Genomic DNA, 42,991 nt, shown 5'->3' on the forward strand with positions numbered 1-42,991 from the left:
GGTCGCGCTGGACTTCTCCGTCCTCAACGTGGCCTTGCCCGAGCTGGGTTCGGACCTCGGCATGAGCCGCTCCGCCCTCCAGTGGGCCGTCACCGCGTTCGCGCTGCCCTCCGGCGGCTTCCTGCTCCTCTTCGGCCGCATCGGCGACCTGTACGGCCGCCGCCGGCTGTTCCTGGCCGGCCTGGCCCTGTTCGGCGCGGCCTCGCTGCTGGCGACCCTGGCCTGGGACCCGGCGTCCTTCCTGGCCGGGCGGGCCCTCCAGGGTCTCGGCGCGGCGGCGATCGTCCCGGCCGGCATGTCCCTGCTGACGACGACCTTCCCGGAGGGCCCGGCCCGCGACCGCGCCCTCGGCATCTCCGGCACGCTGCTCTCGCTGGGCTTCACCGTCGGCATGGTCGCGGGCGGTGTGCTGACCGACGCGTTCGGCTGGCGCTCCACCATGGCCCTGCTCTCGGTGTTCGCGCTGATCGTGCTGCCGCTGGCCCCGGGCCTGCTGCCGGAGTCGCGCACCCCGGACCGCCCGCGCCTGGACGTGCCCGGCGCGGTCACCGTCACCACCGGCCTGCTGTCGCTGATCTACGCCCTGTCCACGGCCGCCGACCACGGCTTCGGCCGCGCGGACGTCATCACGGCACTCGCCGCCGGCCTCCTGCTGCTGACCGCGTTCACGGTCGTGGAGTCCCGCTCGGCGGCCCCCCTCGTCTCCCTGCCCATGCTGCGCCGCCGCACGGTGGCCTGGGGCAACGTGGGCGGTCTGGTCACCTTCTCGATGATGTCGACGGTCGTCTTCGTCCTGACCCTGTACTTCCAGGAGGTCCTGCGCCTGTCGGCCTTCGAGACCGGCCTCGTCTTCGGCGTCCAGGGCGTCATGTCGGCCGTCGCCGGCGGGCTCGCCGCGAAGGTGATCGGCCGCTTCGGCGCCCGCCGCACGCTGGTCGGCTCGCTGGCGGGTCAGGGCGCGCTGATCGCGACCCTGCTGCTGCTGAACGCCCACACCTGGTCGGTGTGGCTCGCCACGGCCGCCGTGTCCCTGGCGAGCATGTGCCACCTGGGCGCGATCGTGTCGTACGGCCTGACCGTCACCTCCGGTGTCCCGGACGAGGAACAGGGCCTGGCCACCGGTCTGGTGACCTCCACCCAGCAGGTCGGCATCACGGTCGGCATCCCGGTGCTGGGCGTCCTGGCCACCACCTCCGGCGACCTGCTGGCGGGCGTGCACACGGTCCTGGCCCTCGACGCGGCGGTCGTCCTGGCCGCCGCCGCCCTGGTCGGCCTGGGCCTGCGCCGCGGCCGGCCGAGGATCTGACCGGTCCCGCTCCGCGCGGCCGTGCCCATCGCACGGCCGCGCGCGCACCGGGTTCTCACGGCCGGTCCAGGCGCAGCCGCTGCGACCTGGGCAGACCGGCGACGACCAGGTCGTACGAGTCCTCGACCAGTTCCTCGACGAGGCGGTCGGGGAGCCCGGCGTCGGCCGTCACGGTGTTCCAGTGGCGTTTGTTCATGTGCCAGCCCGGCACGATCAGCCCCTCGTGCTCGCCGCGCAGCCGGACGGCGTCCTCGGGGTCGCACTTGAGGTTGACCGTCAGGGGCCGCGCGTCCAGGTTCGTCAGGGCGAACATCCTGCCCAGCACCTTGAAGACCGAGACCTCCGGGCCGAACGGGAAGTCCTCCACGGCCGCGTCGAAGGACAGGCAGAGGGCGCGCAGCTCCTGCGGGGTCACCCGGACCGGCCCTCCCCGGCGACGGCCACGGGGAGCGGCTCCACCAGGACCGTCACGATCTTGTTCCGGCGTCCGGCCGCGGCCTCCGCGGTCAGCTGCAGCCGGCGTCCGTCGGGCAGGTCGACCTCGGCGGACGCGCCGGCGATGGGCACCCGGCCGAGGGCCTTGGCAAGCAGCCCGCCGACGGTCTCCACGTCCTCGTCGTCGTACTCCTCCAGGCCGTACAGCTCGCCGAGGTCGGTGATGTCCAGGCGGGCGGTGACCCGGAAGCGGTCGTCGCCGAGGTCCTCGACCGGCGGGAGTTCCCGGTCGTACTCGTCGGTGATCTCGCCGACGATCTCCTCCAGGATGTCCTCGATGGTGACGATCCCGGCGGTGCCGCCGTACTCGTCGATGACGACGGCGACGTGGTTGCGTTCCTTCTGCATCTCGCGCAGCAGGTCACCGGCGTTCTTGGTGTCGGGCACGAAGACGGCCGGGCGCATGGCCGTGGACACCAGGTCGCCCTCCGCGTCCCGGCTGATGTGCGTCTTGCGGACCAGGTCCTTCAGATACACGATCCCGACGATGTCGTCCTCGCTCTCCCCGGTGACCGGGATCCGGGAGAACCCGGAGCGCAGGGCGAGGGTGAGGGCCTGCCGGATGGTCTTGTACCGCTCGATCACCACGAGGTCGGTGCGCGGCACCATCACCTCGCGGACCAGGGTGTCGCCCAGCTCGAAGACGGAGTGCACCATGCGGCGCTCCTCGTCCTCGATCAGCGACTCCTTCTCGGCGAGGTCGACCAGCGCGCGCAGCTCCGCCTCGGAGGCGAAGGGGCCGCGCCGGAAGCCCCGGCCGGGCGTGAGCGCGTTGCCGATGAGGATCAGCAGCGAGGGGATCGGGCCCATCACGCGGGCGAGCGGCAGCAGCACGTAGGCCGCCGCGGTCGCCGTGTTCAGCGGATGCTGCCGTCCGATGGTGCGCGGGGAGACGCCGACGGCGACGTACGACACGAGCACCATCACGCCGATGGCGACGAGCAGCGCCTGCCAGGTGGCCGTGAACTCCTGGAGGCAGGCGTAGGTCACCAGGGCCGCCGCCGCCATTTCGCAGGCGACGCGGACCAGCAGGGCCAGGTTGAGGTAGCGGGTGGGGTCGGCGGCGAGCTGGGCGAGCTTGGCGCTGCCCCGGCGGCCGGACTTGACGGCCTCCTCGGCGCGGAAGCTGGAGACCCGCGCCAGGCCCGCCTCGGCACAGGCGGCGAGCCAGGCGACGACGACCAGCGCGATCGCGCCGACCACGATCTGCACGGACATGGGCGGCTACGAGACGGTCGGCGCCGGGGAGGGCCCGGTCAGGCCGTGCTCGGCCCGCCACCCGTCCACGATGGCGGCCTGGAGCCCGAACATCTCGGCCTTCTCGTCGGGCTCCTCGTGGTCGTAGCCGAGCAGGTGCAGCACACCGTGGACGGTGAGCAGCTGGAGCTCCTCGTCCATGGTGTGCCGCGTCGGCGCTTCCGCTCCCTGCCGGGCGGCGACCTCCGGGCACAGCACGATGTCGCCGAGCAGCCCCTGCGGCGGCTCCTCGTCGTCCTTGGACGGCGGACGCAGCTCGTCCATCGGGAAGGACATGACATCGGTCGGGCCCGGCAGGTCCATCCACTGGATGTGGAGCTGCTCCATGGCGTCGGCGTCCACGACGATCACCGAGAGTTCGGAGAGCGGGTGGATGCGCATCCGCGCGAGCGCGTAGCGGGCGACGTCGAGGATCGCCTGCTCGTCGACCTCGGTACCGGATTCGTTGTTGACGTCGATCGACATGGTCGTGCTGGTCTACTTCCCCTGGGGAGCCTTGGCGCCGGTCCTGCCACGGCCGCCCTTGTGGGTGCCGTTCTCCGTGCCGTGCTTGCTGTCGTACTGCTCGTACGCGTCGACGATACGGCCCACCAGCTTGTGCCGGACGACATCCTGGGACGACAGCCGGGAGAAGTGGACGTCGTCGACCCCTTCGAGGATCTCCTGCACCTGCCGCAGACCCGACTTCTGCCCGTTGGGCAGGTCGACCTGCGTCACGTCACCCGTGATCACGATCTTCGAGTCGAAGCCGAGGCGGGTGAGGAACATCTTCATCTGCTCGGGGCTCGTGTTCTGGGCCTCGTCCAGGATGATGAAGGCGTCGTTGAGCGTGCGGCCGCGCATGTAGGCGAGCGGCGCGACCTCGATCGTCCCGGCGGCCATGAGCCGCGGGATGGAGTCCGGGTCGAGCATGTCGTGCAGCGCGTCGTACAGCGGGCGCAGATAGGGGTCGATCTTCTCGTAGAGCGTGCCCGGCAGGAATCCGAGCCGCTCCCCGGCCTCGACCGCCGGCCGGGTCAGGATGATCCGGTTGACCTGCTTGGACTGGAGGGCCTGGACGGCCTTCGCCATGGCCAGGTAGGTCTTGCCGGTGCCGGCGGGGCCGATGCCGAAGACGATCGTGTGCTTGTCGATGGCGTCGACGTAGCGCTTCTGGTTGAGGGTCTTGGGGCGGATCGTGCGACCGCGCGAGGACAGGATGTTCTGCGTCAGTACCTGCGCCGGGGTCTCCGGCCCGTCGCTCGTCCCGTTCTCGCTCGCCTTGAGCATGGCGATCGAGCGTTCCACTGCGTCCTCCGTCATCGGCTGCCCGGTGCGGAGCACCAGCATCATCTCGTCGAACACGCGCGCGATCAGGGCGACGTCGACCGGGTCGCCCGCTGCGCTGATCTCATTGCCCCGGACGTGGATGTCGGCCGCCGGGAAGGCCCTTTCGATCACCCGCAGGAGGGCGTCGCCCGAGCCCAGCACGGTCACCATGGGGTGCTGGGCAGGGACGGTGAACTGCGCTCTCGCCTGCTCCTGCGCGGGGGTGTCAGCTGTGGGTGTCTCTGTCATGGGCCGGCGCTGAAGGCCTGCGCTTCCTCCTCGTCACGGCCGCGCTGTGGGCGGCCTCGCGCTATCAAGAGTACGACGCAGCACCGACAACACCGAAGGTCTTTTCGCACAACGCCTCACCCGGATCCGGGGTTCGCGGACCCCGGCGGGTCAGCCCGAGCGCCGGAACCCGATGGTCGGCACCGCCCGGCGCAGCGGCCAGAGCGGGGCCGGCTCGCGCGGGACCAGCCCCTCGAGGAACGCGTACCGCCGCAGCGCCTTCGGCTCCTGCCCCGGGAGGGACTGCACCCGGCGCCACCACGCCCCGATCTCCGACCAGCCCGGCGCCGACAGCGACCCGCCGAACTCCTGCACCGACAGCGCCGCGGTGAGCCCCGCGAAGGCCAGCCGGTCGGCCAGCGGCCAGCCCGCCAGCGACCCGGTCACGAACCCGGCGACGAACACGTCCCCGGCCCCCGTCGGGTCGAGCGCCTCCACCGCGATCGCCGGCACCTCCGCCGTCTCGCCCGTACGCCGGTCCACCGCGTACGCCCCCTGCGCCCCCAGCGTCACCACGGCCACCGGCACCCGCTCGGTCAGGGCACGCGCGGCGGCCCGCGGGCAGTCCGCCCCCGTGTAGCGCATGGCCTCCTCCGCGTTGGGCAGGAACGCCTCGCAGTGCTCCAGGTCGGCCAGCCCGGCCAGGTCCCACGCGCCCGTCTCGTCCCAGCCGACGTCGGCGAAGATCCGGGTGCCCTCCCGCGCGGCCTGCGCGAGCCACGGGTCCCGGGTGCCGGGCGTGAGGGAGGCGACGGCCGCCCGCGTGCGGGGCGGGCAGTGGGGCGCCGGCTCCCCGGGCGGCGGCTCGTGCCCGTGGGAGACCATGGTCCGCTCCCCCTCGTACGCCATGGAGACGGTCACCGGGGAGTGCCAGCCGGGCACGGTCCGCGAGGCCGAGAGGTCGATGCCCTCGCCCTGGGCGAGCGCGTCCCAGCAGTACTCGCCGTAGTGGTCGTCACCGAAGGCCGCGGCGAGGGACGTGCGCAGGCCGAGCCGGGCCAGGGCGGTGGCCATGTTGGCGACCCCGCCGGGGCTGGACCCCATGCCCCGGGCCCAGGACTCGGTGCCGCGCACGGGCGCCGAGTCCAGGCCGGTGAAGACGATGTCGAGGAAGACCGTGCCGGTGAGGTACACGTCCCAGGACGGGTCCCCCGGGGCGCGCAGCGCGGCGAGCGGATCGACCTGGGTCCGGCCGCCCGCTGCCTGCGTGAGGTGTTCCGGTTCCTCTCCGGTTGCCGTGTGCGACGGGGTCACGGTGCGCTCCCTGACGGTGGTGCGGTTCTGGCCAGTGTGCACCAGGCCACGCCCCCGGATCCCGTACGCCCGCGGTCACCAGCGGGGCATCGCCGGGGTCCGCCAGTCCGGCTCGGCCACCCGCATCGCCGCCGCGTCGTCCCGGTCCCGGTACCTGCCGTCGTCCCCGGTCCACCGCCGGTGCAGCCGGGCCAGCTCGTCGCGGTCCAGCTCCACGCCGAGACCGGGGGCGTCGCTCACCGCCATCCGGCCGCCCTGGAGGACGAGCCGCTCGGTGAGGACGTCCTCGGACTGCCAGGGGTAGTGGGAGTCGCACGCGTGGTGCAGGCCGGGGACCGTGGACGCCACCTGGGTCATCGCGGCGAGGCTGATGCCCAGGTGGGTGTTGGAGTGCATGGACACCCCGACCCCGAAGGCCGCGCAGATCGCGGCGAGGTGCTGGGTGTTGCGCAGCCCGCCCCAGTAGTGGTGGTCGGAGAGGACGACCTGCACGGCGTTCCGCTCGAACGCCTCCCTGATCTCGCCGAAGGTCGTTACGCACATGTTGGTCGCGAGGGGGACGTCCGTACCCGCGGCCACGGCGGCCATCCCCGGGGTGCCCAGCGTCGGGTCCTCCAGGTACTCCAGGACGTCCCCGAGTTCCTCCGCCACCTTCAGCGAGGTCGCCACCGACCAGGCGCCGTTGGGGTCCAGGCGCAGCGGATGCCCGGGGAAGGCCTCGGCGAGGGCGCGTACGGCGGCGGTCTCCTCCTCGGGCGGGAGGACGCCGCCCTTGAGCTTGAAGGAGCCGAAGCCGTGCAGTTCCCGGAGCCGGCGTGCCTGTGCCACCACCCCGGCCGGGTCCAGGGCGGGACCCCACTCGTCGGGTTCGGCCGGGACGCCCGCCGGGTGGGCGGCCCACTTGTAGAAGAGGTAGGCGCTGTACTCGACGGCGTCCCGGACCCGGCCGCCGAGCAGCGCGTGCACGGGCAGTCCGAGCGCCCTGCCCTGGGCGTCCAGGCAGGCGACCTCGAAGGCGGAGAGCACGGACAGCCGCAGTTTGTCGGCGCTCTGCACACCGCGCAGCCCGCCGGCGTCCGCCTGGCCCTCGACCCGGGAGGGGTCCACGGCGAGGTCGATCCCGAAGAGGCCGTTCACGTCCATGACCGAACGTCCGGTGAGCCGCCCGGCCAGCGGCCGTGCCAGTTCGAGGTACTTGGTGTCGCCGTAGGTCTCGCCGAGCCCGGTGATCCCGTCGGCGGTCACGACCTCCACGATCAGCCGGGGGGTGTACGGCTGGTGCACGCCCTGGGTGTTGAGCAGCGGCGCGTCGGCGACCAGGATCGGTGTCAGCCGCACCTCGGTGATGGTCAGGTCACGGGTCACAGGGAGGCTCCCACGAGGTCGAGTCCGGCGGCGAGGAGGGCCTTCAGGGCGGCGAGGTCGGCGGGCGCGGGGTCGGTGAGCGGGGCGCGTACGGGACCGACACGCCGTCCGCGCAGCCGGGCCGCCGCCTTCACCAGGGACACGGCGTATCCGGGTGCGCGGTCGCGGAGTTCGACGAAGGGGACGTAGAAGGCGCGCAGCAGCGCGTCGACGGTGGCGTGGTCCTCCTCGCGCAGCGCGGTGCGGAAGGCGCCGGCGATCTCGGGGGCGAAGGCGTGGACGGCGGAGGAGTAGGCGGGGACGCCGACGGCCGCGTAGGCGCGGGCCTGGATCTCGGCGGTGGCGGCGCCGTTGAAGAAGAGGAAGCCGTCGGGGGCGGCGAGGGTGAGGCGCTGGAGGCGGTCCAGGTCGCTGTGGCCGTCCTTGAGGCCGATGACGTTCGGGACGCGCGCGATGCGACGCAACGCGTCCACCCCGTAGGCGACCTGGCCGCGCTGGTAGGCGATCAGGGGCAGCCGGGTGCGGGCGGCGAGCTGTTCCAGCTGGGCGACGAGGCCGTCCTGCGGGGCGTCCACCAGGTAGTGCGGCAGCACGAGCAGGGCGTCCGCGCCGGCCTCCTCGGCGATCCGCGCGAACCGGGCGGCCTGCGCCCAGCCGTATCCGGTGCCGGCCACGACGGGCACCCTGTCCCCCGCCGGGGCGCCCTCGCCCCGGGCCGCCTCCTCGACGGCGACGGTGACGACCGTGCGGTACTCGTCCTCGTCCAGGGAGAAGAACTCGCCGGTGCCGCAGGCCGGGAAGAGGGCGCCGGGTCCGGCGGCGAGCTGGTCGGCGACATGGGCGCGGAAGCCGTCGGGATCGAGGGTGCCGTCATGGTGGAAGGCGGTGAGCGGGAAGGACAGCACACCTCGCGCCATCCCTTCCCGCAGCCGCCGCGCCACGTCCTGCGGAGCCGGGTCGCCACCCACTTGACCATCTCCCCTTATGAATGAAGGTCACATATAAGAACGGAGGCTAGACGGTCCTCCCCCGGTCCGCCATCCCCCTGCCTCATCGTGACCCGGATCACTCCCGACGGGGAGCATCGGTGGCGGGCCCCTACGACACCGCGTCGCCGAACTCGTAGGCGTCCACCTCGGCGAGGCAGCGGGCCCTGCGGTCCTCGTCGTCCTCCAGGAAGGAGGCGAGGAAGGAGTTGCGGGCCAGCTCGCGCAGCCGGTCCGGGGACAGGCCCAGGACCGTGCCGACCGCCGCGAAGTTGTCGCCGGCGTATCCGCCGAAGTACGCGGGGTCGTCGGAGTTGACCGTGCACAGCAGGCCGGCGTCGAGCATGGCCGGCAGCGGGTGGTCCGCCAGGGTGTCCACGGCGCGCAGCCGGACGTTGGACAGCGGGCACAGGGTGAGCGGGACGCGGTCCCGGACCAGCCGCTCGACCAGCGCAGGGTCCTCCATGCAGCGCAGGCCGTGGTCGACGCGCTCCACGCCGAGCACGTCCAGGGCCTCGGTGATGTACTCCGGCGGGCCCTCCTCGCCGGCGTGCGCGACGCGGCGCAGCCCGAGCGCGGCGGCGGCCTCGTACACCTCGCGGAACTTCACCGGCGGATGCCCGACCTCGGCGGAGTCCAGGCCGACCCCGGTGATCCGGTCCAGGTACGGCCGCGCGGCCTCCAGGGTGGCCAGGGCCGACTCGGCGGACTCGTCACGCAGGAAGCACATGATCAGCCGGGTGGAGACACCGTGCCGCTCCTCGCTGCGGCCGAGCGCCCGCCACAGCCCCTCCACGACCGTGCCCATGGCCACGCCCCGGGCCAGGTGCGCCTGCGGGTCGAAGAAGATCTCGGCGTGCCGCACGCCCTGCGCGGCGGCGCGCGCGAGGTAGGCGTCGGCCAGGTCGGCGAAGTCCTGCTCGGTGCGCAGGACGGCCATCAGCTCGTAGTAAAGGTTCAGAAAGGACTGGAGGTCCTCGAAACGGTAGGCCTCACGGAGCGCGTCCGTGTCGGCGTACGGCAGCTCGACGCCGTTGCGCGCGGCCAGCGCGAACGCCAGCTCGGGCTCCAGGGTGCCTTCGACGTGGAGGTGCAGTTCTGCTTTCGGGAGGGGCATCAAAGCATCGTACGGGTGCTTTACCGCCGTTTCGGAACCGGTACGCGGAGCAGGTCGTGGGCCACGGTCAGCTCGCCCTCGAAGCCCGCCGCCCGCGCCTGCCGCTCGAACTCCTCCGGTTCGGTGTAGCGCTGGCTGAAGTGGGTCAGCACCAGGTGCCGTACGCCGGCCTCGCGCGCCACCCGGGCAGCCTGACCCGCGGTCAGATGCCCGTGCTCGACGGCCAGTCCCTCGTCCTCGTCGAGGAACGTGGACTCGATGACGAGCAGGTCGCAGCCCTCCGCGAGCGCGTGGACGCCGTCACAGAGACGGGTGTCCATCACGAACGCGAACCGCTGCCCGCGCCGCACCTCGCTGACGTCCTCCAGCGACACGTCCCCGACCCTGCCCGCGCGCTGGAGCACGCCGACGTCCGGGCCCCGGACCCCGAACGCGGCGAGCCGGTCGGGCAGCATGCGGCGGCCGTCGGGTTCGACGAGGCGGTAGCCGTAGGACTCGACGGGGTGGGACAGCCTGCCGGCCTCCAGGGTGTACGACGGGGTCACGGCGAGGACGCCGTCGGCGGCGACCGGGGCCTCGGTGAGGCTGGCCGTCTCCCGGTAGGCGGTCGCGTGCCGCAGACGGTCGAAGAACACCTGGCCGGAGCGCGGGTAGTGCGCGGTGACCTCGTGCGGCACCCGGTCGAGGTTGATCCGCTGGATGACTCCCGCCAGGCCCAGGGAGTGGTCGCCGTGGAAGTGCGTGACGCAGATCCGGTTCAGGTCGTGGGCGGCGACCCCGGCGCGCAGCATCTGCCGCTGGGTGCCCTCGCCGGGGTCGAACAGGATGCCCTCGCCGTCCCACCGCAGCAGGTAGCCGTTGTGGTTGCGGTGCCGGGTCGGGACCTGGCTGGCGGTGCCGAGGACCACCAGTTCACGGACGGACACGGTGCCGGACCCGCCCTATCCGGGGGGCCACTGGAGGCCACGGCCGCCGAGGACGTGGGCGTGCGCGTGCCAGACGGTCTGGCCGGCGCCGCCACCGGTGTTGAAGACGGTGCGGTAGCTGTCCAGCGCCTCCCCTTCGGCCACGGCCCGGGTCTCGGCGAGGACGTCGGCCGCGATCTGCGGGGCGCCGGCGGCCAGGGCGGCGGCGTTCTCGTAGTGGGCCTTGGGGATCACCAGGACGTGGGTGGGCGCCTGGGGGTTTATGTCCCGGAACGCCAGGGTCGTCTCGGTCTCGCGGACGATCGTCGCCGGGATCTCACCCGCCACGATCTTGCAGAACAGGCAGTCGTCCTGCGGTTCTCCAGCCATTGCGCTGCGCTCGCTTTCGCCGGTGATCTCTACGGTGGCATCGTAGTCGTTCGCCCGCGGGCCGGGTGGTGGTCGCCCCCGCGGTTCCCCGCGCCCCCTCAGGCCGGCATGGGCGGAGGCGTCTTGGCGGGTTCCGACTCCAAAGCCTCCAGTGCCAGCCTCACCGCCTCGTCGAGTTGGGCGTCCCTGCCCTCCGCCCAGTCCTGCGGACGCTGGACCACCTCCACGTCCGGGTCCACGCCGTGGTTCTCCACGTCCCACCCGGAACCCTCCAGCCAGATCGCGTACTTCGGCTGGGTGACCAGGGTGCCGTCGACCAGGTGGTAGCGGCTGTCGATGCCGATGACACCGCCCCAGGTGCGGGTGCCGACGACCGGGCCGATACCGAGGGCCTTGATCGCCGCGTTGACGATGTCGCCGTCGGAGCCGGAGAACTCGTTGGCGACGGCGACGACCGGACCGCGGGGCGCGTCCAGGGGGTAGCTGGTGGGGCGCATGCCGCGCGCGAGGTCCCAGCCGATGACCCGGCGGGCCAGTTTCTCCACGACGAGCTGGGAGGTGTGGCCGCCGCGGTTCTCGCGGACGTCGACCACGAGGCCCTCGCGGGTGACCTCGACGCGCAGGTCGCGGTGGATCTGCGCCCAGCCCGGGGCCTGCATGTCGGGCACGTGGAGGTAGCCGAGACGGCCGCCGGAGACCGCGTGGACGTGGGCCCGGCGGTCGGCGACCCAGGCGTGGTAGCGCAGGGGTTCCTCGTCGGCGACGGGGACCACGACCGGGTGCCGGGGTTCGCCGCCGGCGGCCGGGGAGACGGTCAGCTCGACGGGGTGGCCGGCCGTGCCCGCCAGGAGGGGGCCGGGACCCCGCACCGGGTCGACGGGGTGCCCGGCCACGGCGATGATCGCGTCCCCGGGGCGGACGGCGACACCCGGTGCGGCGAGCGGAGAACGGGCGTCCGGGTCGGAGGTCTCCGCGGGCAGGATGCGGTCGATGCGCCAACTGCCGTCCTCGTGGCGGGAGATGTCGGCGCCGAGCAGACCGTGCCGGGCGCCGGCGCCGGAGCCGCCGCCCGGGGTGACGTAGGCGTGCGACGTGCCGAGTTCGCCCTGCACCTCCCACAGCAGGTCGACCAGGTCGCTGTGGGTGGCGAGGCGGGCGAGCAGCGGGCGGTAGCGGTCCAGTACGCCGTCCCAGTCGACGCCGCCGAGGTCGGGGCGCCAGAAGTGGTCGCGCATGAGGCGGCCGGTCTCTTCGTACATCTGCCGCCACTCGGCGGCCGGGTCGACGGTCTGCCGGACGCGGGCGAGGTCGACGGTGACGCTGGTGTCGCCGTCGTCGTCGGCGCCGGTGCGGCGATCGCCGGGGACGACCCGCAGGCGGCCGTCGCTCCACAGCAGCACACGCCGGCCGTCGCCGCTGACCTCGAAGTGGTCGGCGGCGGAGGCGAGGTGCTCCAGGCGGCGCTGGACGAGGTCGTAGCGCTCCAGCTCGGTGTGCGGATCGGGGTCCTCGGGGTGGGCGCGGGCGGCACCGAGGACGCCCTGCACCGGGTGGCGCAGCCAGAGGACGCCGTCCTTGGCGGCGCGCAGCGTGGAGTAGCGGCCGGCCTCGACCGGGAAGGGCACGATCCGGTCGGCGAGCCCCTCGAGGTCGATGCGGGTGGCCGGGGTGCCCTCGCTGTCCGGGGTCTCGTCCTTGTCCGGCGTCTCGAAGGAACGGCCGTGGCGCTGCGGGCCGAACGGCGAGGGGGTGGTGGCGGCCAGGGTGATCAGGTGCGGGCGGGCACCGACCACGAACGCGAGGTCGAAGACGTGTTCGTCGTAGACCGGGTCGAAGGCGCGGTTGGAGAGGAACGCGAGGTGCCGGCCGTCGAGGGTGAAGGCGGGCGCGTAGTCCTGGAAGCGCAGCGGGGTCGCCTCGGTGACCGACAGGTCGGTGGTGTGGGCGAGACGCAGCTGCGACAGCGGGCGGGGGCCGGGGTGGGCCCAGGCGAGCCAGGCGGAGTCGGGGGAGAAGGTGAGGCCGGAGACCTCGCCGTCGTCGCTGCGGTCCACCTCGCGGACCTCGCCGGTCTCCCGTTCGACGAGCAGCAGCCGCCCGTCGTGCGCGGCGACGGCGGCCCGGCTGCCGTCGGGCGCCATCGCCAGCTCCAGGACCCGGCCGAGCTGCCCGGCGGCGAGCCGGCGCGGCGGGGCGCCGGGCACGGTGCCGGTCGCGGGGGCGAACTCCAGGGCGTCGTCGCCCTCGGCGTCCGTCACCCACACCACCCACTCCTCGCCCGCGGCGCGGAAGGCGCGCGGCATCCGGGCGCGCACGCCGGGGGTGGCGGCGAGGGCGCGGGCGGGTCCCAAGCGGTGGGTGACCCAGTGGACGCCGCCGCGCACGCACACGGCGCTGCCGCGCGCGGTGTGGTCGGGCGACGCCTCGCCGAACCAGCGGGCGGCGTTGACCGGGCGTGGCCGCAGGTCCGTCCGGGGCCCGCCCGGCGTCACGTCCAGGCGGCGCGGCTCGCCGCCCTCCAGGTCGTCCAGGAGCCAGAGTTCACCGGCCGAGCTGTAGACGACCCGGTCGCCGTCACCGGCCAGGTGACGGGCGTAGAAACCGGCGAGCGGGGTGTGCCGGCGCAGGTCGGAGCCGTCGGCGAGGGAGGAGTAGACCGCTCCGGTGCCCTCGTGGTCGGAGAGGAAGGCGAGCCGGTCACCGGCCCACACCGGGCACTCGATGTTCCCGGCGATGTCCTCGTGCAGCCGCACGAACCGGCCGTCGCCGCCGTGGTCGATCCACAGCTTCCCCGCCGTACCGCCCCGGTAGCGCTTCCAGTAGGCGGCCTCGCGGCCCATCGGCGCGGACAGCAGCACGGTGGCCGGTCCCGGCGCCACGTCCCCGACCGGCCCGTACGGCAGGGTCTCGGCCGGTCCGCCGTCGAGCGGGACGGCGTGCGCCCAGGTGTGGCGGGAACTGTGCCGGCCCTGCGCGCCGAGCGTGAGCACCCGCCCGTCCGCCGTCCAGCCGCGCACCTCGGTACGGCGGTCGCCCCAGTACGTCAGCCGGTCGGCGGGGCCCCCGCCGACCGGGGCGACATGCACCTCGGGGGCGCCGTCGCGGGTGGACGTCCAGGCGAGGTGCCCGCCGTCCGGGGATATCCGGGGCAGCGACACCGGCCGGTTGTCGGCGCTGACCCGCCAGGCCCGGCCGCCGTCGAGCGATGCGAGCCAGACGTCGTCCTCGGCGACGAAGGTCACCAAGTCGCCGTGCAGATGGGGGAATCGGAGATAGGCGGCGGTTTCCGTCGTTCCCGTGGAGGCACCCTGAGTCACCCCGTCACTCTACGCAGCGCCCGGTGCGCCCCGCTGCCGGTTCCCCTCACTTGCCCTGCACGGACCCGCAGGCGGCCTCGGTCCGGCACCGGACGGTCCGGGTGACGGTGACGGTGACGGTCACGGTGGGTTCCGGCCGTCCCACCGTGGGCGGGCGGTAGGTCGGTCCGGGCCTGGCGGCGCAGTCACCGAGCCCGTCGACGTGGAAGACCTGTCTGCCGCCGGCCTTCGCGGTCAGGTCCCCGCGCACGCAGGCGCCGTCGACGGCCCTGGTCACCAGCCCGGTGACGACGATCTTCTGCCCGTGGCCCGTCCGGCCCTGGCAGTCGACGGAGACGACGGTGGTCTCGCCCGGACCGGGTGAGGCGCCGTGCGTGCGTCCGCCGCCGTCACTCCCGGTGCAGGTGAGCCAGGCGACGTCCACGTGCCGCCGTTCCAGCGCGGCGGTCGCGGTCCGATCGGTGGTGTACGCGACGGTCATGGAGCCGAGCCCGTCCGGCCGGCACGCCACCGCGGCACCCGTCGCCAGCACGACGAGCCCCGCCACTGCCATCGCCCGCGATCCCTGCCGCATCCGCCCGCATGCCCCCATACAGGGCAGCGTGCCATCGGCCCGGGCCGCGCGGTAGACCGCATACGGCCACTCACCCGTCCGGAGCAGCGCCCGGATCCGGCAGCCGGGCACGGCGACGTGCACCGGGCGACCAGCACCACCGGTACGGTCGAGCGGCCGTCCGGTGGCAGCATCACGGCCGCCACGCCTGCCGCGCGGAGCACACCACGATCCGGCGGCCGGGACCGAGCCGCCCGCCGCCCAGGCCGTCGCGGTCAGCCGCGCAGCAGCAGCCACTCCTGCAGTTCGACGAGGTTGCCCTCCGGGTCCTTCAGGTAGGCCACGCGCATGCGGTCGGTCAGGGGGGCCGGGCCGTGCAGCAGGGTCGCGCCACGGGCGGTCGTCCGCGCGCAGCAGGCGTCGAGATCGTCCACGCGCAGCACGACCAGGGAGCGGTGGCCGGTGGCGGTATCGCTCAGCTCGGGCAGGACCTCGGCCATCATGGCGCGGTCCTGCAGCGCGATCCCGGCGGAGCCGGCGTGCGGGCTGAACTTCTCGTACGGGCCCCGCTCCGCGCCGGACTGCGGCGTGAGGCCCAGCACGTCGGCGTAGAAGCGGTAGCAGGCGGCGAAGTCGGTGACGAGCAGCCGGATCTGGGCGAGTTCCATGGAGCCTCCCGGGTGGTCAGGACCAGCGGCCGGTGCGGCCCAGCAGGAGGGCCGCGGCCGCGGTGCCGGCTGTGGACGTGCGCAGCACGGTGGGCCCGAGGACGTACGGCCTCGCGCCGGCCTCGGCGAACAGGGCCAGCTCCTCGGGGGAGACACCGCCCTCGGGGCCGACGACCAGCACGATCTCGCCGCCGGCGGGGAGCGCGGCGGTGGCGAGGCGTTCCTCGCCGCTCTCGTGGAGGACGGCGGCGAGGTCGGCGCGGGCGAGCAGCTCGGCCACCTGCCTCGTCGTCGCCGTGTCCCCGACCTCGGGGAAGCGGACCCGGCGGGACTGCTTGCCGGCCTCCCGGGCGGTGGCCCGCCACTTGCCGAGGGCCTTCAGACCGCGCTCGCCCTTCCACTGGGTGATGCAACGGGACGCCTGCCAGGGCACGATGGCGTCGACACCGACCTCGGTCATCGTCTCCACGGCCAGTTCACCCCGGTCACCCTTGGGCAGGGCCTGTACGACGGTGATCCGCGGGCGGGCCGGGGGCTCCTCGTGCACGGACTCCAGGTCCGTGACCACCAGGCGGTCCTTGCCCTCGGTGGCCTTCACGACGCCCTCCGCCCAGCGACCCCGCCCGTCGGTGAGGACCACGTCCTCGCCCGCCCGCAGCCGCTTCACGGACACCGCGTGCCGCCCCTCGGGGCCGTCGAGCACGAACTCCGGGCCGATCCGGTCGAGTCGGTCCACGATGAAGACGGGAGCGGTCATCGCGCCTCACCTCCGTGCCGCGGCAGGTCCGACAACGCCGTTCTGGACTCCGCGAGTTCGGCCGCCAGCACCTCCACCAGCTCCCGGGCCGGCAGCGCCCGGGCCAGCCGGTGCCCCTGGCCCGCCCACAGCGCCATGCCCTGCGCGTCCCCGGCCTTGGCGGCGGCCTTGCGCAGCGGGGCCGTCATGTGGTGGACGTCCGGGTAGGCGGCGGGCGCGTACGGGCCGTGCTCGCGCAGGAAGCGGTTGACCAGGCCGCGGGCCGGGCGGCCGGAGAAGGCGCGGGTCAGCTCGGTGCGGGCGAACAGGGGGTTGGTCAGCGCCTGCTTGTGCAGGGCGTGCGCGCCGGACTCGGGGGTGGCGAGGAACGCGGTGCCCAGCTGGGCCGCGCTCGCGCCGGCCGCGAGGACGGCGGCGATCTGACTGCCGCGCATGATGCCGCCGGCGGCGACGACCGGGACGCGGACCGTCTCACGGATCTGCGTGACCAGCGACAGCAGTCCGGTGCCGGAGCCGTCGTTCTCCGGGAGGTCCCGGTGCGTGCCCTGGTGACCGCCGGCCTCCACGCCCTGGGCGATCACCGCGTCCGCACCGGCCCGTTCGACCGCGCGGGCCTCCTCCGCGGTGGTGGCGGTGACCAGCGTGAACGTGCCCGCGCGGCGGAACCGGTCGAGCACCTCGCGGCTCGGCACGCCGAAGTGGAAGGAGACCGCCGGCACGGGGTTGTCGAACAGCACGGCGAGCTTGGCGTCGTAGCCGTCGTCCCGGCCGCTGTCCGGGTCCCCCAGCTCGGTCTCGTACCAGGCGGCCTCACCGGCCAGTTGGTGGGCGTACACCTCGACGGCGCCGGACGAGGGCGCGGCGCCGGCCGGCGCGCTGACGCCGGTGGCGGCGCCGGGGTACTCCGGCTGCGGCATGAACACGTTCACGCCGAAGGGCCTGCCCGTCAGTCCCCGCAGCTGCTTGATCTCCTGGTACATCCCGTCGGCGGTCTTGTACCCGGCGGCCAGGAACCCGAGTCCGCCGGCCTCGGAGACGGCGGCGACGAGCTGCGGGACGGAGACGCCGCCCGCCATGGGGGCCTGCACGATCGGATGGCGAAAAAGATCGGTCAGCGCGGAGGACATGACCGCATGGTGTCACGTCCCCCGTACAAGACCGAATCCGGGCTTCCGCCGGCACACGCCGCCGGCACAAGGGGATCCCGGGGGTCGCCCCCCGGGAATCCCGGCCCCTCCCCGACCGACTTCGACCGCCCCCGGCCGCCCGCCTCAGCGGCCGTCGAACGCGTCCTGCAACCGCCTCAGCGGCCGTTGAACGCGTCCTTCAACCGGGAGAACAGCCCCTGCTGTCCCGGCTGGAACTGGCCCTGGGGGCGTTCCTCGCCGCGCAGCTTGGCCAGTTCGCGCAGGAGGCGTTCCTGCTCCGGGTCGAGCTTGGTCGGGGTCATGACCTCGACGTGGACGATCAGGTCACCCCGGCCGCCGCCGCGCAGGTGCGTGACGCCCCGGTCGTGCAGCGGGATCGACTGGCCGGACTGGGTGCCGGGCCGGATGTCGACCTCCTCCATGCCGTCCAGGGTCTCCAGCGGCACCTTCGTGCCGAGGGCCGCCGCCGTCATCGGGACGGTGACCGTGCAGTGCAGGTCGTCACCGCGCCGCTGGAACATCGCGTGCGGCAGCTCGTGGATCTCGACGTACAGGTCACCGGCCGGGCCGCCGCCGGGGCCGACCTCGCCCTCACCGGCGAGCTGGATCCTCGTGCCGTTGTCGACGCCGGCCGGGATCTTCACGGTGAGCGTACGGCGCGAGCGGACGCGGCCGTCGCCGGCGCACTCCGGGCACGGGGTCGGCACGACCGTGCCGAAACCCTGGCACTGGGGGCAGGGCCGGGAGGTCATGACCTGGCCCAGGAAGGACCGGGTGACCTGCGACACCTCGCCACGACCGCGGCACATGTCACACGTCTGCGCGGACGTGCCCGGGGCCGCGCCCTCGCCGTTGCAGGTGTTGCAGACGACGGCGGTGTCGACCTGGATGTCCTTGGTCGTCCCGAAGGCCGCCTCGTCCAGCTCGATCTCGATCCGGATCATCGCGTCCTGGCCGCGCCGGGTGCGCGAGCGCGGCCCGCGCTGCGACGCCGTACCGAAGAACGCGTCCATGATGTCGGAGAAGTTGCCGAAGCCGCCGGCGCCGAAGCCGCCCGCGCCCGCCCCGCCCGACTGGGAGAGCGGGTCGCCGCCGAGGTCGTAGACCTGCTTCTTCTGCGGGTCCGACAGCACCTCGTAGGCGGCGTTGATCTCCTTGAACCGCTCCTGGGTCTTCGGATCGGGGTTGACGTCCGGGTGCAGCTCGCGAGCGAGCCGACGGAACGCCTTCTTGATCTCATCCTGCGACGCGTCGCGGCGCACGCCGAGAACGGCGTAGTAGTCCGTGGCCACTTACGACTCCGCCAGGATCTGTCCGACGTACCGTGCCACTGCGCGTACCGCTCCCATCGTTCCCGGGTAGTCCATGCGGGTCGGTCCGACCACGCCGAGCTTGGCGACTGCCTCGCCGCCCGAACCGTAGCCCACCGACACGACGGAGGTGGAGTTGAGTCCTTCGTGGGCGTTCTCGTGGCCGATGCGCACGGTCACGCCGGGGTCCTTCGCCTCGCCCAGGAGCTTGAGGAGCACGACCTGCTCCTCCAGTGCCTCCAGGACGGGCCGGATCGTGAGGGGGAAGTCGTGCCCGAAGCGGGTGAGATTGGCGGTACCGCCGATCATCAACCGCTCCTCGTTCTCCTCGACGAGTGTCTCCAGAAGGGTGGAGAGCACCATGGAGACCGTACCGCGGTCCTCGTGTTCGAAGGCGTCCGGCAGGTCCTCGACCAGTTTCGGCACGTCCGCGAACCGGCGGCCCGTGACCCGGCTGTTCAGCCGCGCCCGCAGATCCGCCAGCGACGCCTCGCCGAACGGCGCCGGGCAGTCGACCATCCGCTGCTCGACCCGGCCGGTGTCCGTGATCAGCACCAGCATCACACGCGCGGGAGCCAGCGAGAGCAGCTCCACGTGCCGGACCGTGGACCGGGTCAGCGACGGGTACTGCACGACGGCGACCTGCCGGGTCAGCTGCGCCAGCAGCCGGACCGTGCGCGCCACGACGTCGTCGAGGTCGACGGCGCCCCCCAGGAAGTTCTGGATGGCCCGCCGCTCGGGCCCGGTCATCGGCTTGACGCCGGCGAGCTTGTCCACGAACAGCCGGTAGCCCTTGTCGGTGGGGATACGCCCCGCGCTGGTGTGCGGCTGGGCGATGTACCCCTCGTCCTCCAGGGCCGCCATGTCGTTGCGGACGGTCGCCGGGGAGACACCGAGGTTGTGCCGTTCGGTGAGCGCCTTGGAGCCCACCGGCTCCTCGGTGCCGACATAGTCCTGAACGATGGCGCGCAGCACCTGAAGCCTGCGTTCACTCAGCATCCGCGCGCACCTCCAGCACGTCGTCCCCTGGTCCGTTCGTCCGTTCGGGCCGGCCGCCTGGCACTCCGCCCGTGCGAGTGCCAGCCTTCCCCGGCCCAGTGTACGGCCGCCGGGTACGCACCGGGCAAGGCCGGGCCCGCCGTACCGGCTCGTAGCGCTAGCGTCGCCGGTATGACGGTGACTTGGGAAGACCTGGGCTGGGAACGGTTGGCCGCCGGGGTGGGGCGGTGCCGGCTGCCCGGCTGGGACTGCACCGCGGGCCTGGTACTGGGCGCGGGCACCGCGCTGGTGGTGGACGCGGGATCGAGCCTGGCGGAGGGGGCCCGGCTGCGGTCCCGGGCCGAGTCGCTGGCCGGCGGCCGTGTGACCCATCTCGCGCTCACGCATCCCCATTTCGACCACGTCCTCGGGGCGCCCGCGTTCGCCGGCGCCGAGACGTACGCGGCCGTGGGCGTGGACGCGGTCCTGGTCCACCAGCGCGAGGAGCTGCGCCTGGACGCGCTCCGGAACGGCCTGCCGCCCGCCGACGCCGCCGAGGCGGTGGACGCGCTGGTCCCGCCCGGCCACGCGGTCTGCGGCGAGTGGACGCTCGACCTGGGCGGCGGCCGGCAGGCGCTGCTGGCCGACGTGGGCCCCGGCCACACCGCGCACGACCTCGCCGTGCTCGTCCCCGGCGATCCGGAGGTGGTGTTCTGCGGCGACCTGGTGGAGGAGTCCGGCGAACCGCAGGCGGGGCCGGACGCGGTCCCCTCGCGCTGGCCGGCCGCGCTGGACCGGCTGCTGGCGCTCGGCGGCGAGGGCGCGCGGTACGTACCGGGGCACGGAGCGGTGGTGGACGCCGCCTTCGTGCGGCGTCAACGGGACGCGCTGGCCGCCCGTTTCGGCGTGCGCTGAGCCGCTCCGCCGGCCGGTTCCCGGCGTGTCGTGAGCGTCTCCGTACGGCTTCTCCTATCGTCATCCGAATGCGCCAGTACTCCGCCGATCTGACCCCGTCGTGGAAGAAGCCGAAGCCCGTGCCGGAGGTGGCGGCCGAGCCGGGCCTGGTGGTGGAGGAGCCCGGCAGCGGGTTCTGCGGGGCGGTGATCCGCTGCGAGGCCGGCACGGTGACCCTGGAGGACCGTTTCGGCAAGCACCGGGTGTTCCCGCTCCAGCCGCGCGGCTTCCTGCTGGAGGGCCGCGCGGTCACCCTCGTACGGCCGTCCTCGGGTCCCGTACGCCCCACGCGCACGGCGTCCGGCTCGGTCGCCGTACCGGACTCACGCGCGCGCGTGGCCCGCGCCGGCCGCATCTACGTCGAGGGCCGGCACGACGCCGAACTGGTCGAGAAGGTGTGGGGCGACGACCTGCGCGTCGAGGGCGTGGTGGTGGAGTACCTGGGGGGCGTGGACGACCTGCCGGCGATCGTCGCGGAGTTCGCGCCGGGCCCGGACGCCCGGCTGGGCGTGCTCGTGGACCACCTGGTGCCCGGCACGAAGGAGTGGCGCATCGCACAGTCGGTGACCAGCGAGCACGCGCTCGTCGTCGGTCACCCGTACATCGACGTCTGGGAGGCGGTGAAGCCGTCCGCCCTGGGTATCCCGGCCTGGCCGGCGGTACCGCGCGGCCAGGACTGGAAGACGGGAGTGTGCCGGGCGCTGGGCTGGCCGGAGAACACGGGCGCGGTCTGGCAGGGGATCCTGGCGCGGGTGCGGTCGTACAAGGACCTGGAGCCTGAGCTGCTGGGACGGGTCGAGGAGCTGATCGACTTCGTGACCGCGCCCGAGTGAGTCCGACCGCGCCCGCTTGCCGGGGTCAGTCGACCAGGTCCCGCACCACCGCGTCCGCCAGCAGCCGCCCGCGCAGGGTCAGCGCGGCGCGCCCCTCCTCGTACGGTCCCGTCCGGAGCAGTCCGTCGGCCAGGGCCCGGCGTGCCGCGGCGAGTCCCTCCTCGCGGAGCAGATCCAGCGGCACGCCCTCGCGCAGCCGCAGCTCCAGCAGGACGCGCTCGACCCGGCGGTCCTCTTCGGACAGCAGCTCCCGGCCCGCGCCGGGCGAGCGTCCCGACGCCAGCGCCGCCGCGTACGCGCCCGGGTGCTTCACGTTCCACCAGCGCACCCCGCCCACGTGGCTGTGCGCGCCCGGTCCGGCGCCCCACCAGTCGGCGCCCCGCCAGTACAGCTCGTTGTGCAGGCAGCGGGCCGCCGGGGAGGTGGCCCAGTTGGAGACCTCGTACCAGTCGAAACCCGCCGCGCTCAGCATCTCCTCGGCGATCAGATAGCGGTCGGCGTGGACGTCGTCGTCCGTCATCGGGATCTCGCCCCGGCGGACGCGGCCGGCCAGCCGGGTGCCCTCCTCGACGATGAGCGCGTACGCGCTGACATGGTCGGGGCCGGCGCCCAGGGCCGCCTCCAGGGAGGCCCGCCAGTCGTCGTCCGACTCCCCCGGGGTGCCGTAGATCAGGTCCAGGTTGACGTGCTCGAAGCCCGCCGCCCTTGCCTCCGCCACGCACGCCTCGGGCCGGCCGGGGGTGTGGGTGCGGTCGAGGATCCTCAGCACGTGCTGCCTGGCGCTCTGCATGCCGAAGGAGATCCGGTTGAAGCCGCCCTCCCGGAGGGCGTCGAGATATGCCGGACCGACCGACTCCGGGTTCGCCTCCGTCGTGACCTCCGCGTCCGGCGCGAGACCGAACTCGTCACGGACCGCAGCCAGCATCCGCACCAGGTCGTCGGCGGCCAGCAGGGTCGGCGTACCGCCGCCGACGAAGACCGTGCGGACCTCGCGCGGATCGTCGCCCAGCGCCTTCCGGGCCAGCCGGACCTCGTCGGTCAGCGTCTCGGCGTAGTTGTCCCGGGAGGCGAGCACCCCGCCCGTGCCGCGCAGCTCGGTCGCGGTGTAGGTGTTGAAGTCGCAGTAACCGCAGCGGGTCGCGCAGTACGGCACGTGGAGGTAGAAACCGAGCGGGCGGTCGCCGGCCCCGGCGAGCGCGTGCGCGGGCAGCGCACCGTCGGCGGGGACGGGCTCGCCGTCGGGGAGTGCGGAAGGCATGCCACCCATTGTCCCGCACGCGGGCGGACACTCCGGCTGGAGCGTACGGGGCGGTCGGGCCGCTCGGGGCGGACCAGGGCGGGCGCTCCACCCGGGGCGTGCGGGGGCGGTCACGCCGCCGGGGCGTGCGGGGGCGGTCAGGCCACCCGGAGCGTCCGGGGGCGCAGTCAGGCGGGCCTGAAGCGTGCGGGGGCGGTCATGCGGGCCTGAAGCGTGCGGAGGCGGTGACGCGAGCCCGGGACGGACGAGGACCAGCGCTCCCCCAGGCGTACGAGGACGGACAGGCCACCCGGAGCGTCCGGGGGCGGTGACGCGAGCCCGGAGCGGACGAGGGCGCGCACGCCGCCCGGAGCGGACGGCGGCCGGGCACGCCGCCCGGGTGCCGGTGACGGGTCGTCGTCGGGCGGGCCGCCGCCGGGGCCGTGGGCCGGGCGGCGGACCTGCCCCTCCCGCGGCGCCCTACTGCTCCCGCGTCCCCGCGTACATCTCGTCGATGAGGTGCCGGTACTCCCGCTCCACCACCGGCCGCTTCAGCTTCAGGCTCGGTGTGATCTCGCCGTGCTCCACGTCGAGGTCGCGCGGCAGCAGCCGGAACTTCTTGATGGTCTGCCAGCGCTGGAGCCCGGTGTTGAGCTGCCGGACGTACCCGTCGACCATCTCCACCGTCTGCGGCGCGGCGACGATCTCCGCGTACGGCCTGCCCTCCAGGCCGTTGTCCTTCGCCCAGTCCTGGAGCGCGAGTTCGTCCAGGGCGATGAGGGCGGTGCAGTAGTTCCGGTCGGCGCCGTGCACCAGGATGTTGGAGACGTACGGGCACACCGCCTTGAACTGGCCCTCGACCTCGGCCGGCGCGACGTACTTGCCGCCGGAGGTCTTGATGAGGTCCTTCTTGCGGTCGGTGATGCGCAGATAGCCGTCGGGCGAGAGTTCACCGATGTCGCCGGTGTGGAACCAGCCGTCGGACTCCAGCACCTCGGCGGTCTTCCCGGGCTGCTGGTGGTAGCCCTCCATGACGCCGGGGCCGCGCAGCAGGATCTCACCGTCGTCGGCGATGCGCACCTCGGTCCCGGGCAGCGGCTTGCCGACCGTGCCGGTGCGGTAGGCCTCGCCGGGGTTGACGAAGGAGGCCGCGGAGGTCTCGGTGAGGCCGTAGCCCTCCAGGATGTGGATGCCGGCACCGGCGAAGAAGAAACCGATCTCCGGGGACAGCGCGGAGGCGCCGGAGACACAGGCGCGCAGCCGGCCGCCGAAGGCCTCGCGGAGCTTGCCGTAGACGAGGGTGTCGGCGACCTTGTGCCGGGCGGCGAGACCGAAGGGCACGGAGGCGGTGCCGGTGCGCCGGAAGTTGTCCTGGCTGGCCTTGGCGTACTCGCGGGCGACCTCGGCCGCCCACTGGAAGATCCTGTACTTGGCCGCGCCGCCCTCGCGGGCCTTGGCCGCGACGCCGTTGTAGACCTTCTCGAAGATGCGCGGCACCGCCGCCATGTACGTCGGCCGCACCACCGGAAGGTTCTCGATGATCTTGTCGACGCGGCCGTCGACGGCGGTGACGTGCCCGACCTCGATCTGCCCGGACGTGAGCACCTTGCCGAAGACGTGCGCCAGGGGCAGCCACAGGTACTGCACGTCCTCGACGGTGACCAGGCCGGTCGCCGCGATCGCCCGCGCCATGTACGCCCAGTTGTCGTGCGGCAGGCGCACGCCCTTGGGGCGGCCGGTGGTGCCGGAGGTGTAGATGAGGGTGGCGAGCTGGTCCCTGGTGATCGCGCCGACCCGCTCCTTGATCAGCTGCGGGTGCTTCTCCAGGTAGGCGTTGCCGCGCTGCTCCAGCTCGGCGAGGGTGGTGACCCAGTCGTTCGTCTCGACGCCGGCCGGGTCGACGACCACCACCTTGGTGAGAGCGGGCAGCTCGGCGCGCTTCTCCACGGCCTTGGCGAGCTGGGCCGCGTCCTCGGCGATCAGTACCCGGCTCTCGGAGTCGGACAGGATGAACGCGGACTCGTCGGCGTTGGTCTGCGGGTAGACCGTGGTGGTGGCGCCGCCGGCGCACATGATTGCCAGGTCGGCGAGGATCCACTCGACGCGGGTGGAGGAGGCGAGCGCCACCCGCTGCTCGGGCTGGATGCCCAGGTCGATGAGACCTGCCGCGATCGCGTGCACCCGGTCGGCCGCCTGGGCCCAGGTCAGCGACTTCCAGTCGTCGGGGCCCTGTCCGGAGGCCGGCGGTACGGGGTAGCGGTAGGCCTCCGCGTCCGGTGTGGCCGCGACGCGCTCCAGGAAGAGGGCCGCCACGGACGGCGGACGGGTCTCGATCAGGGTCTGTGTGTCGCTCACGACATCCTCCGGGGGCCCGCGACGGTGCGGCGTACTCGGTGCGGCTGGGTTAACTCACGGTGGGGGTTCGGGCTGCTTGTTTAACTCGCGAGTAACTATCGAGCAGGGATCAGAGTAAGGGGCGACCGGCCGCTGCGTAAGGGGCATCGGCCTGTCACTTTCCCCATATCGTGACGCTCCGCACGCGCAGGGGCCCGCCGTGCTTTCGCACGGCGGGCCCCCAAGTGCCCGGTTTACGGACGTAACCCGCTGTTACCTCTGGTTACTTCTTGCCCTTGACCGACCCCGCGCTGTCATCGCTGGACAGGACGGCGATGAAGGCTTCCTGCGGAACCTCCACGGAACCCACCATCTTCATCCGCTTCTTGCCTTCCTTCTGCTTCTCCAGCAGCTTCCGCTTCCGCGAGATGTCACCGCCGTAGCACTTGGCGAGGACGTCCTTGCGGATGGCGCGGATGGTCTCGCGGGCGATCACCCGGGAACCGATGGCGGCCTGTACCGGCACCTCGAAGTTCTGCCGCGGGATCAGTTCCTTGAGCTTGGCGACGAGCCGCACGCCGTACGCGTACGCCTGGTCCTTGTGGGTGATCGCCGAGAAGGCGTCCACCTTGTCGCCGTGCAGCAGGATGTCGACCTTGACCAGCGAGCTGCTCTGCTCACCCGTGGGCTCGTAGTCCAGCGAGGCGTAACCGCGCGTCTTGGACTTCAGCTGGTCGAAGAAGTCGAAGACGATCTCCGCGAGCGGGAGGGTGTAGCGGATCTCGACGCGGTCCTCGGAGAGGTAGTCCATACCGAGCAGGGTGCCGCGCCGGGTCTGGCACAGCTCCATGATCGCGCCGATGAACTCCGTGGGCGCGAGGATCGTGGCCCGCACGACCGGCTCGAAGACCTCGTCGATCTTCCCCTCGGGGAACTCGCTGGGGTTGGTGACCGTGATCTCGCTGCCGTCCTCGAGGATCACGCGGTAGACCACGTTCGGGGCGGTGGCGATCAGGTCGAGGCCGAACTCGCGCTCCAGCCGCTCCCGGATCACGTCGAGGTGGAGCAGGCCGAGGAAGCCGACACGGAAACCGAAGCCGAGGGCGGCGGAGGTCTCCGGCTCGTAGACCAGGGCCGCGTCGTTGAGCTGGAGCTTGTCCAGCGCCTCACGCAGCTCGGGGTAGTCCGAGCCGTCGAGCGGGTACAGACCCGAGAAGACCATCGGCTTCGGGTCCTTGTAGCCGCCGAGCGCCTCGGTGGCGCCCTTGTGCTGGCTCGTGACGGTGTCGCCGACCTTGGACTGGCGGACGTCCTTCACGCCGGTGATCAGATAGCCCACCTCGCCGACGCCGAGGCCGTCCGCCGGCAGCATCTCGGGCGAGTTGGTGCCGATCTCCAGCAGCTCGTGGGTGGCGCCCGTCGACATCATCCTGATGCGCTCGCGCCGGTTGAGCTGGCCGTCGATGACACGGACGTACGTCACGACACCGCGGTAGGAGTCGTAGACCGAGTCGAAGATCATCGCGCGGGCGGGCGCGTCGGCCACCCCGACCGGCGCCGGGATCTCCTTGACGACCTTGTTCAGCAGCACGTCCACGCCGAAGCCGGTCTTCGCGGAGACCTTCAGCACGTCGTCCGGGTCGCAGCCGACCAGGTTCGCCAGCTCCTCGGCGAACTTCTCCGGCTGCGCGGCCGGCAGGTCGATCTTGTTCAGCACCGGGATGATCGTGAGGTCGTTCTCCATCGCCAGGTAGAGGTTGGCGAGGGTCTGCGCCTCGATGCCCTGGGCGGCGTCGACAAGGAGGACGGTCCCCTCGCAGGCGGCCAGCGACCGCGAGACCTCGTAGGTGAAGTCGACGTGCCCCGGGGTGTCGATCATGTTGAGGATGTGCGTCGTGCCCTGGTCGGGGCCCTCGGTCGGGGCCCAGGGCAGACGCACCGCCTGGGACTTGATCGTGATGCCGCGCTCGCGCTCGATGTCCATCCGGTCGAGGTACTGAGCACGCATCTGCCGCTGCTCGACCACACCGGTCAGCTGGAGCATCCGGTCGGCGAGCGTGGACTTGCCGTGGTCGATGTGCGCGATGATGCAGAAGTTGCGGATCTGAGCCGGGTCGGTACGGCTCGGCTCGGGCACATGGTTAGGGGTCGCGGGCACGCAGGGTCCTGTCTCTTGAGGCGCCTTATGCCTCGGGTCGGATCGATACGTAGTCTCCATGGTCCCACGGCGAGGGACCGGGGGCCGTTTTGGGCCGCCCGGAGGGCCACTGGTACTGTGGATGGCTGCGCCTCATGCCCTCTCAGCGCGAGGCGCTACAGACAATTTTGGATCACCGGAGCGGGACCCTTGCGGGCCCGCTCCTGAACCTGAAAAGGCTCCTTCGTGGCGAACATCAAGTCCCAGATCAAGCGGATCAAGACCAACGAGAAGGCCCGGCTGCGCAACAAGGCCGTCAAGTCCTCCCTGAAGACCGCGATCCGCAAGGCTCGCGAGGCCGCTGCCGCGGGTGACGTCGAGAAGGCCACCGAGCTCCAGCGCGCTGCCGCGCGTGCGCTCGACAAGGCCGTCTCGAAGGGCGTCATCCACAAGAACCAGGCCGCCAACAAGAAGTCGGCGCTCGCCGGCAAGGTCACGTCCCTCAAGGGCTGAACCCCCTTCTTGATCTGACCGCCGGAAGGACCCAGAGCGGGCCCTCTCTCTCCGCTCCCGTCCGGCATCCCGAGCCTGTACGCGGCCTGCGTTCGCCACGCGGGTACGGGCTCAACAGCTTGGTCCGAGGCCCCGGCTCCCACCCTTCCCCAGGGCGGACGCCGGGGCCTTCGGCATACACCGGCTCCCGGACACTCCTGACCCGGCCGCCGGCTCCGGACCCGGTTCCGGGCCGGCCCGGTCAGCGTCTCCTCAGCCCCGGCCCCGGGAGCGTGCCGCCCGGGCGATCGTCACGACCGCCTTCTCCAAGGCGTACTCCGGATCGTCACCGCCGCCCTTCACCCCCGCGTCGGCCTCGGCGACCGCGCGCATCGCCAGGGCGACACCGTCGGGCGTCCATCCCCGCATCTGCTGCCGGACCCGGTCGATCTTCCACGGCGGCATCCCCAGCTCGCGCGCCAGATCGGCCGGCCGTCCCCCGCGCGCGGAGGACAGCTTCCCGATCGCCCGCACGCCCTGCGCCAGCGCGCTGGTGATCAGCACGGGGGCCACCCCCGTCGCCAGCGACCACCTCAGCGCCTCCAGCGCCTCCGCCGTGCGCCCCTCCACGGCCCGGTCGGCGACCGTGAAGCTGGATGCCTCGGCCCGTCCGGTGTAGTACCGCCCGACGACCGCCTCGTCGATCGTGCCCTCCACGTCGGCCACCAGTTGCGACACCGCCGAGGCCAACTCCCTCAGGTCGCTCCCGATGGCGTCGCACAGCGCCTGGCAGGCCTCCGGGGTGGCCGACCGCCCGGTCGAGCGGAACTCCCCCCGCACGAAGGCCAGTCGGTCCGCCGGCTTGGTCATCTTCGGGCAGGCCACCTCCCGTGCGCCCGCCTTGCGCGCGGCGTCCAGCAGCCCCTTGCCCTTGGCCCCGCCGGCGTGCAGCAGCACGAGGGTGATCTCCTCGGCGGGCGAACCGAGATACGCCTTCACGTCCTTGACCGTGTCGGCGGACAGGTCCTGCGCATCGCGTACGACCACGACCTTGCGCTCGGCGAAGAGCGACGGGCTGGTCAGCTCGGCGAGGGTGCCGGGCTGTAGCTGGTCCGGGGTCAGGTCACGTACGTCCGTGTCGGCGTCGGCGGCCCGGGCTGCGGCCACCACCTCCCGCACGGCACGGTCGAGCAGGAGATCCTCCTGGCCCACGGCAAGGGTCACCGGGGCGAGAGGGGCGTCATTCGCAGTTTTCCTTGCCATCGCCTCAAGCATCCCACGCGGCACTGACACCGAACCGGCCCGAACACCCTGACCGGCCCCGGACCCGGCCCCGAGCCGGCCTCAGGGCTCTGGCCGTCCCCGGCGGAGGTTCGCTTCGCGACGGCGACGGCGACGGCGAGGATCACGGGCCACGGGTTACGGGCCACAGCCACAGCCACAGCCACAGCCACCCACGGTGCCCACCGTGCTCGCCGTGTCCACCACCCCGGCCGTGTCCCCGTGTCCCAATGTCCGCCGTCCGCCACGGCGCCGCGCATCCGGAGACCGCCGCGAGGCTCACGGCTCCTCGCGCCAGCCCTCCCACTCCCCCGCGAACGCGTCCAGCTCGGCGGGGTCGAGCCGCTCGTTCCCGTCCCGCAGGACCACCAGCCACTGGGCGTCCTCGGCGTCGTCCTCACCGGCCAGCGCGTCCCGGACGAGCCGGGGCTCCTCGTCGACGCCGAACCGCTCCCTGAGCGCCTCGGCCGCCTCCTCGGCGGCGTCACGGTCGGGCAGCACCAGCACGTGTCTCACATCGCTCACGGCCCCATTCTCCGGCACGGGTCCACACGCCGAAGCGGCAGGTCAGCCCTCAGCCCAGCCCCTGCCAGCGCCCTCCCGCCACCCGTACCTCCCCGTCCGCCCCTCCGGTTCCGCCGACCGCGAGCGCGCCGTCAGTCAGAGACAGGACCCCTCCTTCTCGGCGCTGTCGGCCCTGATGCACGACGTCCCAGCGGCGTACCGGCCGCCACGGTCGAAGACCTGGATCACCGAGGTCTCGTCGATCTGCCACCACGCGGCGAACGCCCCGGCGATGTACTGGGACTGCTTCTCCAGGGCGAGGACCTTGTCCGGGGCATCGGCGGCCTCGTAGTCGATCGTCGGGTGGTCGGACGCCACCTCGATGGCCGGGTACGCCTTCCGCTCGTACCCCCGCCACCTCGTCAAGTGCCTGACGGCCGTCTTCTGCGCGGTGGTCCCGTGCTCCGCGACGAACTTCTGGAACTGCGCCAGGGTGCCAGGAGTACCGACGATCTCCGCGAGGGGCAGGGCTACCTTCTTCGGCATCTGCCGGGCGGGCTTCGACGGGCCGGCCGTGGCGCCGGCAGTAGCGCTGGGCTTGGGCGTTGACGCGGCGTCCGACGTGCCGTCGCCACCGCCGCATTGCGAGGCCATCGACCAGACGAGCGCGATGACCAGAAGAACACCACATCCCAGGGCCGACTCGCTCGTGCTCCTGCTGCTGCCCACGTACTGGTCTCCGTTGAGTGCTGGAGGTCACCGACAGGCCTCACCGCGGGTGGAAGCTCTCTCATCCACCGGCTCGTGAGCGTGCGTGTGACGCATCGTGAAGAGGGCGCGCGCCACGGCGCCGGCTACTTCGGCAGGACCTGGCCCTGGTCCGTCACGTAGTAGTTGTTCCTGCACTCCAGGAGCGCGGCTTCGTCGACGTCGGTCGGCCCGCCGGCCTGTTGATTGCAGAACTTCACCAGGATCTGGAACTTCTGCGCGGTGGACACCCCGGCAGGCTGATCGTCCTGCTGCTGGTTGTTCCGCGACTCGTCGTCGACCTGCCCCTGCACCCAGGGATCCGGGGACGAGGCCCCCGAGCCGCCGTCAGATCCCAGGACCGCACCGCCCAGGAAGAACGAGGCCACGGCGACGGCGACCACGCCTCCCGCCAAGACCACCGGCCGCTTCCACCAGGGTGTCTCCACCCTCGCGAGAATGGCCTGGTACTGCGGGTCGGCCTCGTACTCGTCCCGCCAGCCGTCCGCCGGCTCCGTCGCGTCAGCCGTCGTGCGTGCCACGGGAGCGCTGGACGGGCGCGGGGGGACATTCGGGGGAAGTGGTGACGTGTTCTCCACCGGGAGCTCCTCAGGGCCCTGACCGGCAGCCAGAACGTGCACGGAGAGTCGGGCGCCACAGATTAGCCACGAGACATGCGTGGAAGCTACACGCACTCTCAACCGTGATCATGCCGTGAACTTCCGACGGGCCCCGAAGCCGCCGGTGTCCGCCCGGGTCCCGCAGCAACAGCCGCCGTGGCTCAGCGTTCTCTCGTCACCCGTACCTCCCCGTCCGTCCCTCCGGTGCCGCCGACCGCGAGCGCGCCGTCCCGGTCCGTGCGCAGCACCACCGCGCCGCCGGCCCGCAGCGCTGCCACGGTCGCCGGTGCCGGGTGGCCGTACGGGTTGTCGGCGCCGGCGGAGACGAGGGCCACCCGGGGTGCCGCGAGCCGTATCAGCTCGGGGTCCTGGTGGGCCGAGCCGTGATGGGCCACCTTCAGGACGTCCACCCCGGCCAGCCCGGCCGCCGCCGGGGACCGCAGCAGCGCCTGCTGGGCGAGGGGTTCGAGGTCTCCGAGCAACAGCAGCCGCAGCCCGCCGGTGCGCACGAGCAGGGCCACGCTCGCGTCGTTCGGCCCCTCCGGTTGCGGCAGGGCGCCCGGCCGGGCCGGGAACGCGCGCGTACCGGTGGGAGACCGCGTGCCCTCCGGCGGCCACAGGACCCGCCAGGCGAGCGGCCCGGCGCGCCGTTCCTCTCCCGCGACGGCCGTCGTGACCGGGATGTGCCGTCCGGCCGCCTCCCTCATGACGAACTCCGCCTGTGCGGCCGGTTCCGCGAACCCGGTGGTCTCGATCGCGGCCACCGAGCGGCCCCGCAGGACGCCGGGCAGTCCCGCGACGTGGTCGGCGTGGAAGTGGGTGAGCAGCAGGAGGGGGATCCGGGTGATGCCCAGCCGTGTCAGACACCGGTCGACCAGTACCGGATCGGGTCCGGCGTCCACGACCACCCCGGCGCCGTCTCCCGCCGCCAGCACCGTCGCGTCACCCTGTCCGACATCGCACATCGCGAACCGCCAGCCCGGCGGCGGCCAGCCCGTGATCACCCGGGTCAGCGGTGCCGGCCGCGTCACCAGCAGCAGGAGCAGCACCCCGAGCGCCCCGCACCACCACGGGTGCCGGACCAGTCTCCGGCCGGCCAGGACGATCACCACGGTGACCGCGGCGAGCAGCAGCGCCCCCGGCCAGCTCCCCGGCCAGTCCACACCCGCGCCGGGCAGCGCCGCCCCGGTCCGGGCCACCCCCGCGATCCAACCGGCCGGCCAACTCGCGCACCAGGCCAGCGCCCTGGCCACCGGCATCGCCACCGGTGCCGTACCGAGCGCCGCGAATCCCAGCACCGTGGCCGGTGCCACCGCCAACTCGGCCAGCAGGTTGCACGGCACCGCCACCAGGCTCACCCGGGCCGACAGCACCACCACGACCGGCGCGCACACCGCCTGCGCGGCGGCTGCCGCCGCCAGGGCCTCGGCGAGCCGCGGCGGCACCCGGCGCCGCCGCAGCGCCGCGCTCCAGCCCGGGGCCAGCACGAGCAGCGCGCCGGTGGCCAGGACGGAGAGCAGGAAGCCGTGACTGCGGGCCAGCCACGGGTCGTACAGCACCAGCAGCAGGACGGCCGTGGCCAGCGCCGGTACGAGTGATCCGCGACGGCCGGTGGCCAGGGCGAGCAGGGCGACCGCGCCACAGGCGGCGGCCCGCAGAACGCTGGGATCGGGCCGGCACACGAGCACGAAGCCCAGCGTCAGTACTCCCGCGAGCAGGGCCGTCGCCCGCAGTGAGAGCCCCAGCCGCGGGGCCAGTCCACGGCGCTCGGCCCGTCGGGCCAGGCCTGGTGGTCCGATCAGCAGCGCCAGCAGGATGGTGAGGTTGCTGCCCGAGACGGCGAGCGTGTGCGCCAGGTCCGTCCTGTCGAAGGCGTCGTCCAGCTCGGGCGTGATCCGCGAGGTGTCCCCGACGACCAGCCCGGGCAGCAGCGCCCGCGCGTCTGCGGGCAGGCCGTCGGTCGCCCGTCGCAGGCCGGCCCTGAGTCGCGCTGCCAGTCGCTGCGGGCCGCTCGGCCCCGCCACGATGCGCGGCTCCGGCCGGCCGCGCACCCGCAGCACGGCCGCGGTACGGTCGCCGCCCGTCAGCGCGGGCGCCAGCCGCCCGCTCACCCGCAGCCGCGTGGACGGCGTCAGCCCGAGCCAGGCCGCGCGCCCGGCGGGCCTGTCGCGTCCGGCGGCCGGCGGTGCGAAGCCGTGGCCGTCCCCGGCGCTGCCCCCAGGCGCCGGGACGTCCGTGTCGACGATCAGCAGCACGGGGGTTCGTGTCCGCGCACGCCTCCCGTCGGGCTCCTCGACGCCGCGCACCTCCGCCCGGGCCAGCACCGCCACGGGTGCCGCGCGGTCGCCCCGCGCCCGTGGCCTGCTCAGCCAGGGATCGCCGGTGATCTCGGCCTCGGCGGTCACGGTCGCGGACCGCCGGGCCAGCTCGGGTACCGGGCCGCGCCGCACGTCCGCCCCGTGCAGCCCCGCGGAGACGGCTGCCGCCGCGGCGCAGAGCAGCACCGCGGCGACGGGGGCACGAGTCCAGCCGAGCCGGCCACGCACCCATGCCGCGTCCCCCTCAGGCACCGTCCGCCGGACAGCCACCACCCGCCCGTCCGCCCCCGGTGCCGGCACCGGCACCGAGGTCACCGGTGTTCCCGGCAATGCCGGGGTGGCCGTCCCGGACCTGGGGTCGGCCGGGCCGTTCCGTGCGGTCCGGGCCGGCCGCCGCGCCGACAGCAGGGCGATCCCGCCGGCCAGACAGGCGGTCACGATCGCGACGGTCCAGGCCGGAGCCGCGTCCAGGGTCAGGGCCGCTGTGGCCCAGGCCGCGAGGGCGGGCGGTACCAGGCGCAGGTCCAGGGGGTCCGTCCGGCCCGTGTCCGTGACCGCGGACTCCTCGGGCCCCCCGGGCTCCTCCGGGCCGGCGCGCCCGCCCGCCTCGTCCGGTGCGCTGCTCATGGCCGGACCAGGTCGCGCAGATCGGTGAAGCGGCGGTCGCCGATGCCGTCGACCTGGCGCAGCTCGTCCACCGAGCGGAAACCGCCGTGCTGGGAGCGGTAGTCGATGATGTGCCGGGCCAGTACCGGGCCGACGCCGGGCAGGGCGTCGAGTTGGTCCACGGTGGCGGTGTTGAGGGGAACGGGCGGCGTGGGGCCCGTGCCCGCCGGTCCCGAGAGCGTGCCCGTGAGCGCTCCGGCGGCCGGGCCGGGTGGGGCGGCGGCCCCGGCCCCCGGGGTGCCGACGACCACCTGTTCGCCGTCGACCAGGAAGCGGGCGCGGTTGAGCCCTTCCGTGCTCACACCCGGCCGGACCCCGCCCGCCGCCCGCAACGCGTCGGCCACCCGGGCACCGGCCGGCAGCCGCCGGATCCCCGGCCTGCGGACCTTGCCGCCGACGTCCACGACGATCTCCGCCCCCGCTGTCGCCGACGCGCCGCTGCCCGCCCCGGCCGTGGCCGCACCGTTCCTCTGTGGGGACGGCGTCTGCGCGCGCACCAGCTGCGGTGCGCTCACGGGCTGGGGGCGGGCCGCCCAGAAGTGCTGCACGGCGAGGACGGCGGCGGCCACGAGCAGCACGGTGAGCGCCAGAACTCCCCGCCGCTCCACCGCGTACCGCGCCTGGAGCCATACCGGCATCCGTTCCCGCAGTGCCAGCCCGGCCCGCTCCCGCCGGCCCGGCACCGCTTCCTCCAAGTCCCTCGAGTCCCCCAAGTCCGTCAGGCCCGCCGTGTCCTGCGGGCCGCCCGGGCCCTCCGCCTCCGACGACCCGCGCTCACCGGCCCGTTGGGGTTTCGAGGGGGTAGCGGGCACCGGAGCCGGCCCGTCGGCCGGGGCGGACGCCGTGACCGGTCCCGGTGCCTTCGCGGACCAGGGCGTCGCCCGGGCGAGGCCGGGTGCCGGTCCTGTCCCCGCCGCCGTTGCCGTTGCCGTCCGCGTGGACCCGGGCGTGTCCGGCGGCGCGTTTCCCGACTCCCGCCACGGTGTGGCGCGTTCGCCGAAGAGGAGTTCCGCACGACGGCGCAGTTCCTCCGCGGGTGCGGGCGGGCGGTGGCGGGTGCCGCCGTGGCCGTGGCCGGTGGGGCGGCGGTGGCGGACGCGACCGTCGGAGGTGGGAGAGCGGCCGGGACCGCTGGTCGGCGTCGCCGTGCGTGGACGTGATCGAAGTGCCATGCGACGAGGATGGGACAATCCGCCGTCCCGCGATGATCTTGGTCAATTCCGGTGGACGACGGCCCTGTTGTGGACAACACCTTCACCCGAACGAGTGAATCGGTGCCCAGCGATCACGTTCGGGCCGGTGTGCGGCGCCCCCGGTGTCAGCGGGGTGAGACGACCGCGCCCAGCAGCCCGGGCCCGGTGTGTGCGCCGATCACCGCTCCGACCTCGCTGACATGCAGGTCGGCCAGGCCGGGGACACGTACCCGCAGCCGGTCGGCGAGCGCGGCGGCACGGTCCGGGGCGGCGAGGTGGTGGACGGCGATGTCGACCTCGGCGCCGGCCGCCCGCTCTGCGGCGAGTTCCTCCAGGCGCGCGATGGCCCTGGAGGCCGTACGCACCTTCTCCAGCAGCTCGATACGGCCGCCGCCCAGCTGGAGCAGGGGCTTGACGGCGAGCGCGGAACCGAGGAGGGCCTGCGCGGCTCCCATGCGGCCGCCTCGGCGCAGATAGTCGAGCGTGTCGACGTAGAAGTAGGCGGAGGTGCCCGCGGCCCGCTTCTCAGCGGCCGTGACGGCCTCGTCCACGGTGCCGCCCGCCGCCGCGGTCTCGGCCGCGGTGAGCGCGCAGAAACCGAGCGCCATGGCCACCATGCCGGTGTCCACCACCCGCACGGGCACCGGCGCCTCGCGTGCGGCGAGGACGGCCGCGTCGTAGGTGCCGGACAGCTCGGCGGACAGGTGCAGGGAGACGATGCCGTCGGCGCCGGACGCGGCGACCCGGCGGTAGGTCTCCGCGAACACCTGGGGGCTGGGGCGGGAGGTGGTGACGGAGCGCCGTTTCTGGAGCGCCTGAGCCAGGGAGCGGGTGGAGATCTCGGTGCCCTCTTCGAGGGCTCGGTCGCCGAGGACCACGGTCAGCGGTACCGCGGTGATGCCGTGACGCTCCATCGCCCGGGGCGGCAGGTAGGCCGTTGAATCGGTGACGATCGCGACATGGCGGGACATGAGCTGGAGGTTACCTGGCGGGGCGCTCGTGCGGCAGCCCGGCCCGTGCGGCGCGGGCGGACAGCGGTCCGCTCATGTGGTCTTCTCGGGACGGGACTTCTTCTGCCAGGGGAAGGAGGTGCGCCCGGCCGGCGGGGCGATCGCCTCGGGGGCCGGCTCTCCGGCGGGGCCGCCCGGTGCGGGGCGGGCACCCGGTGTGCGGGGCCAGGTCTGCTCCGTGGCCGGCCCGTCGGACGTGGAGGGGGCGGGCGCTTCGGGCCACTGCGGGGGTGCCTCGGCGGGCTCGGTACGCGTCCAGTGACGCAGGGCGCCCGCTTCCATGTCGATCTGGGCGCTGAGGCTGCCCAGGTCGTCGTCGGCGAAGCGGCGGGCCCGGTCGTGGACGGCCCAGCGCAGGGAGTCCGCGGACCGGGTGATGCGCTCGGTGCGTTCCCGCAGCCCGGGCAGGCGCTCGGCGAGCGTGGCCCGGTCCGGCTCGGACTCCAGGCGTTTGAGGTCGGCGTCCAGCTCGTGTCCGTGCACGCTGAGCCGCTGGAAGAGGCCGAGGGACTCCTTGAGCGACTCGTCCTCGGCCGCGCCCACGTCCAGCGCGTCCTGCGTGGCACGCATGGAGGTGCGCAGCGCGAGCCGCAGCTGGGCGATCTCGCCGGCCGGGCCGATCTGGGCGAAGGACTTGGCGCGCAGGGTGTGGTCCTCCACCGTGCGGCGGGCCTGTGCGATCGTCCGGTCGACCCCGCGCCTGGCGGCGCCGACCGCTTTGACCGTGGCGTACGTTCCCAGACCTACGAAGAGCAGGAAGAGCAGGGCGAACACGGCGATCACTACTTCCATGACGCTCCTCCTCGGGTCGGTACGGCGGGCCGCCGCGCTCTCCACGGTAAACGCAGCGGGCAGGCCCGGGGTTCCGCGAGAACCCCGAACCTGCCCGTAGGGGACTACCCCGACGCCGGTCGCACCCGGCACCCGGTGATCACGCCGGGACGATGTTCACCAGCTTCGGCGCCCGCACGATCACCTTGCGGATGCCCGCGCCGCCCAGCGCCGCGACGACCTTCTCGTCCGACAGGGCCGCCTTCTCCAGCTCCTCCTCGGAAATGGCGGGCGGCACCTCCAGACGCGCCTTGACCTTGCCCTTGATCTGCACGACGCAGGTCACGGTGTCGTCCACCACGTACCGCGGGTCGGCGACCGGGAAGTCCCGGTGGACGACCGATCCGGTGTGGCCCAGCCTGCGCCACAGCTCCTCGGCGACGTGCGGGGCCAGCGGCGCGATCATCAGCACCAGCGGCTCGGCGACCGAGCGCGGCACCGGGCCGCCCGCCTTGGTGAGGTGGTTGTTCAGCTCGGTGACCTTGGCGATGGCGGTGTTGAAGCGCAGGCCCTCCAGGTCCTGGCGGACGCCGTCGACGGCCTTGTGCAGGGCGCGCAGGGTCTCCTCGTCGGGCTCGGCGTCGGTGACGGTGACCTCGCCGGTGTTCTCGTCGACGATGTTGCGCCACAGCCGCTGGAGCAGCCGGAACTGGCCGACCACCGCGCGCGTGTCCCACGGGCGGGAGACGTCCAGCGGGCCCATGGCCATCTCGTACAGGCGCAGTGTGTCGGCGCCGTACTCCGCGCAGATCTCGTCCGGCGTCACCGCGTTCTTCAGGGACTTGCCCATCTTGCCCAGCAGGCGGCTGACCTGCTCGCCGTCGTGGTAGTAGGCGCCGTCGCGCTCCTCCACCTCGGCGGCCGGCACCGCGATGCCGCGGCTGTCGCGGTAGACGTAGGCCTGGATCATGCCCTGGTTGTACAGCTTGTGGAACGGCTCCGCGGAGGAGACGTGCCCCAGGTCGTGGAGGACCTTGGACCAGAAGCGCGCGTACAGCAGGTGCAGCACGGCGTGCTCGGCGCCGCCGACGTACAGGTCGACGCCGCCGTGCGGCCGGTCCTCGCGCGGGCCCATCCAGTACCGCTCGACCTCGGGGTCGACCAGTTGCCGGTCGTTGTGCGGGTCCAGGTAGCGGAACTCGTACCAGCAGGATCCGGCCCAGTTGGGCATGGTGTTGGTCTCGCGGCGGTACTTCCTGGGGCCGTCGCCCAGGTCCAGGGTGACGTTGACCCAGTCCTCGTTGCGCGACAGGGGCGTCTCGGGCCGGGTGTCGGCGTCGTCCGGGTCGAAGGTGCGCGGGCTGTAGTCCTCGACCTCGGGCAGCTCCAGCGGCAGCATCGACTCGGGCAGCGCGTGGGCGATGCCGTCCTCGTCGTAGACGATCGGGAAGGGCTCGCCCCAGTAGCGCTGGCGGCTGAACAGCCAGTCGCGCAGCCGGAAGTTGACGGTGCCCTCGCCGAATCCCTTCTCCCGCAGCCACTCGGTGATGCGGGCCTTGGCCTCGGTGACGCCCAGGCCGTCCAGGGACACGTCGCCGTTGGCGGAGTTGACGATCTTCGCGTCGTACGAGGCGAAGGCGTTCTCCCACGCCGAGGTGTCCGTGCCCCGGCCGTCGGTCGGTTCGACCACACAACGGACCGGCAGCTCGAAGGCGCGCGCGAACTCGAAGTCGCGGCTGTCGTGTGCCGGGACGGCCATGATCGCGCCGGTGCCGTAGCCCATCAGGACGTAGTCGGCGATGAAGACGGGGACCTGCGCGCCGTTGGCCGGGTTGGTGGCGTAGGCGCCGATGAAGACGCCGGTCTTGTCCTTGGCCTCGGCCTGCCGCTCGACGTCGGACTTGGCGGCGGCCTGCGCGCGGTAGGCGGCGACGGCCTCGGCCGGGGTCGCGTGGCCGCCGGTCCACGCCTCCCGGGTGCCCTCCGGCCAGGTCTCGGCGGTGAACTTCTCGACCAGCGGGTGCTCGGGGGCCAGCACCATGTAGGTCGCGCCGAACAGGGTGTCCGGGCGGGTGGTGAAGACCGTGATGCGCTCGCCGTCGATCGGGAAGCCGACGCGGGCGCCCTCGCTGCGGCCGATCCAGTTGCGCTGCTGGAGCTTGATGGCCTCGGGCCAGTCCAGCTCCTCCAGGTCCTCCAGCAGCCGGTCGGCGTAGGCGGTGATGCGCATGTTCCACTGGCGCAGCTTGGACTTGAAGACCGGGAAGTTGCCGCGCTCGGAGCGGCCGTCGGCGGTGACCTCCTCGTTGGCCAGCACGGTGCCCAGGCCGGGGCACCAGTTCACGGGCGCGTCGGAGGCGTAGGCCAGGCGGTACTCGCCCAGGATCTCGGCGCGCTCGGCGGCGGTCAGCTCGCTCCACGCGCGCGTGGTGCCCGGAACCGGCCGCTCACCGGACTCGAAGCGGGCGATCAGCTCGGAGATCGGGCGGGCCTTCCCCGCTTCCTCGTCGTACCAGGAGTTGAAGATCTGGAGGAAGATCCACTGGGTCCACTTGTAGTACTCCGGGTCGATCGTGGCGAACGACCGGCGCTTGTCGTGGCCCAGGCCCAGCCGGCGCAGCTGGGCCTTCATGTTCTCCATGTTGGCCTCGGTGGACACGCGCGGGTGCGTGCCGGTCTGCACGGCGTACTGTTCGGCCGGCAGGCCGAAGGCGTCGAAGCCCAGGGTGTGCAGGACGTTGTGGCCGGTCATGCGCTGGAACCGGGCGTAGACGTCGGTGGCGATGTAGCCCAGCGGGTGGCCGACGTGCAGGCCGGCGCCGGAGGGGTACGGGAACATGTCCATGATGAACTTCTTGGGCCTAGCCACCAGCTCGGGGTCGCCCGCCAGGTCGCCCGTGGGGTTCGGCGCCGCGTAGGTGCCGTCGGCGTCCCAGAAGTCCTGCCAGCGTGCCTCGATCTCGGCCGCCATGACGGCCGTGTAGCGGTGCGGCGCCGCCTCCGCCGGGGCGGCGGCGGTGGCAGCGGGGTTCGTCTCGCTCATGATCCTCAAAGCTCCATCGATCGTCTCTGCCCGCGGAAATGAAAAAGCCCCTCACACAGGAGGGGACGCCGCGCCGATGCCGACCTCACGGCTGACCGCCGGGTCGGTACTGATCAGCGCGGCCCGCTAAGCAGAAGGCGTACGGCACGCATGGCGTTAGGGTACCGCAGCCCTTGAGCAAGCGGCGACGCGCTTCCGTATGCCTGAGGGACATGTCACGCAGCCCGCCGGAACTGAATGAAGGTCAACGATGACCAGGCGTACCGTCCTCCAGGGACACCGCTCCAGTCGCATGGTCCGTTGATAACAACGCGATGACTCAAACCCCGTACTGATCGGTATGGCGCCACCTAGAGTGCGGCAGCGGGACCGCTTTCCCGAAACTGCTCGGAGTTGCCCCCATGAACCCTCGTCGTAGTACCAGCTCGCTCCCCAAACCGGGCCGCTCGGCCTATGGGGTGGCGTCCGCTGTCGTCCTGCTGCTGATACCCGTGTCCGTGCTGGTCGGAGGCAGCCAGTTCCGCGAGTTCCTGAACTTCGGCGCGGGCGTGCTGTCCCTCGTCTCGCTGAGCTGCTCGGTGATCTGGGGCCTGTTCGCCCAGGACCGGATCTTCCTGAACACCCGGCAGCGGATCGTCGGCCAGGCGGTGCACCGTACGACCGCGGTCGCCTCGATCGCGTTCCTGCTGCTCCACATCACCGCGAAGATCGCGCTCGGCCACACCCAGCTGATCGCCGCTCTCGTCCCGTTCTCGCTCGGCGTCACCGGCATCGCCGGCCTGATCGGTCTCGGTTCGCTCGCGGGCCTGCTGATGATCTTCGTGGGCATCACGGGCGCGCTGCGCAGCAACTTCGCCGCCCCGGCCCCGGTCGCCGCCCGCTGGCGGGCCATGCACATGCTGGCCTACCCGGCCTGGTGCGCGGCGCTGATCCACGGGCTCTACGCGGGTCGCGCGGCCAAGCCGGTCTTCGTGATCCTCTACAGCCTGTCCCTGCTGGGCGTGATGGGCGCCCTCGCGCTGCGTGCCGCCCCACGGCCGGTCAAACGCAAGGTCGCCGACCGGCTGGTGGCTCTGTTCGGCAGCTCCGAGCGGCCCGGGCTGGACGAGCTGGACGCGAGCCGCTCCCGGGCGTCCGAGTCGGCGCTGCCCGGTTACGGGAGCCGGCGGGAGGCCAGGCCGTCGCCCGCCGGACCGGCGACCTCCACCGCGCCGCTGTACCAGTCCCCCGCGGCGCCCGCGCCGGATCCCGCCGCGGGCTTCGCGGCGGCCTACCGCGCGGTGTCGACGCCGGGCACCCCGGGCGGAGCGTTCCCGGGCAGCCCGTTCGCGGCCGGCCGGACGACCCGCGCGGACCTGCCGCTGGACCTCCAGCCCACGGAGGCCGTCCCGCGCGTGGACGGCCCCTCCAGCACCTCGGGCAGCTGGCCGGTACCGTCCCCGCCGCCGGTCGGCGAGGCCCCGCCGTCCGCGTACGACCCGCTCCAGGACACCGGATACACCATCCCGGTCTACGGCAATCCGGACGCCGGCGGATACGGCGGAAGTGACGTGTACGACACCGGTGAGACAAACGGCCTCTACGGCACGTACAACCCGAGTGACACGTACAACAGCGGTCCCGCCACCGAAACGCTGCCCGGCGCGTCCTACGACACGTCGGGTTCGGGCGAACCTTGGAACACGCCTTCCGGAGGCTTTAAGTGAACGAGGCCCTGCCCGACGTCCCCGAAGTCCGCGTGGTCGGGCTTCCCCAGCTCACGTCGGGCTTCGACCTTGTGGAGCGGCTCGATCTGCCCATGCACCTCAAGGTGCACGGGCCGCTCGACCCGCTGGGCGGCGAGCAGCTCGCCCAGCTCTCCGAACGCATCAATCTCAAGGGCCGCGGCGGGGCCGGCTTCCCCTTCCACAGGAAGCTGCGCTCGGTCGCCGAGGCGGCGATCAAGCGCGGGGTGCGGCCGGTCGTCGTCGTCAACGGCAGCGAGGACGAGCCCGCCTGCCGCAAGGACACGGTGCTCATCAACCGCGCCCCGCACCTGATCCTGGACGGCGCGCTGCTGTGCGCGGAGGCACTCGGCGCGCGCACCCTGGTCATCGGGGTCACCCGGGAGTCCACCCAGCGCTCCATGGAGGCGGCGCTCGCCGAGCGGGGCCTGAGCAACAGCCGTAGATCGGCGCTGCGCGCGTGGGTGCAGCGCAATCCGGTGCGCATGGTCACCGGCGCCGCCGCCTCGCTGATCCGCTCGGTCGACGGCGGTCCGGCGATCCCGCCCGGCCGCAAGATCAGCGCCTCGCAGAGCGGGGTCGGCGGAGCGCCCACGCTGCTGTCGAACGCGGAGACGTTCGCGCAGCTGGCCATCGCCGCCCGCATCGGCCCGGAGCGGTACGGCAACACCGGCCTGTACGACGAGCCGGGCACCGTGATGCTCACCGTGTCCGGCGCGGTCGCCCGTCCGATGGTGATCGAGGTCCCGACCGGCGTGCCGCTGCGCTACGTGCTCCAGCTGGCGGGCGCCCCGCCGGTGCCGCAGGGCGTGCTGACCGGCGGTTACCACGGCAAGTGGATCGACGCGGCGACGGTCGACGAGGCGATCGTCTCCCGCAACTCACTGGACGCGGTGGGCGGTTCGCTGGGCGCGGGCGCCATCCTGCCGATCAGCCAGGACACCTGCCCGCTGGGCGAGTCACTGCGGGTGGCGCAGTGGCTGGCCGAGGAGAGCGCCGGCCAGTGCGGCCCCTGCTACCTGGGACTGCCCGCCGCCGCGCGCGGGCTGGAGGACATCCTCAACGGCGGCGGACCGGCCGCCCTGGAGGCGCTCAAACAGGTCGCCAAGAACGTCAAGCGGCGTGGGGCGTGCTCCCATCCGGACGGCTCGGCGATGTTCCTGGAGTCGACCATCAAGGCGTTCACCGACGACCTGGCCGCCCATGTCCTCGGGAACGGCTGCGGGCGGCCCGTGGCGGGCGTGCTGCCGCTCTTCGAGGGGGGCAGGGGCCCCACGGGCATCGCGGGCGGCGCGGAGCCGGAGGAGACCGGCGGCAGCCGTCAGAAGATCTACGTCGACTGGACGCTGTGCCGGGGCCACGGGCTGTGCGCGGACATCCTTCCGGAGGTGTTCGAACTCGGCGCCGACGGCTTCCCGACCGTCGCCCAGGCGCAGGTGCCCCGGTACGCCGAGGCGAAGGCGCTGCGCGCGGTGCGCCGCTGCCCGGCGCTGGCGCTGCGCCTCGAGGAGGACACGCGCGGGCAGGCACCGGCGCGCAATCTGCCCGTTCTCTCCCAGGGGCGCGGCCGGCGCGCGCTGGGCCGCTGATCCCACGGCGAGGGGGGGGGCCCCCGGCCGGGGGCCCCCCCCCCCCCGCGCGGGGGCGGGGGGGTTGGGGCCCCGGGGCCACCCCCCCCCACCCGGCCCACATACGGAAACGACACCCCGGGAAAACAACAACCCC

Annotated in this window: 35 protein-coding genes (1 of these 35 cut by a window edge); 6 read left to right on the forward strand and 29 right to left on the reverse strand. The window is 73.1% G+C overall.

Features of this window, described 5'->3' with window-relative positions; translation table 11 throughout:
- Nucleotides 1-1,306, forward strand: the 3' portion of a protein-coding gene (locus ACF1BE_RS02775) for an MFS transporter (RefSeq protein ID WP_392197172.1). Its footprint begins 116 nt before the window's first position; 1,306 of the gene's 1,422 nt are visible here — the last part of the coding sequence; its start codon lies off the left edge, out of view; the stop codon is at nucleotides 1,304-1,306.
- Between the two features lie 55 nt (nucleotides 1,307-1,361).
- Here ACF1BE_RS02775 and ACF1BE_RS02780 read toward each other — a convergent pair whose 3' ends face one another.
- From ACF1BE_RS02780 to hrcA, 17 genes are all read right to left on the reverse strand, one after another.
- The gene (locus tag ACF1BE_RS02780) at nucleotides 1,362-1,721 is read right to left on the reverse strand and encodes an MmcQ/YjbR family DNA-binding protein (protein ID WP_392197173.1); all 360 of its coding nucleotides are present in this window, start codon (nucleotides 1,719-1,721) and stop codon (nucleotides 1,362-1,364) included.
- Nucleotides 1,718-3,019 carry a hemolysin family protein gene (locus ACF1BE_RS02785; protein WP_392197174.1) on the reverse strand — a complete coding sequence of 434 codons (1,302 nt, stop codon included), beginning with the start codon at nucleotides 3,017-3,019 and terminating at the stop codon, nucleotides 1,718-1,720. The genes ACF1BE_RS02780 and ACF1BE_RS02785 overlap by 4 nt, the downstream gene beginning before the upstream one ends.
- 6 nt (nucleotides 3,020-3,025) lie before the next feature.
- The gene (gene ybeY / locus ACF1BE_RS02790; RefSeq protein ID WP_373909517.1) at nucleotides 3,026-3,523 is read right to left on the reverse strand and encodes an rRNA maturation RNase YbeY; all 498 of its coding nucleotides are present in this window, start codon (nucleotides 3,521-3,523) and stop codon (nucleotides 3,026-3,028) included.
- Nucleotides 3,524-3,535: 12 nt separating this feature from the next.
- Complete coding sequence (locus tag ACF1BE_RS02795) at nucleotides 3,536-4,615, reverse strand: PhoH family protein (protein WP_392197175.1); 1,080 nt, start codon at nucleotides 4,613-4,615, stop codon at nucleotides 3,536-3,538.
- 150 nt (nucleotides 4,616-4,765) lie between these two features.
- Entirely contained in the window at nucleotides 4,766-5,908 is a 1,143-nt protein-coding gene (locus tag ACF1BE_RS02800; RefSeq protein ID WP_392197176.1) for a carbohydrate kinase family protein, read from the reverse strand.
- 75 nt (nucleotides 5,909-5,983) lie between these two features.
- Nucleotides 5,984-7,273, reverse strand: a complete 1,290-nt coding sequence (locus ACF1BE_RS02805; RefSeq protein ID WP_392197177.1) for a glucarate dehydratase family protein — start codon at nucleotides 7,271-7,273, stop codon at nucleotides 5,984-5,986.
- Nucleotides 7,270-8,190, reverse strand: coding sequence for a 5-dehydro-4-deoxyglucarate dehydratase (locus ACF1BE_RS02810; RefSeq protein WP_392197398.1), 921 nt, complete (start codon nucleotides 8,188-8,190; stop codon nucleotides 7,270-7,272). Before ACF1BE_RS02810 ends, ACF1BE_RS02805 begins: the two co-directional genes overlap by 4 nt.
- 181 nt (nucleotides 8,191-8,371) lie before the next feature.
- Complete coding sequence (locus tag ACF1BE_RS02815) at nucleotides 8,372-9,376, reverse strand: adenosine deaminase (RefSeq protein ID WP_392197178.1); 1,005 nt, start codon at nucleotides 9,374-9,376, stop codon at nucleotides 8,372-8,374.
- Between the two features lie 20 nt (nucleotides 9,377-9,396).
- Nucleotides 9,397-10,302: a ribonuclease Z gene (locus ACF1BE_RS02820; protein WP_392197179.1), complete on the reverse strand. Its 906-nt coding sequence runs from the start codon at nucleotides 10,300-10,302 to the stop codon at nucleotides 9,397-9,399.
- A 15-nt stretch (nucleotides 10,303-10,317) separates the two neighbouring features.
- Nucleotides 10,318-10,671 carry a histidine triad nucleotide-binding protein gene (locus ACF1BE_RS02825; RefSeq protein ID WP_392197180.1) on the reverse strand — a complete coding sequence of 118 codons (354 nt, stop codon included), beginning with the start codon at nucleotides 10,669-10,671 and terminating at the stop codon, nucleotides 10,318-10,320.
- Between the two features lie 98 nt (nucleotides 10,672-10,769).
- Nucleotides 10,770-13,916 carry a S41 family peptidase gene (locus ACF1BE_RS02830; protein ID WP_392197399.1) on the reverse strand — a complete coding sequence of 1,049 codons (3,147 nt, stop codon included), beginning with the start codon at nucleotides 13,914-13,916 and terminating at the stop codon, nucleotides 10,770-10,772.
- A gap of 118 nt (nucleotides 13,917-14,034) precedes the next feature.
- Nucleotides 14,035-14,541: a hypothetical protein gene (locus ACF1BE_RS02835; protein WP_392197181.1), complete on the reverse strand. Its 507-nt coding sequence runs from the start codon at nucleotides 14,539-14,541 to the stop codon at nucleotides 14,035-14,037.
- A gap of 275 nt (nucleotides 14,542-14,816) precedes the next feature.
- On the reverse strand, nucleotides 14,817-15,209 hold the full coding sequence (locus tag ACF1BE_RS02840) for a VOC family protein (RefSeq protein ID WP_392197182.1): 393 nt from the start codon (nucleotides 15,207-15,209) through the stop codon (nucleotides 14,817-14,819).
- 16 nt (nucleotides 15,210-15,225) lie between these two features.
- Nucleotides 15,226-15,966 (reverse strand): 16S rRNA (uracil(1498)-N(3))-methyltransferase, encoded by a 741-nt coding sequence (locus tag ACF1BE_RS02845; protein WP_392197183.1) that lies wholly within the window; start codon nucleotides 15,964-15,966, stop codon nucleotides 15,226-15,228.
- Entirely contained in the window at nucleotides 15,963-17,093 is a 1,131-nt protein-coding gene (locus ACF1BE_RS02850; RefSeq protein ID WP_392197184.1) for a nitronate monooxygenase, read from the reverse strand. Before ACF1BE_RS02850 ends, ACF1BE_RS02845 begins: the two co-directional genes overlap by 4 nt.
- A gap of 176 nt (nucleotides 17,094-17,269) precedes the next feature.
- Nucleotides 17,270-18,406, reverse strand: a complete 1,137-nt coding sequence (dnaJ, locus tag ACF1BE_RS02855) for a molecular chaperone DnaJ (RefSeq protein ID WP_121788862.1) — start codon at nucleotides 18,404-18,406, stop codon at nucleotides 17,270-17,272.
- Nucleotides 18,407-19,423 carry a heat-inducible transcriptional repressor HrcA gene (hrcA, locus tag ACF1BE_RS02860; protein WP_392197185.1) on the reverse strand — a complete coding sequence of 339 codons (1,017 nt, stop codon included), beginning with the start codon at nucleotides 19,421-19,423 and terminating at the stop codon, nucleotides 18,407-18,409.
- A 171-nt stretch (nucleotides 19,424-19,594) separates the two neighbouring features.
- Here hrcA and ACF1BE_RS02865 point away from each other — a divergent pair, with 171 nt between their 5' ends.
- Nucleotides 19,595-20,317, forward strand: coding sequence for an MBL fold metallo-hydrolase (locus ACF1BE_RS02865; RefSeq protein WP_392197186.1), 723 nt, complete (start codon nucleotides 19,595-19,597; stop codon nucleotides 20,315-20,317).
- A gap of 68 nt (nucleotides 20,318-20,385) precedes the next feature.
- Nucleotides 20,386-21,189, forward strand: coding sequence for a DUF3097 domain-containing protein (locus tag ACF1BE_RS02870; RefSeq protein ID WP_392197187.1), 804 nt, complete (start codon nucleotides 20,386-20,388; stop codon nucleotides 21,187-21,189).
- 25 nt (nucleotides 21,190-21,214) lie between these two features.
- On the opposite strand, the gene hemW is transcribed toward ACF1BE_RS02870, so the two are convergent.
- The 3 genes from hemW to lepA form a co-directional block, all read right to left on the reverse strand.
- Nucleotides 21,215-22,447 carry a radical SAM family heme chaperone HemW gene (hemW, locus tag ACF1BE_RS02875; RefSeq protein WP_392197188.1) on the reverse strand — a complete coding sequence of 411 codons (1,233 nt, stop codon included), beginning with the start codon at nucleotides 22,445-22,447 and terminating at the stop codon, nucleotides 21,215-21,217.
- Between the two features lie 459 nt (nucleotides 22,448-22,906).
- Nucleotides 22,907-24,781, reverse strand: a complete 1,875-nt coding sequence (locus tag ACF1BE_RS02880) for an AMP-dependent synthetase/ligase (protein ID WP_392197189.1) — start codon at nucleotides 24,779-24,781, stop codon at nucleotides 22,907-22,909.
- Nucleotides 24,782-25,043: 262 nt separating this feature from the next.
- Entirely contained in the window at nucleotides 25,044-26,918 is a 1,875-nt protein-coding gene (lepA, locus tag ACF1BE_RS02885; protein ID WP_392197190.1) for a translation elongation factor 4, read from the reverse strand.
- Nucleotides 26,919-27,143: 225 nt separating this feature from the next.
- Here lepA and rpsT point away from each other — a divergent pair, with 225 nt between their 5' ends.
- The gene (gene rpsT, locus ACF1BE_RS02890) at nucleotides 27,144-27,410 is read left to right on the forward strand and encodes a 30S ribosomal protein S20 (RefSeq protein ID WP_373909534.1); all 267 of its coding nucleotides are present in this window, start codon (nucleotides 27,144-27,146) and stop codon (nucleotides 27,408-27,410) included.
- A 252-nt stretch (nucleotides 27,411-27,662) separates the two neighbouring features.
- Here the strand turns inward: rpsT and holA are convergent, their stop codons facing one another.
- From holA to leuS, 9 genes are all read right to left on the reverse strand, one after another.
- Nucleotides 27,663-28,652, reverse strand: coding sequence for a DNA polymerase III subunit delta (gene holA, locus ACF1BE_RS02895; protein ID WP_392197191.1), 990 nt, complete (start codon nucleotides 28,650-28,652; stop codon nucleotides 27,663-27,665).
- Nucleotides 28,653-28,949: 297 nt separating this feature from the next.
- Nucleotides 28,950-29,195 (reverse strand): hypothetical protein, encoded by a 246-nt coding sequence (locus ACF1BE_RS02900; RefSeq protein ID WP_392197192.1) that lies wholly within the window; start codon nucleotides 29,193-29,195, stop codon nucleotides 28,950-28,952.
- Between the two features lie 135 nt (nucleotides 29,196-29,330).
- The gene (locus ACF1BE_RS02905; protein WP_392197193.1) at nucleotides 29,331-29,903 is read right to left on the reverse strand and encodes a hypothetical protein; all 573 of its coding nucleotides are present in this window, start codon (nucleotides 29,901-29,903) and stop codon (nucleotides 29,331-29,333) included.
- Nucleotides 29,904-30,028: 125 nt separating this feature from the next.
- Complete coding sequence (locus ACF1BE_RS02910) at nucleotides 30,029-30,463, reverse strand: hypothetical protein (RefSeq protein ID WP_392197194.1); 435 nt, start codon at nucleotides 30,461-30,463, stop codon at nucleotides 30,029-30,031.
- 239 nt (nucleotides 30,464-30,702) lie between these two features.
- Nucleotides 30,703-33,486: a ComEC/Rec2 family competence protein gene (locus tag ACF1BE_RS02915; RefSeq protein WP_392197195.1), complete on the reverse strand. Its 2,784-nt coding sequence runs from the start codon at nucleotides 33,484-33,486 to the stop codon at nucleotides 30,703-30,705.
- Nucleotides 33,483-34,697 carry a helix-hairpin-helix domain-containing protein gene (locus ACF1BE_RS02920; RefSeq protein ID WP_392197196.1) on the reverse strand — a complete coding sequence of 405 codons (1,215 nt, stop codon included), beginning with the start codon at nucleotides 34,695-34,697 and terminating at the stop codon, nucleotides 33,483-33,485. Before ACF1BE_RS02920 ends, ACF1BE_RS02915 begins: the two co-directional genes overlap by 4 nt.
- 146 nt (nucleotides 34,698-34,843) lie before the next feature.
- On the reverse strand, nucleotides 34,844-35,689 hold the full coding sequence (locus ACF1BE_RS02925; protein ID WP_392197197.1) for a DegV family protein: 846 nt from the start codon (nucleotides 35,687-35,689) through the stop codon (nucleotides 34,844-34,846).
- A gap of 72 nt (nucleotides 35,690-35,761) precedes the next feature.
- Nucleotides 35,762-36,520, reverse strand: a complete 759-nt coding sequence (locus ACF1BE_RS02930; protein WP_392197198.1) for a hypothetical protein — start codon at nucleotides 36,518-36,520, stop codon at nucleotides 35,762-35,764.
- A 139-nt stretch (nucleotides 36,521-36,659) separates the two neighbouring features.
- Entirely contained in the window at nucleotides 36,660-39,542 is a 2,883-nt protein-coding gene (gene leuS / locus ACF1BE_RS02935) for a leucine--tRNA ligase (protein WP_392197199.1), read from the reverse strand.
- 401 nt (nucleotides 39,543-39,943) lie between these two features.
- On the opposite strand from leuS, the gene ACF1BE_RS02940 reads away from it, so the two are divergent.
- Together ACF1BE_RS02940 and ACF1BE_RS02945 are read left to right on the forward strand one after the other, a co-directional pair.
- Nucleotides 39,944-41,248, forward strand: a complete 1,305-nt coding sequence (locus ACF1BE_RS02940) for a cytochrome b/b6 domain-containing protein (protein WP_392197200.1) — start codon at nucleotides 39,944-39,946, stop codon at nucleotides 41,246-41,248.
- Complete coding sequence (locus ACF1BE_RS02945; protein ID WP_392197201.1) at nucleotides 41,245-42,855, forward strand: NADH-ubiquinone oxidoreductase-F iron-sulfur binding region domain-containing protein; 1,611 nt, start codon at nucleotides 41,245-41,247, stop codon at nucleotides 42,853-42,855. Before ACF1BE_RS02940 ends, ACF1BE_RS02945 begins: the two co-directional genes overlap by 4 nt.
- The last annotated feature ends 136 nt before the right edge of the window (nucleotides 42,856-42,991 follow it).

The sequence above is a fragment of the Streptomyces sp. NPDC014991 genome (assembly GCF_043080665.1).
Taxonomy (GTDB): domain Bacteria; phylum Actinomycetota; class Actinomycetes; order Streptomycetales; family Streptomycetaceae; genus Streptomyces.

Excerpts from the sequence above, each read along its gene's own strand:
- ACF1BE_RS02785 (WP_392197174.1), bottom strand. The coding sequence starts at position 3,019 with ATGTCCGTGCAGATCGTGGTCGGCGCGATCGCGCTGGTCGTCGTCGCC.
- ybeY (WP_373909517.1), bottom strand. The coding sequence starts at position 3,523 with ATGTCGATCGACGTCAACAACGAATCCGGTACCGAGGTCGACGAGCAG.
- ACF1BE_RS02795 (WP_392197175.1), bottom strand. The coding sequence starts at position 4,615 with ATGACAGAGACACCCACAGCTGACACCCCCGCGCAGGAGCAGGCGAGA.
- ACF1BE_RS02810 (WP_392197398.1), bottom strand. The coding sequence starts at position 8,190 with ATGGCGCGAGGTGTGCTGTCCTTCCCGCTCACCGCCTTCCACCATGAC.
- ACF1BE_RS02815 (WP_392197178.1), bottom strand. The coding sequence starts at position 9,376 with ATGCCCCTCCCGAAAGCAGAACTGCACCTCCACGTCGAAGGCACCCTG.
- ACF1BE_RS02825 (WP_392197180.1), bottom strand. The coding sequence starts at position 10,671 with ATGGCTGGAGAACCGCAGGACGACTGCCTGTTCTGCAAGATCGTGGCG.
- ACF1BE_RS02835 (WP_392197181.1), bottom strand. The coding sequence starts at position 14,541 with ATGGCAGTGGCGGGGCTCGTCGTGCTGGCGACGGGTGCCGCGGTGGCG.
- ACF1BE_RS02840 (WP_392197182.1), bottom strand. The coding sequence starts at position 15,209 with ATGGAACTCGCCCAGATCCGGCTGCTCGTCACCGACTTCGCCGCCTGC.
- ACF1BE_RS02845 (WP_392197183.1), bottom strand. The coding sequence starts at position 15,966 with ATGACCGCTCCCGTCTTCATCGTGGACCGACTCGACCGGATCGGCCCG.
- ACF1BE_RS02850 (WP_392197184.1), bottom strand. The coding sequence starts at position 17,093 with ATGTCCTCCGCGCTGACCGATCTTTTTCGCCATCCGATCGTGCAGGCC.
- hrcA (WP_392197185.1), bottom strand. The coding sequence starts at position 19,423 with ATGCTGAGTGAACGCAGGCTTCAGGTGCTGCGCGCCATCGTTCAGGAC.
- ACF1BE_RS02865 (WP_392197186.1), top strand. The coding sequence starts at position 19,595 with ATGACGGTGACTTGGGAAGACCTGGGCTGGGAACGGTTGGCCGCCGGG.
- ACF1BE_RS02870 (WP_392197187.1), top strand. The coding sequence starts at position 20,386 with ATGCGCCAGTACTCCGCCGATCTGACCCCGTCGTGGAAGAAGCCGAAG.
- hemW (WP_392197188.1), bottom strand. The coding sequence starts at position 22,447 with ATGCCTTCCGCACTCCCCGACGGCGAGCCCGTCCCCGCCGACGGTGCG.
- holA (WP_392197191.1), bottom strand. The coding sequence starts at position 28,652 with ATGGCAAGGAAAACTGCGAATGACGCCCCTCTCGCCCCGGTGACCCTT.
- ACF1BE_RS02915 (WP_392197195.1), bottom strand. The coding sequence starts at position 33,486 with ATGAGCAGCGCACCGGACGAGGCGGGCGGGCGCGCCGGCCCGGAGGAG.
- ACF1BE_RS02920 (WP_392197196.1), bottom strand. The coding sequence starts at position 34,697 with ATGGCACTTCGATCACGTCCACGCACGGCGACGCCGACCAGCGGTCCC.
- ACF1BE_RS02925 (WP_392197197.1), bottom strand. The coding sequence starts at position 35,689 with ATGTCCCGCCATGTCGCGATCGTCACCGATTCAACGGCCTACCTGCCG.
- ACF1BE_RS02930 (WP_392197198.1), bottom strand. The coding sequence starts at position 36,520 with ATGGAAGTAGTGATCGCCGTGTTCGCCCTGCTCTTCCTGCTCTTCGTA.
- leuS (WP_392197199.1), bottom strand. The coding sequence starts at position 39,542 with ATGAGCGAGACGAACCCCGCTGCCACCGCCGCCGCCCCGGCGGAGGCG.
- ACF1BE_RS02940 (WP_392197200.1), top strand. The coding sequence starts at position 39,944 with ATGAACCCTCGTCGTAGTACCAGCTCGCTCCCCAAACCGGGCCGCTCG.